The organism is Streptomyces sp. NPDC015345, from assembly GCF_043078805.1.
Lineage (GTDB): Bacteria > Actinomycetota > Actinomycetes > Streptomycetales > Streptomycetaceae > Streptomyces.
On the sequence record NZ_JBIBTX010000006.1, the window covers coordinates 1 to 57,671 of the forward strand.

The 57,671-nt window shown below is 69.3% G+C and carries 41 protein-coding genes and 5 pseudogenes (1 of these 46 running past the window's edge); 31 read left to right on the forward strand and 15 right to left on the reverse strand.

Annotated elements, in window-relative coordinates; translation table 11 throughout:
* The 5 genes from ACF062_RS24515 to ACF062_RS24535 all read left to right on the forward strand — a co-directional run.
* The coding region (locus ACF062_RS24515) for a CE1759 family FMN reductase (RefSeq protein WP_392141227.1) at positions 1-635 on the forward strand (635 nt) is incomplete at its 5' end.
* Between the two features lie 215 nt (positions 636-850).
* Positions 851-1,576 (forward strand): alpha/beta fold hydrolase, encoded by a 726-nt coding sequence (locus ACF062_RS24520; protein WP_392141229.1) that lies wholly within the window; start codon positions 851-853, stop codon positions 1,574-1,576.
* 59 nt (positions 1,577-1,635) lie between these two features.
* Complete coding sequence (locus tag ACF062_RS24525; protein WP_392141230.1) at positions 1,636-2,475, forward strand: alpha/beta fold hydrolase; 840 nt, start codon at positions 1,636-1,638, stop codon at positions 2,473-2,475.
* An 89-nt stretch (positions 2,476-2,564) separates the two neighbouring features.
* The gene (locus ACF062_RS24530) at positions 2,565-3,545 is read left to right on the forward strand and encodes an SMP-30/gluconolactonase/LRE family protein (RefSeq protein ID WP_392141232.1); all 981 of its coding nucleotides are present in this window, start codon (positions 2,565-2,567) and stop codon (positions 3,543-3,545) included.
* A gap of 19 nt (positions 3,546-3,564) precedes the next feature.
* Entirely contained in the window at positions 3,565-4,101 is a 537-nt protein-coding gene (locus tag ACF062_RS24535) for a MaoC family dehydratase (protein ID WP_392141234.1), read from the forward strand.
* Here ACF062_RS24535 and ACF062_RS24540 read toward each other — a convergent pair.
* Positions 4,071-7,334: a cytochrome P450 gene (locus tag ACF062_RS24540; RefSeq protein ID WP_392141236.1), complete on the reverse strand. Its 3,264-nt coding sequence runs from the start codon at positions 7,332-7,334 to the stop codon at positions 4,071-4,073. The two genes, ACF062_RS24535 and ACF062_RS24540, sit on opposite strands and share 31 nt — an antisense overlap.
* 188 nt (positions 7,335-7,522) lie before the next feature.
* Here ACF062_RS24540 and ACF062_RS24545 point away from each other — a divergent pair, with 188 nt between their 5' ends.
* The 4 genes from ACF062_RS24545 to crcB (ACF062_RS24560) all read left to right on the forward strand — a co-directional run bounded on the left by ACF062_RS24545 (position 7,523) and on the right by crcB (ACF062_RS24560) (position 9,741).
* Positions 7,523-8,350, forward strand: coding sequence for a LuxR C-terminal-related transcriptional regulator (locus tag ACF062_RS24545; protein WP_392141238.1), 828 nt, complete (start codon positions 7,523-7,525; stop codon positions 8,348-8,350).
* Positions 8,351-8,537: 187 nt separating this feature from the next.
* Positions 8,538-9,026: a fluoride efflux transporter CrcB gene (gene crcB / locus ACF062_RS24550; RefSeq protein ID WP_392141240.1), complete on the forward strand. Its 489-nt coding sequence runs from the start codon at positions 8,538-8,540 to the stop codon at positions 9,024-9,026.
* Positions 9,023-9,370 carry a DUF190 domain-containing protein gene (locus ACF062_RS24555; protein ID WP_223778439.1) on the forward strand — a complete coding sequence of 116 codons (348 nt, stop codon included), beginning with the start codon at positions 9,023-9,025 and terminating at the stop codon, positions 9,368-9,370. Before crcB (ACF062_RS24550) ends, ACF062_RS24555 begins: the two co-directional genes overlap by 4 nt.
* Positions 9,367-9,741, forward strand: coding sequence for a fluoride efflux transporter CrcB (gene crcB, locus ACF062_RS24560; protein WP_392141242.1), 375 nt, complete (start codon positions 9,367-9,369; stop codon positions 9,739-9,741). Before ACF062_RS24555 ends, crcB (ACF062_RS24560) begins: the two co-directional genes overlap by 4 nt.
* A 34-nt stretch (positions 9,742-9,775) precedes the next feature.
* Here the strand turns inward: crcB (ACF062_RS24560) and ACF062_RS24565 are convergent, their stop codons facing one another.
* The 3 genes from ACF062_RS24565 to ACF062_RS24575 form a co-directional block, all read right to left on the reverse strand.
* The gene (locus ACF062_RS24565) at positions 9,776-10,711 is read right to left on the reverse strand and encodes a chitinase (RefSeq protein WP_392141244.1); all 936 of its coding nucleotides are present in this window, start codon (positions 10,709-10,711) and stop codon (positions 9,776-9,778) included.
* 85 nt (positions 10,712-10,796) lie between these two features.
* Positions 10,797-11,360: a dihydrofolate reductase family protein gene (locus ACF062_RS24570; protein ID WP_392141246.1), complete on the reverse strand. Its 564-nt coding sequence runs from the start codon at positions 11,358-11,360 to the stop codon at positions 10,797-10,799.
* A gap of 168 nt (positions 11,361-11,528) precedes the next feature.
* Positions 11,529-11,894: a tetratricopeptide repeat protein gene (locus ACF062_RS24575; RefSeq protein WP_392141247.1), complete on the reverse strand. Its 366-nt coding sequence runs from the start codon at positions 11,892-11,894 to the stop codon at positions 11,529-11,531.
* Positions 11,895-12,024: 130 nt separating this feature from the next.
* On the opposite strand from ACF062_RS24575, the gene ACF062_RS24580 reads away from it, so the two are divergent.
* The 6 genes from ACF062_RS24580 (at position 12,025) to ACF062_RS24605 (ending at position 22,525) form a co-directional block, all read left to right on the forward strand.
* The gene (locus tag ACF062_RS24580) at positions 12,025-12,990 is read left to right on the forward strand and encodes a pirin family protein (protein ID WP_392141249.1); all 966 of its coding nucleotides are present in this window, start codon (positions 12,025-12,027) and stop codon (positions 12,988-12,990) included.
* 2,284 nt (positions 12,991-15,274) lie between these two features.
* Entirely contained in the window at positions 15,275-16,021 is a 747-nt protein-coding gene (locus ACF062_RS24585) for an ABC transporter ATP-binding protein (protein ID WP_392141251.1), read from the forward strand.
* Positions 16,018-18,537 carry an FtsX-like permease family protein gene (locus ACF062_RS24590; protein WP_392141252.1) on the forward strand — a complete coding sequence of 840 codons (2,520 nt, stop codon included), beginning with the start codon at positions 16,018-16,020 and terminating at the stop codon, positions 18,535-18,537. The genes ACF062_RS24585 and ACF062_RS24590 overlap by 4 nt, the downstream gene beginning before the upstream one ends.
* A 71-nt stretch (positions 18,538-18,608) precedes the next feature.
* The gene (locus ACF062_RS24595; protein ID WP_392141254.1) at positions 18,609-19,847 is read left to right on the forward strand and encodes a sensor histidine kinase; all 1,239 of its coding nucleotides are present in this window, start codon (positions 18,609-18,611) and stop codon (positions 19,845-19,847) included.
* Positions 19,835-20,482 carry a response regulator transcription factor gene (locus ACF062_RS24600; protein ID WP_392141256.1) on the forward strand — a complete coding sequence of 216 codons (648 nt, stop codon included), beginning with the start codon at positions 19,835-19,837 and terminating at the stop codon, positions 20,480-20,482. The genes ACF062_RS24595 and ACF062_RS24600 overlap by 13 nt, the downstream gene beginning before the upstream one ends.
* 1,158 nt (positions 20,483-21,640) lie before the next feature.
* Positions 21,641-22,525, forward strand: a complete 885-nt coding sequence (locus ACF062_RS24605) for a DUF5655 domain-containing protein (RefSeq protein WP_392141258.1) — start codon at positions 21,641-21,643, stop codon at positions 22,523-22,525.
* Between the two features lie 633 nt (positions 22,526-23,158).
* Here ACF062_RS24605 and ACF062_RS24610 read toward each other — a convergent pair.
* Together ACF062_RS24610 and ACF062_RS24615 are read right to left on the reverse strand one after the other, a co-directional pair.
* Complete coding sequence (locus tag ACF062_RS24610) at positions 23,159-23,629, reverse strand: hypothetical protein (RefSeq protein WP_392141260.1); 471 nt, start codon at positions 23,627-23,629, stop codon at positions 23,159-23,161.
* 24 nt (positions 23,630-23,653) lie between these two features.
* A complete protein-coding gene (locus ACF062_RS24615) occupies positions 23,654-28,237 on the reverse strand; it encodes a DUF6531 domain-containing protein (RefSeq protein ID WP_392141262.1) in 4,584 nt (1,527 codons plus the stop codon).
* A gap of 1,067 nt (positions 28,238-29,304) precedes the next feature.
* On the opposite strand from ACF062_RS24615, the gene ACF062_RS24620 reads away from it, so the two are divergent.
* Positions 29,305-30,456, forward strand: coding sequence for a hypothetical protein (locus tag ACF062_RS24620; protein ID WP_392141264.1), 1,152 nt, complete (start codon positions 29,305-29,307; stop codon positions 30,454-30,456).
* Positions 30,457-30,490: 34 nt separating this feature from the next.
* Positions 30,491-30,865 (forward strand): hypothetical protein, encoded by a 375-nt coding sequence (locus ACF062_RS24625; RefSeq protein WP_392141266.1) that lies wholly within the window; start codon positions 30,491-30,493, stop codon positions 30,863-30,865.
* A gap of 45 nt (positions 30,866-30,910) precedes the next feature.
* Here ACF062_RS24625 and ACF062_RS24630 read toward each other — a convergent pair whose 3' ends face one another.
* Both ACF062_RS24630 and ACF062_RS24635 read right to left on the reverse strand, forming a co-directional pair.
* A complete protein-coding gene (locus ACF062_RS24630) occupies positions 30,911-31,555 on the reverse strand; it encodes an SMI1/KNR4 family protein (RefSeq protein ID WP_392141268.1) in 645 nt (214 codons plus the stop codon).
* A 438-nt stretch (positions 31,556-31,993) separates the two neighbouring features.
* A pseudogene (locus ACF062_RS24635) lies at positions 31,994-32,239 on the reverse strand (hypothetical protein); the annotation flags it as partial.
* Between the two features lie 443 nt (positions 32,240-32,682).
* Between ACF062_RS24635 and ACF062_RS24640 the strand changes: the two are divergent.
* The gene (locus tag ACF062_RS24640) at positions 32,683-33,153 is read left to right on the forward strand and encodes a hypothetical protein (protein ID WP_392141270.1); all 471 of its coding nucleotides are present in this window, start codon (positions 32,683-32,685) and stop codon (positions 33,151-33,153) included.
* 74 nt (positions 33,154-33,227) lie between these two features.
* On the opposite strand, the gene ACF062_RS24645 is transcribed toward ACF062_RS24640, so the two are convergent.
* A complete protein-coding gene (locus ACF062_RS24645; protein WP_392141272.1) occupies positions 33,228-34,256 on the reverse strand; it encodes a LacI family DNA-binding transcriptional regulator in 1,029 nt (342 codons plus the stop codon).
* A gap of 581 nt (positions 34,257-34,837) precedes the next feature.
* Between ACF062_RS24645 and ACF062_RS24650 the strand changes: the two genes are divergently transcribed.
* From ACF062_RS24650 to ACF062_RS24680, 7 genes and pseudogenes are all read left to right on the forward strand, one after another.
* Positions 34,838-36,205, forward strand: a complete 1,368-nt coding sequence (locus ACF062_RS24650; protein ID WP_392141274.1) for an ABC transporter substrate-binding protein — start codon at positions 34,838-34,840, stop codon at positions 36,203-36,205.
* Positions 36,205-37,155 (forward strand): carbohydrate ABC transporter permease, encoded by a 951-nt coding sequence (locus tag ACF062_RS24655; RefSeq protein ID WP_392141276.1) that lies wholly within the window; start codon positions 36,205-36,207, stop codon positions 37,153-37,155. The genes ACF062_RS24650 and ACF062_RS24655 overlap by 1 nt, the downstream gene beginning before the upstream one ends.
* Before the next feature lie 5 nt (positions 37,156-37,160).
* Positions 37,161-38,042, forward strand: coding sequence for a carbohydrate ABC transporter permease (locus ACF062_RS24660; RefSeq protein WP_392141278.1), 882 nt, complete (start codon positions 37,161-37,163; stop codon positions 38,040-38,042).
* A 75-nt stretch (positions 38,043-38,117) separates the two neighbouring features.
* A complete protein-coding gene (locus ACF062_RS24665; RefSeq protein ID WP_392141280.1) occupies positions 38,118-39,680 on the forward strand; it encodes a glycoside hydrolase family 13 protein in 1,563 nt (520 codons plus the stop codon).
* A 76-nt stretch (positions 39,681-39,756) separates the two neighbouring features.
* Positions 39,757-40,164: pseudogene (locus ACF062_RS24670) on the forward strand (discoidin domain-containing protein); the annotation flags it as partial.
* A 420-nt stretch (positions 40,165-40,584) separates the two neighbouring features.
* A pseudogene (locus tag ACF062_RS24675) lies at positions 40,585-42,246 on the forward strand (glycosyl hydrolase); the annotation flags it as partial.
* 56 nt (positions 42,247-42,302) lie between these two features.
* Positions 42,303-44,243: a right-handed parallel beta-helix repeat-containing protein gene (locus tag ACF062_RS24680; RefSeq protein ID WP_392141281.1), complete on the forward strand. Its 1,941-nt coding sequence runs from the start codon at positions 42,303-42,305 to the stop codon at positions 44,241-44,243.
* Positions 44,244-44,954: 711 nt separating this feature from the next.
* Here the strand turns inward: ACF062_RS24680 and ACF062_RS24685 are convergent.
* Positions 44,955-46,046, reverse strand: a complete 1,092-nt coding sequence (locus tag ACF062_RS24685; protein ID WP_392141283.1) for a YihY/virulence factor BrkB family protein — start codon at positions 46,044-46,046, stop codon at positions 44,955-44,957.
* Between the two features lie 147 nt (positions 46,047-46,193).
* Here ACF062_RS24685 and ACF062_RS24690 point away from each other — a divergent pair.
* The 3 genes and pseudogenes from ACF062_RS24690 to ACF062_RS24700 form a co-directional block, all read left to right on the forward strand.
* Positions 46,194-46,356 (forward strand): annotated as a pseudogene (locus ACF062_RS24690) (photosystem reaction center subunit H); the annotation flags it as partial.
* 86 nt (positions 46,357-46,442) lie between these two features.
* A complete protein-coding gene (locus ACF062_RS24695; protein WP_392141285.1) occupies positions 46,443-46,757 on the forward strand; it encodes a hypothetical protein in 315 nt (104 codons plus the stop codon).
* The gene (locus tag ACF062_RS24700; protein ID WP_392141287.1) at positions 46,754-47,020 is read left to right on the forward strand and encodes a hypothetical protein; all 267 of its coding nucleotides are present in this window, start codon (positions 46,754-46,756) and stop codon (positions 47,018-47,020) included. The genes ACF062_RS24695 and ACF062_RS24700 overlap by 4 nt, the downstream gene beginning before the upstream one ends.
* 109 nt (positions 47,021-47,129) lie before the next feature.
* Here ACF062_RS24700 and ACF062_RS24705 read toward each other — a convergent pair whose 3' ends face one another.
* The 4 genes and pseudogenes from ACF062_RS24705 to ACF062_RS24720 all read right to left on the reverse strand — a co-directional run bounded on the left by ACF062_RS24705 (position 47,130) and on the right by ACF062_RS24720 (position 51,481).
* A complete protein-coding gene (locus ACF062_RS24705; protein ID WP_392141289.1) occupies positions 47,130-47,768 on the reverse strand; it encodes a hypothetical protein in 639 nt (212 codons plus the stop codon).
* A gap of 700 nt (positions 47,769-48,468) precedes the next feature.
* Positions 48,469-48,930 (reverse strand): hypothetical protein, encoded by a 462-nt coding sequence (locus ACF062_RS24710; RefSeq protein WP_392141998.1) that lies wholly within the window; start codon positions 48,928-48,930, stop codon positions 48,469-48,471.
* An 82-nt stretch (positions 48,931-49,012) separates the two neighbouring features.
* A pseudogene (locus tag ACF062_RS24715) lies at positions 49,013-49,345 on the reverse strand (methyltransferase, FxLD system); the annotation flags it as partial.
* A 144-nt stretch (positions 49,346-49,489) separates the two neighbouring features.
* A complete protein-coding gene (locus tag ACF062_RS24720) occupies positions 49,490-51,481 on the reverse strand; it encodes an ABC transporter ATP-binding protein (RefSeq protein WP_392141291.1) in 1,992 nt (663 codons plus the stop codon).
* A 306-nt stretch (positions 51,482-51,787) separates the two neighbouring features.
* On the opposite strand from ACF062_RS24720, the gene ACF062_RS24725 reads away from it, so the two are divergent.
* From ACF062_RS24725 to ACF062_RS24735, 3 genes are all read left to right on the forward strand, one after another.
* A complete protein-coding gene (locus ACF062_RS24725; RefSeq protein ID WP_392141293.1) occupies positions 51,788-53,989 on the forward strand; it encodes a discoidin domain-containing protein in 2,202 nt (733 codons plus the stop codon).
* A gap of 79 nt (positions 53,990-54,068) precedes the next feature.
* Complete coding sequence (locus tag ACF062_RS24730) at positions 54,069-56,237, forward strand: discoidin domain-containing protein (protein WP_392141295.1); 2,169 nt, start codon at positions 54,069-54,071, stop codon at positions 56,235-56,237.
* Positions 56,238-56,301: 64 nt separating this feature from the next.
* Positions 56,302-57,378 (forward strand): DUF1996 domain-containing protein, encoded by a 1,077-nt coding sequence (locus tag ACF062_RS24735; protein WP_392141297.1) that lies wholly within the window; start codon positions 56,302-56,304, stop codon positions 57,376-57,378.
* 51 nt (positions 57,379-57,429) lie between these two features.
* Here the strand turns inward: ACF062_RS24735 and ACF062_RS24740 are convergent, their stop codons facing one another.
* Positions 57,430-57,671: the 3' portion of an ROK family protein gene (locus ACF062_RS24740; RefSeq protein ID WP_392141299.1), read on the reverse strand. 1,081 nt of this gene lie beyond the right edge of the window; 242 of the gene's 1,323 nt are visible here — the last part of the coding sequence; its start codon lies beyond the right edge, outside the window; its stop codon occupies positions 57,430-57,432.

Consider the following 57,671-nt stretch of genomic DNA (forward strand, 5'->3'; position numbering starts at 1 on the left):
GCAGTCCTTCTTCTACGCGGTTGTTGGCTGACCGGCTTGCGGCTGCTGCCTTGGCGGGGGTTGATGCCGGGGTTGAGGTGGTCGAGTTGCGGGATGTGGCCACGGAGATCGCGGGGCATCTGGTGACGGGGTTTCCGCCGGAGCGGCTGGCGGGTGCGTTGGACGCGGTGGCGGCGGCTGATGGGCTGATCGTGGTGACGCCGGTGTTCGCGGGTTCGTACAGCGGGTTGTTCAAGTCGTTCTTCGATCTCATCGACAAGGACGCGCTGACCGGGAAACCCGTGCTGATCGGTGCGACCGGGGGGACGGCTCGGCATTCGCTGGTCACCGAGCATGCGATGCGGCCGCTGTTCGCCTATCTGCGGGCGCTGGTCGTTCCGACGGCCGTGTATGCGGCCTCGGAGGACTGGGGGCAGGACGGCCTCGCGTCCCGTATCGCCCGCGCGGGGCGGGAGTTGGCGCGCTTCATGGCGGGGAGCGGGCAGGGGGCCGGGCCTGTGAAGGCGCCCGATACCGACACCGCTGCCGCGATCGCGCCGCGTTCACTGACCGGCGCGATCACGTCCGTGGATCCGGACAGCGGCTTCGATGTCGTCCCCTTCGCCCAGCAGCTCGCCGCCCTGCGCGTCGAGTAGCCAAGGGCTGAGTACCGAGGGTCGAGCAGTCGAGGGCCGACCCGCCGCGAGGCAGGCAGTCGAGGCCCGGGCAGCCGCCTCATGGCACGCACAGGCAAGCATCAGGACGCGGACAGGCAAAGCGCCCCCGCCTTCGCCCTCAATACTCCACATGTACCTGGGGTGCGCGTTTTCCGCGCGCACCCCAACTCACCTACCCATCAACGGAGTTGCACATGACCCGCACTGAGAAGCCCACCGTCGTCCTGGTCCACGGCGCCTTCGCCGACGCGTCCAGCTACGCCCGCGTCATCCCCGCCCTGATCGCCCGCGGCCTGGACGTCGTGGCCCCCGCCGTGCCCAACCGCAGCCTCATCGGGGACGCCGCGTACGTCGCCTCGATCGTCCGGCAGATCTCCGGCCCCGTCGTCCTGGTCGGGCACTCATACGGCGGCGCCGTCATCACCGTCGCGGGCGCCGAGGACAACGTCCGGGCCCTTGTCTACCTGGCCGGCTACGCCCTGGAGAAGGGGGAGAGCCTCGGTGAGCTCCAGGGCCGCTTCCCGGACTCCGACCTCGCCGCCGCGCTCGTCCAGACGCCCTTCCCGGTCGAGGGGTCGGACACCCCGGGCATCGACGTGTCCGTACGCGTCGACAAGTTCCCGGCCATCTTCGCCGCGGACGTCGACCCCGACCTCGCCTCCGTCCTCGCGGTCTCCCAGCGGCCCCTGGCCGCCCAGGCGTTCGGCGAGGCCGCGCCGGTCGCGGCCTGGCGGACGAAGCCCTCCTGGGGCCTGGTCGCCGCCTCCGACCGCACCATCAACCCCGATGTGGAGCGCTACGGCTACCAGCGGGCCGGCATGACCACCGTCGAGGTCGACTCCTCGCACCTGGTGATGCTCTCCCACCCCCGGCGCGTCGTCGACCTGATCGGGAAGGCCGTCGAGGCCACCTCCCGCTGATCCGGCCGGCCCGCGAACCCTGCCCGCCCGCTCCGCCACCACTCCCCGGAAAGCGAACGATGAACGCACCCCTCTCACGCCGCGCCGTGACCACCTCCCTCCTCGCCGGTGCGGCGGCCCTCGGCACCACCGGTGTCGCCGCCGCGGCCGCCCGGCCGGTCGAGCCCCGGTGGCGTCCGGCCAGACCCACCGTCGTCCTGATCCACGGCGCCTTCGCCGACGCCTCCAGCTGGAGCGGTGTCGTGCGGCGCCTCCAGCACGGCGGCCACCGCGTCCTCGCGCCGGCGCTCCCGCTGCGCGGACTGAAGAGCGACGCCGCGTACATCCGCAGCGTCCTCGACGGCGTGACCGGCCCCGTCGTCCTCGTGGGGCACTCCTACGGCGGCGCCGTCATCAGCGAGGCCGCCGCTGACGCCCCGCACGTCAAGGCGCTGGTGTACATCGCCGCCTTCGTACCCGATATCGGCGAAAGCGCGCTCGGCCTCACCGACAAGTACCCCGGGAGCACCCTGGGGCAGGCCACCGCCACCCAGACCTACCCGCTGCCCGGCGGCGGCGAGGGCACGGAGCTGGTCATCAAGAAGGAACTGTTCCGCGAGCAGTTCGCGGCCGGGGTGCCCACCAAGACCGCGCAGGTCATGGCCGCGGGGCAGCGCCCGATCGCCCTCGCCGCGCTCCAGGAGCCGGCCACGGCCGCGGCGTGGAAGAAGATCCCGAGCTGGTACCTCGTGGCCACCGGGGACCGCAACATCCCGCCGGCCGCCGAGCGTTGGATGGCCCGCCGCGCCCGCGCCCACACCGTCACGGTCCGCGCGCCCCACGCGGTCTCCGTCAGCGACCCCGGACCCGTCACCGACCTGATCCTGCGCGCCTCCCGCGCGGTACGCGCCGCCCGCTGAGCGGCCGTTCCAGGGCCCGAGCGGGGCACACCCCCGACCGACCACAACCCGACCGACCACAAGAAGACTCCCAGAGAAGAGCAGAGAGCATGTCGAGTCCCACCCTGGTGCCACGCCGGCGCCACCTCCTCACCACGGCGGCCGTCACCGCCATGGCCCTGACCGCCGTCATCGGCAACGCGCACGCGGCAAGCGACCCCGTGTCGCACGTGCGCGTCGTGTCACACCTGGACATGGCCGACGGCCAGCGCCCCGAGAACATCACCCTCGGACCGGGCGGCGCCGCCTACGTCACCTTCGCCTTCAGCCGCCAGATCGCCCGCATCGGCCCCGACGGCCGGGTACGCGTCCTCGCGACCCTGCCGGAGCCGCCGGCCGGCAGCAGCACCCCCGTCCTCTCCTCACCGTTCCTCGGCGGGATCGTCCGCGCGGACGACGGGACGCTCTACTTCCTGTACGCCAGCGGCAGCGCCGACTTGACCGGCGTATGGCGGCTGCGCCCGGGAGGCACTCCGCAGCGCATCGCCGCACTCCCGCCGAAGGGCCTGCCGAACGGCCTGGCCCTCGACGAGCGCGGCGGACAGCTGTACGCCACCGACTCCGTCCTGGGCGCGGTCTGGCGTGTACCGACCTGCGGCGGCACCCCCACCAAGTGGGCGACCGCCCCCGAGCTGGCACGGGAAGGCTTCCTGGGGGCCAACGGCGTGAAGATCCACCGCGGCGCGGCCTGGGTCACCAACCTGGACAAGGGCACCGTGCTGCGCATCCCGATCGCGCGGCACGGCGCCCCGGGGCCCCTGGAGGTCCGGGCGACCGGACTCGTCGACATCGACGACTTCGCGTTCACCGGCCGCGGCGACACCCTGCTGGCCGCGATCAACGCGGACAACGAGGTCGCCCTGGTGCGGCCGGACGGCCGGCACACCATCGTGCTGACCGCCGCCGACGGCCTCCAGAACCCGACGTCCCTCGCCATGCGCGGCACGAAGGCGTACGTCGCGAGCGGCGCCTACTTCACCGACGAGGATCCGAACCTGCTGACCGCCCGGATCAAGTCCGCCGGTCACTGACCACCGAGAGGATCCCACGATGGAGAAGCGGCCCCCGGCGCCGGGGACGGCGGCCACGTCCCCGGCTCCCTTCGACCCCGAAGCCTTCCTGGTCGTCCCGGCCAGGACCTTCGAAGAGCTGCGGACCGGTGAGGTCTTCCGGGCCCCGAGCCGCACGCTGACGGACGCCCACGCCGCCGCGTTCCAGACGGTGTCGGCCGACAACCATCCGGTGCACTACGACGCCGAATGGGCCCGCAGACACGGCCACCCCGCGCCGGTGGTCCACGGTCTCCAAGTGCTCGCGTTCACCGCCCCGGGAGCCACGCTGTTCCCGCACGTCATCGGGGAAGTGTTCATCAGCTTCCTCGAAGTGTCCTGTGACTTCCTGGCCGAGGTGCACTCCGGGGACACCCTGTACCCGGCTCTCACCATCACCGGCCTGGAGGCGCGGGGCGACAACGGTGTCGTCACCACCGAGGCCACCGTGCACAACCAACGCGGTGAGCTGGTGCTGTCCGGCCGGCACAAGTACCTGCTGCGGCGTCAGCTGCCCGCGTATACGTCCTCGACGTAGCGCCCCGCGTCGACCAGCTCCGCCCACCAGGCCTCGGCCGCCGCGGCGTCGCCACCCGCGTACTTCGTACGAATGCGCTGGAACGCCTCGCGCACGCCCGGGGCCATCCGGGAGCCGTCGCCGCAGACCCGCACGACGGCTCCGGCCTCCAGCAGCCGCCAGATCTCCTCGCCCTCGGCCGCGATCCGGTGCTGGACGTAGAACACGTCGCCCCCGGGGGCCTTGGAGAACGCGGGACGCATGGACACCGCGCCCGCGCGTTCCGCGTCCTCTAGCTCCGCGCGGTGCAGGTAGTCGACGTCGGGGTGGTCACAGCCGAAGTAGCAGAGCGCCGGGGCCAGTTCGGCGCCGTCGCGCGACCGCGCCAGGCGGTCGGCGATCACTCCGCGGAAGGGTGCGAGGCCCGTACCCGCGCCGACCATGATGACCGGTGTCCGCGGGTCGTCCGGCAGGCGGAAGGCATCCCGGCAGGGCTGCACGCGCGCGTGGAGGGTGTCACCGGGCAACAGGCCGTGGAGGTAGGAGGATCCCGTGCCGCGGAAGGTGCCGCGACCTGAGCGGTTCGGGGCCGACAGGAGGGAGACCATCAGGTCGGCGTGGCCAGGTGAGGCGGTGGGCGACGACGAGATCGAGTAGTGGCGGGTCCTGATCGGCGGCAGCAGTTCGAGCAGCACGGGCCACGGCAGCCGCCCCCGCAGCGCCGGGTGGTCCTCGACCAGATCGAGCAGACCGCCCTGCCGCGCCGCCAACGCCTCGGGGTCGGCGGCCAGTTGCTCCAGGGAGATCCGCTCGGGCGGGCACGGGTTGTGCTCGGCGAGCAGCGCGGCCTGGGCTGGGGTCGGTGCGTCGCCCAACTCCACGTAGCGGGTGAGGAGTTCACGGGCGGTGACCGGGCGGTCGAGCGGTAGGGTGGCCCGGCCGGGCCGGTGTGCCCGGATGTTCAGTACCGTGTCCAGGCCGACGCCGAGCACGGCCGCCGCGCGCTCGACCGACTCCGGCGCGTTGGCGGGGAGCACGGTCAGGTGGTCGGCGGTGCGGTAGGTCACGCCGCCAGGGAGCGCGACGCGCAGGAACCGCTTCGGGCGGGCCGCCGGATGCGTCATGTCGACGAGATCGGCGCTCTCCGCGACCGTCATCGCCACCGTGCCGTGCCGGGCGGCGAGCGCGTCCAGCGGCCCGCCGGTGACCTCCACGACGTCGTACGTCCTGGCCGGGGCGGCGGTGTCGGCGGCCCCGGCGCTCTCCGGGTCGCCGTACCGCCGCAGCAGTGTGTCCCGCAGCGCCGAGGCGAAGTGCCGTACCGCACCGGACAGGTCCCCGGAGGCGTCGGCCTCGGCGCGCTCCAGGAGCCGGGTCGCGCCCGACGCGGCGAGCGCGTCGTCGATGAGGGTGGGCACCCGCTGGTAGGTCGCCGCCCAGTTGCGGTCGCCGACGCCGAGCACCGCGTACCGTACGCCGGTGGCCGCGTCCGGTGCCGCGTCCGTCAGCCAGGACAGGAACGCGCGCGCGTCGTCGGTCGGCCGGCCGTTGTAGGAGGCGGCGACGATCACCACCGGCGTCCCGGTGGGCAGCGCGCCCGCGGCTTCGTCCAAGGGCGCGACACACACGTCGAAGCCCAGGTCGGCGGCCTCCTCGCCGAGCTGCTGCGCGTACGTACGGCAGGTCCCGAAGTTGGAGCCATGCAGCACGGTCAGCGCGGTGCCCGCCGGGACGCGCGTCGGCAGCCCGTCCGCCGGGCGGCGGTCGGCCGCGCCCGGCGTGCCGTCCGCGCCGGTGAGGGCGACGAGCTCACGCAGGGCGGACCGGCTCCGCTCGCGGTCCTCGGGGGTGCGTGCCGCCAGGGTCATCGTGAAACCGTCGGGCTTGAGGGTGAGGGTCTCCTTGACCTTCAGCTCGTAGCCACAGTGGTCGATGAACCGGTAGCGGTGGATGAGCATGCCGAGCAGCATGGTGGCCTCGTGCAGCGCGAACTGCCGCCCGATGCAGGCGCGTTCACCCGTCCCGAACGGCTTGTACGCGTGCGGGGAGCGGGCCGCTTCGGCCTCGGGCGCGAAGCGCTCCGGATCGAACTCCTCGACGTTGTCGCCCCAGACCGGATCGCGGTGCAGCATCGGCGTGAGCACCACCACGAACTCGCCGGCCTTCATCCGGTGGCGCCCGCCGAGCGTCGTGTCGGCGAGGGCACGGCGCTGGAACGCCGGCGCGGTGGGCCACAGCCGCAGCGCCTCGTTGAGGACCTGACGCACGTAACGCAGGCGGCCCACGTCCTCGTACGACGGCTCGGGGTCGGGGGCGCTGCCCCACAGCGCGTCCACCTCGGCCTGTGCGCGGTGCAGGACCGCCGGGTTCTTGAGGAGGTGGTAGAGAGCGAAGGAGAGCGTGCCCGAGGTCGTCTCGTGCCCGGCGATCAGGAAGGTGATGACCTGATTGCGGATGTTGGCCTCGTCCAGGACCTCGCCGCTGCCGGGGTGCGGGGAATCCAGCATCAGGCCGAGCAGGTCGTCGGTGGAGGTGTCGCCCGCCGCCTTGCGGGCCCCGATGACCTCGTCGACGACCCTCGCCAGGAAGGCGGCGTCGGCGGCGAACTCCGCGTCCTCGGCGGAGTAGTCCCCGCCGGGCGTCCGGGCCAGCTTCGCCTGACTGTGCCCGAGCGACCGTACGAGGGCCTCGACGAAGGGGTGGGGTTCGGTACGGGCGAAGGACTCGAAGTCGTAGCCGAAGCCGGACAGGCCGATGGTGTCCAGGGTCATCCTGGTCATGTCCTCCGACACCTCCACCGGAGCGGACTGCGCCGCGCCCGGCGTGAACCGCCCGTCCCAGGAGGCGATGAGGCGCCGGGCGACCCGCAGCATGTGCGGGTGGTACGTACGCATCGAGTTCATGGCGAAGGCGGGAAGCAGGATGTCGTGCGCCTTCGCCCAGTTGGGCTCGTCGTCGTAGGCCGTGAACAGGCCGTCACCCGCGATGCCGCGGACGTTCTCCAGGGCCGGCCCGACCCCCTTGGCGAACCGTGTCTCGTCGGAGAGTTCCTCGACCAGTTCCAGGGACGAGGCCCAGACGCTGTCGCGTCCGTGGAAGCGGCGGACGTAGAGCGGGCCGTACCGGCGCGCGAGCTCCACGGCCTGCTGAACGGGGGTGCCGCTCAGCCCCGTTGCCGTGACATCGACGGTGGGCGGTCCGGGATCCGGGGCGTTCCGGAGACCGTGGACCTCGACAGTGGGGGATTCGCTCATGGCCAGTGCCTCTTCCCAAGGACGTGGGGGAGTTGAGCGCCCGACGTGCTGGGCGCGCACTCCACCGTCCCGTGACCCGGACGGCCGCCCGCCGCGAGAACTACATAATCTTGTAGGGGGCTTTTCCGCGCAGTCGCTTGCGCGGACCGGGGTGACATGTGTGAGGGGGCAGGGAGAGGAGGCGGGACGTGTCCCGAACAGGCGGTGGGCCGCGGGGTGGCGCGGCGGACGCGGGCAGGCCGAAGGTGGCGGACGCGGCGGTGTGGCGGGGCAGGTTCCTCAGCCTGCTCGACCGCTCCCCGGTGCCGACGGCCATCAGCAGCGGCGAAGGGCTGGTCTCCGTCGCCAACCCCGCCTTCGCGGGGGCCCTTGGACTCCAGCCGGGCCGGGTCGCGAACCGCATGCTGCTGGACCTGCTCACGCCCACCAACAGGAAGCAGCTCCGCAAGCTCGACGAGGCCATGCGTTCCGGCCGCAGGTCCCGCTACCCGGTCGAGGTCAGCTGGACGGCCGGGCAGGCCGTCCGCCACGGCAGGCTGACCGTGGAGCCGGTCACCGATCCGCTGGAGGAGACACCGCCCCTGCTGGTGACGCTGCGCGTGGCACAGGAGCGGGCACAGCCGTCCGCGTCGGGCCCGGGCGGCGCGACGCGCTCCGGGGAGGCGGGGGAGGACTACGCGCACCCGGCGCTCAGCGCGCAGGAGGCGCGTGTCCTGCGGCTCGTCGCGGGCGGCGCCACGACGGCGGTGGTCGCGCGCACCCTCGGCATCGGCGTCGACGGCGTCAACTACCACCTGACCCGGCTCTGCCGCCGGCTGCGGGTCCAGAACCGGACGGCGCTGGTGGCCCGCGCCTACGTACTGGGTCTCCTCGACGCGACGGCGTGGCCGCCCGAGGTATCGGCGCCCACCGCGCGACAGGCCCCGCGAACGGGTCACCGCCCCCACGTCCCGCCTGCCCCGCCCGGCCGTGCCCTGCCGGAGCCTGGTGACGCGGTGTTCCGGCCGGGCGGTTAGCCTGGTGTCAGCGGCGATCTTCCGGGCCGGGTGATCTTCCCTGGATCACGGGTCCGCCCGGCCTCCGGGGCGCCGCGCGGCGGTGGGGCCCGCCGTACCCGAACCGCGGCGAAGGATGCCGCCAACGGTCCCTACTTGCGAACGAGTGCGCCCGGCGACGGGCGACGCGAGTAGGAGGCGCACGCCCATGGAAGCCCAGCGGCCCGAAGCGGTCGGCGAACCCGCGGAACCCGATCTCGACCTGTCCGCGCCCGCCCGGCGGCGGGGCGGGACGGCGCACGGGCAAGGTTCGGTCCTCGCCGTGGTGGCGATCGGCGGCGCCATCGGGGCATCGGCGCGCTACGGCGCGTCTCTCGCCTGGCCCGTCGCCCCCGACGGCTTCCCCTGGCCGACGCTCCTGGTGAACGCGGTGGGATGCGCGATGATCGGCGTCTTCATGGTCCTGATCACCGAGGTGTGGGCGGCGCACCGCCTCGTGCGGCCGTTCTTCGGCACGGGCGTGCTCGGCGGCTTCACCACCTTCTCGACGTACGCGGTGGACATCCAGCGACTCGTGAGCGGCGGCCACGTCCGCACGGGCCTCGCCTATCTGGCACTGACGCTGTTCGCGGCGCTCGCGGCGGTGTGGAGCGCGGCGTGGACCACGCGCCGCCTGATGGCGTGGAGGCGGTCATGACGAGGCTCACGGGCACGGCGCAGCGGGTGACGATCTTCATCGGGGAGTCCGACCTCTGGCACCACAAGCCGCTCTACACCGAGATCGTGCACCGCGCGCACCGGGCCGGACTCGCCGGGGCGAGCGTCTTCCGGGGCATCGAGGGATTCGGCGCCTCGTCGCTGATCCACACGCACCGGCTGCTCTCCCTCGGCGAGGACCTGCCGGTCGCGGTGGTGATCGTGGACGCGGAGGACAAGATCCGCGCGTTCCTGCCGCAGCTCGACGAACTCGTCGCGGAGGGCCTGGTGATCCTGGACGACTGCGAGGTCATCCGGTACGTGGGACGGGAGGAGGACCGGTGAACTGGCTGTCCGTGATCGCCGGGGCGATGATCGGTGCCCCGCTGCGCCACCTGACCGACCGTGCGGTGCGGGCCCGCCACGACACCGTCTTCCCGTGGGGCACCTTCACCGTCAACGTCGTGGGCTGCCTGGTCCTCGGCGTGCTCGCCGGGGCCGTTTCGGCGGGCGCCGCCTCCGCCTCCGCGCAGCTGTTCCTCGGCACCGGTCTGTGCGGGGCCTTGACGACGTACTCGACCTTCTCGTACGAGACGCTGCGGCTCGCCGAGGGCGGGGCCCGGCTCTACGCGGCTGCGAACGCCGTCGGAAGCGTCGTCGCGGGCCTCGGCGCGGCCTTCCTGGGGGTGGCCGTCGCCGAGGCCCTGTGGCTGTGACGCACCTCGACCGCCGCGACCGGCTGTCGTGGTCTCAGCGGCGGATCTTCAGCGCCGAGGCGACCTCCGCCGCCCACTTCCAGGGCGCGGCGGTGCCGCCGGGCTGGGAGTTGAAGTACTCCCAGCCCGCCACCCCGCCGAACCCCGGGTGCTTCGAGGCGAGCGCGCCGAGCGTGGACTTCAGCGTCGCCATGCCGACATAGCCGCTGCCGCCGTTGGCCGGTGACGTGAGCGTTCCCGCGACCACCTTCGATGCGGGAATCAGACCGCGGGTGATGATGGCGTCGTAATCGGCCGTGGAGTTCATGCGGCCCCAGCCGTTGTAGAACTGCGCGTTGAACCACGCGATGTCACCGCCCCGGCTGCGGTAAAGGGCGTCGTAGTCGAAGCCGGAGAGATTTCCGCCGCCGCTGAGCGCGCTGCCCACCGGCGCGAGCGTAATGATGAAATCGGCACCGAAGTCGGCGCGCAGCGCGCTGATGACGCGCTCGATACCGGCCAGCGACATCCGCTCCTCCACGTCGAGGTCGACGCCGTCGAGCTCGTACCGCCGGATGAAGTCCCGCAACAGCGGGTAATACGTGTCGAATTCCTCGTCGAGCCGGGTGAAGCTGCCGGGCGCCGCGCCACCGACCATCGCCAGCACGTGCACGCCCTGGCCGCGCAGGGTCTTCAGGTCGCGCCACATCCGGTCGTACTTGGCCGCGCCCGGCGGGTCGTCGTTCAAGTGCACCGGTGCGTAAGGGCCGTTGAGATCATTGAGGTGCACCGCGGCCACCAGTACGTCCGTGACGCCGGTGCGGTGCTCGGTGAGCGCGAGCGGCGACACGTACGTGCCATTCGCGTACTGCGTCTGGTAATAGACGACCACGCGTTTTCCCGCCGCGGACGGTTTCCGCGCCGCCATCGCCGTACCGCCCGACGCGGCCGTGAGAGCCAGTGCCGCGAGCAGGACGCTGCGCCTCTTCATGCTCATCTCTCCCCTGGGTCGAAGTCGCCGCAATTCTTACGGGGAGCTGCGGCGAATGGCTAGGGCAAGACAGAGCTAATGCGCATTAGTTGGTGAGCTCATGGCGGAGCTGTACGACGCCGTTGCCGAAGGTGTGGGTCCCGGCGAGCCGGAGGTCGGCCCGCACGTCGTGCGCCTGGAACATGGACTTCCCGCGGCCGAGCACGACGGGGTGGACGTAGGTGTGGATCTCGTCGATCAGGCCCAGGCGCAGGAAGGACGCGGCGAGGTCGGCGCCGCCGACGCAGAGGTCGCCGGCCGCGCTCTCCTTGAGGGCCCGGATCTCCTCGGGCACCACCTCGCGCAGAATCGTGGTGTTCCACTGGGCCTCGCGCAGGGTGCGCGAGAAGACGTACTTGGGCGTGTCACGCCAGATCGGGGCGAACTCCGCCTCGAAGTCGCTGCACGCGGGGTCCTGGTCGGCGGTGGGCCAGAACTCGGCCATGAGCTCCCACGTGACGCGGCCGTGCAGGATCCCGCCCATCGCCCGGACCTTGTCATTGAAGTGGCGGTGCAGTTCCTCGTCGACGAGATGCCAGTCGATCTCGTGGTCCGGCCCCTCCATGAATCCGTCCAAAGACGCCGACATCATCCAGATGATCTTTCGCATCGCGGTCGCGCTCCTCGCGGTCGTCGTCGCCGCGGTTCCGGCCGCCGTGGCGCCTTTCGAGACGATACGCGGCCGACGGGGCGGGTTGTGGCGTGGCGAAGGCCCCCGCGAGTCTCGCGGGGGCCTTGTGGGGGCCTTGCCGGGCCGGCAGGTGTGCGGTCGGTCAGGTCACTCGCCCCGTGGCGGCGGCGCCTGGCCGAAGTCGCCGTTCAGCGCCGCGGCCATCCGCAGGTGCGGTGCCGCGTCGGCCGCCCTGCCCTGCCGTTCCAGCGTGCGCCCCAGCATCAGGCGGGCGTAGCTCTCGACCGGGTCGAGTTCGAGGACCTTCAGCAACTCGGCCTCGGCGCGGCGCAGCTGGGCCGAGTGGTAGTAGGCGCGGGCGAGCAGCAGACGCGGGGCGACCTGCTCGGGCACCTCGTCGGCCAGGGTGCCGAGGATGCCCGCGGCCGTCGTGTACTCCTTGGCCTCGAAGAACTGCCGCGCACGCTCCCAGCGCTCCGTCGCGGTCCCGTGGTCGTAATAGGTCATCTCCATCGTCCGCCTCCTTCGCACGCTGCAACGAACCCTTGTAGTTGAATATTCCACCAGTGATGGCGTGTGGCTGCCGACGGTGACTCCCGGCGGGTGACTGACGTGCGGCGCCCACAGGACTAGGTTGTGCGGCATGAGCAATCTTGATCGCGAGGCGGTGCCGAGCAGATGCGGCGGCCGTGGCTTCGTCGTCGCGGAACCGGTACGTGAACTCCTCAGCCCCCGCCAGGTCAAGCTCGGCGAGTCCACCGAGGTCCGCCGCCTGCTGCCCAACCTGGGGCGCCGCATGGTCGGCGCGTGGTGCTTCGTCGATCACTACGGCCCCGACGACATCGCGGACGAGCCCGGCATGCAGGTGCCGCCCCACCCGCACATGGGACTCCAGACGGTCAGCTGGCTGCACGACGGCGAGGTCCTGCACCGCGACTCCACCGGCAGCCTCCAGACCATCCGCCCCCGTGAGCTGGGCCTGATGACCTCGGGCCACGCCATCTCGCACTCCGAGGAGAGCCCGCGGGCCCACGCCCGTTTCCTGCACGGCGCACAGCTGTGGGTCGCGCTTCCCGACGCCGACCGCCACACGGCCCCGCGCTTCGAGCACCACGCGGAGCTGCCGCGGCTCACGGCCCCCGGTCTGACCGCGACGCTGATCCTCGGCAGCCTCGACGGGGCGAGCTCACCCGGCACGACGTACACCCCGATCGTCGGCGCGGACCTGACGCTGGCCCGCGGCGCGGACGTACGCCTCCCCCTGGAGCCGGACTTCGAGTACGCGGTCCTCGCCATGTCCGGCGAGTCCCACGTCGACGGCGTCCCGGTCCTCCCCGGCTCCATGCTCTACCTCGGCTGCGGCCGCACGGAACTCCCGCTGCGCGCCGAGTCGGAGGCGTCCCTGATGCTTCTGGGCGGCGAGCCGTTCGAGGAGGAGCTGGTGATGTGGTGGAACTTCGTGGGCCGCAGCCAGGAGGACATCGAACAGGCCCGCGCGGACTGGGCGACGGGCTCCCGCTTCGGCGAGGTGAAGGGCTACGACGGTGCTCCGCTGCCCGCCCCGGAACTGCCACCGGTGGCGCTGAAGCCGCGGGGGAGGGTGCGCTGAGCTGGGCTTATGAGCCTGGCGCAGGCGAGTGTGGGGGTCTCTCGGGAGAGCCGTGATCGCCCGCGGCGGGCGTACCCGAAGGGTCGGGCCGATCTCGGGTGTGATCGGCCTGACCGCGGGTCGTGGCTTGCGCATGTCGGCACGTGTGACCAGGTCTGATCGGACTCATGCTGACCCTTTGCTGACTCTACTGACGAGTAATCAGATTGGTGTTCCCTGGCTGTGCGCTGGCGGGAGGGCAGGCGCCGCCATGCTTCGAGCGGTGGTAGCGGAATTGCTTCGCTTGTTGGCTGTCTGGTGCTGACTGGTTGAGGGGGCTTGCCAACGTGCCGCCCGAGGTGCGACGGGAACATCTATGAATGCATGTTCGTCCAGCCGAGCGGCCATTCTCGTGGCGAGCGGCGTGGACTTACGCCCGATGCGTGCGGAGTACCAGCAGATTCTTCATCTGCTGGTGGTACAGCAGCCGTACCCCGACTGACCAGGGGAAACGGTGCTTTGCGAGCCTTTCGCGCGAGGTTGGTCCGGAAATGGTCCGGATCTTGGTGGACACGGCATCGGCGGCATGGGCCGGTTGCATGGTGAGAAGTCGTGGGAGCGATCGGGAGCAGGTAGGACTGTCCCACGGGTAGTCCGTGCTGTGGGCTACGGCCGGTGGTCGTTGCAGAGCCATTCAGCGGGATAGAAGCGAGCAGGTGCCCCGCATGGTGGTAACCCAGCCCCGCACTCGCCTCGGTACACCACCAGCAGCGCCTGCTCAACCAACGGCAGACGCCCGGGACGGCCACCACCGGGCCCGTTCCCACCCCGCTCCCGCACCACGTTCACCAGCCGGTCGATCCGCAAGCCCGTGAATCTAACCACCCGCCCTGGCCCAACCCGCAACACCCGGCCCATGCGCCGGAAATACCCACCAGCGCGCCTTCTGCGGCACCCTTTGGCTGGAGGCAGGCGCGCGAGCCGCGATTCGACGGGGGCTCCTGGCGGAAAATGGCGTGCCGTCAGGACCCGCGTCTGATCCCGTCGCCCTGGACAGCAGACTTTGCTGTAAGCCGCTGCGTCGTAGCCATGCGGAAATCAGGGGCGAATAGGGATGCTGTCACATGCCCGTGCTCGGGTGCCCGGTGAAGGTGTGGCAGGGGTACGCGCGTTCGCGGGGGAGCCGTGGCGGGCGGCAGCGCGCGTCGATGCGTAGTTGTGCTCTCCTGTGCGCAAGAGGTGACCTCCGACGAGTCGTCCGGCCAGTGTTGTGTCGGCTAGCCGTCGGGGCGGCGTCGTGGTGAAGGGCGGGCTACTGCGGCGTCATGGGGGCACAATGCTGGGTAGCACCCGCGCGCAGCAAGTGGTCGGCATCGGCACGTCAGGTCAAAAACAGGAAGACCGCGATGGCGGAGAGCACGCTGAGAGAACTGGTCAGGGACTTGCAGCCGGGAGGGCCGGGGCCCTCCAACCGGCCCGGAGCTGCTGTGGTCGAGCGCCGAGGCCGGTGCCCGTCTGGACGATGTGCAGTACACGCTGGGCCAGGGGCCGACCCTGGACGCCGCGCGCGACGGCAGTCTGCTGCTGCCCGACGTGGAGCGCGCCCCCGCGACGCGCTGGCCCGCCTTCATCGCGGAGGCTCTGGCGCAGGGAGTGCGGGCCGTCTTTGCTCTGCCGCTGTCCCTGGGGGCGGCGCGGGCCCGTGCTCTGGTCCGCCACAGGTCCGGTGCGGGTTCGCTGTCGCAGCGGGCGCTCGATGACGCGCTGACGGTGAGTGATGCCCTGGCGGTGTTCTTGCTCATCGGCGCCCAAACGGATCCCGCCAGGCCCGGCCAGGGTGTCGAGACGATGGACCTCCACCGTGCCGAGGTCCACCAGGCCGCCGGCATGCTCACCTCCCAGCTCGGGCCTTCCCCCCCCCAGCCCCCAGCCACACCCTGCTCCTATTGCGCGCCCACGCCTTCAGCCACAACATGTCCCTGCTCACAGCCGCCCGTGACGTCCTCGCCGACCGCCTGCACCTGCACGGCGACCCCGGGTCTGGTCGGCCGGAACGCGTTCCTTGGTCGGAGCACAGAACGAAAAGTGCATGCCGCAGTCCAGTCCTCTCACGTTCACCGGCAGCCCCACACTCCAGGAGGTGAGGTTGGTAGCCGTTGTCATGCGCGACCGGTCAGCGGTGCAGTGAGGGGTTTGTCCTTTCGGCTGTCGGTTGGCGCTCCGCTCGCAAGGTAGGGCTACCCCTACCTTGATGTTACGAGTGGGCCATGTAGGCGAGCGGTCTCGTTCTGGCGAGGCTGGGGACATGGACCTCGTGAGTGATCCAGTGGCGGCTGCGGTCGAGCTGGAAGATGTGTCGAAGACGTATCCCGGTGGTGGCGGGACGCCTGTCCTGCGGGGAGTGACCGCACGGCTGGCGGCGGGGACGTTTTCGGCGGTGATGGGTCCTTCCGGGTCCGGTAAGTCGACGCTGTTGAACTGCGCGGCGGGGCTCGAGCGGCCCAGTGAGGGGCGTGTGCAGTTGGCCGGGGAAGACATCAGCGCGCTGCGTGAGCCGGCGTTGACGCGGGTGCGCCGTCGCCGGACGGGTTTCGTGTTCCAGTCGTTCAACTTGGTCCCGGCGTTGTCGGTGTGGCAGAACGTGCTGCTGCCGCAGCGCCTGGCCGGAGTGCGGCCGGACCGGCGTTGGGCGGACGAAGTACTGGCACGTGTGGGGCTGTCCGGGCGTAAGCACGATCGGCCTGATCAGCTCTCGGGCGGTCAGCAGCAGCGGGTTGCGGTAGCGCGGGCACTGGCCGGACGCCCGCAGGTGCTGTTCGCCGACGAGCCGACCGGCGCGCTGGATCTGGCTGCGGGGCACGAGGTGTTGGCGCTGCTGCGGCAGGCGGTGGATGAGCTGGGTCAGACGGTGGTGATGGTTACGCATGACCCGGCTGCCGCCGCTTGGGCGGACCAGGTCCTCTTTCTCACCGACGGCCAGGTCCATTCCTCCCTCCAAGACGTTTCGGCCGTGCGGATCGCCGCGGTAATGACGGAGCTGAGTGCCCGATGATTCGTCTCGCTCTTGCCACCGTGCGCCATCGCTGGTGGTCTTTCGCCGGGACCTTCGCCGGCACGACCCTGGCGGTGGCGTTGGTCGCCGCCTGCGGCACGCTGTTGTTCTCCGCACTGTCCTCCCCGGCGGGATCCGACCGGTACACCGCCGCTGATGCCGTTGTCAGCGCCCAGCGTCAGGTGTCCGTGCGGGACGGGGACAAGACCAAGAGCCGCCCGTTGTCAGGTGCGCCGGCGCTCCCCGATGGCCTGGCCGACCGCCTGGCCGCTGTGCCCGGAGTGGCGCGGGTGACGAAGGATGCATCGTTCCACGCTCAGCCGCTCACGGCCGGCGGGAGGCCGGTGGGGGGCGGTTCGGGCACGGCGCCGGTGATGGGGCATCCCTGGTCGTCCGCGGCTCTGACTCCTTTCCGGCTGGTCGAGGGTCATGCGCCCGGTGGTGGTGAGGTGGTGCTCGACGCGGGTCTGGCCCGCCGTACCGGTGTGCAGCCCGGGGACCGGGTGCGAATGGCCCTGCCACAACAGGTGTCCTCTTTCCGCCTCGCCGGCGTCGTCGCTGCCCCCGGCAGCCCGCAGCTCTCCTCACAGGGCGCGGTGTTTTTCTCCCCTGCGGATGCGGGGCGCCTGGCTCAGCCGGGCGATGCGACCGCGCTCGCCCTGCGCTTCGCTCCTGCGGCCGACACCGAAGAAGTGCTGGACAGGGTGCGGTCGGCCGCCGGACCGGACGTGCGTGTGCTCACCGGCGGGGAGCGGGTGCGGGCCGACGCGCCGACCGTGCTGGTCAGTTATACGGGCGCGGTCGGGGTGTTCGGTTCGATGGCCGGTATCACCGTTTTCGCCGCCTTGTTCGTCATTGCCGGGACCATCGCCTTCGCCGCCCGTCAGCGCCTTCGGGAGCTGGCCTTGCTCCGTACCCTGGGCGCCGCACCACGCCAGGTGCGCAGGCTGCTGGGCCTGGAAGCGTGGGCGGTGGGCGTGGCTGCCGCCGTGGTGGGGGTTCCGCTCGGACGGTGGCTGGCGAGCTGGGTGGCCGACCGGTTCGTGGCCACCGGTGCCGTCCCCGCCTCTCTCCAGGTAGACGGTGGTGTGTTGCCGCTGCTGATCGCGGCCGGTACTGGGGTGGGGGTGGCGCGGCTGGCGGCGTACTTCGCCGGTAGACGGGTGGCCCGGATTGCTCCGGCGGAGGCGATGCGGGAGTCGGCCGCGGCTCCGGCGGGCGGCGGCATCTGGCGCGTGGTGACCGGGATGGTGCTGGTCGCGGGCGCGGCGGCGGTGCTGCTTTTCACGCCGATGCGTGGCGGAATCGGCGTGGGGATGGGCTTCATCGGGTGCTCACTGTTGATCTGTGCCGCTGCCGCCCTGGGACCGTGGCTGGTGCGGACGGTGGCTGCCGCCCTGGGAGGTCTCCTTCCGGGAGCGACTGGTCGTCTGGCTGCCGCCAACACCAGGCGCTTTCCCGTGCGGGCGGCGGGGGCGGCGATGCCGCTGGCCCTGTTGTTCGCTCTCAACGCCACCATGCTGCTGTACTCCACCCTGCTCAGCGACCTCACCGAGCAGGCCGCCCATGCCCGGCTCGCACCCGCCCGCCAGACCCTGACCGCTGCGGGCGGCCCGGGTCTCCCGCTGGGCACCTACCAGAAGGCGGTCAAGACGCCGGGAGTGCGGGACGTTGATGCGACCGTGCCGACCGAGGTCATGGTCCGCAAGGGCGGCAAGCCGCAGCACTATCCCGCCCAGGGCCTGTACCGCACCGGAGACGGTGTGCTGGATCTGGAGATCACCGGCGGTTCCCTGGACGGGCTCGCCGACGGTGTGGCGGTCAGTACGGACCTCGCCGGAGCACAGCACTGGCAGGTGGGTGACAAGGCCGGGTTGTGGCTGCCGGACGGTACTCACGTCTCCCGGCCGGTGGTGGCCTTGTACGCCCGTTCCGCCGGGTTCGGCGACATGCTGCTGCCCGGCCCGCTGGCCTCCGCACACACTGCCAGGCCCCTGCTGTCCGCCGTCCACCTCGGCCAGAACCCTGGCGCGGCAGCCGTGACGGAGCTGCGGGCACACTTTCCGAACCTGTCCGCAAACAGCAGCACGGCGGACAGCCGTCAGGACGCCGAAACCGCCTCCCAGGAGGGAGCGCTGCGCCTGCTGACCGGTATCTCCATCGTCTTCACCGCCGTCGCCGTCCTCAACACCTTCGCCATGGCCGCCCTCGGCCGCCGCAGTGAGTACGCCGCTCTGCGACTTCTGGGCGCCACGGCCCGACAGGTAAGGGGGATGGCCGCGCGCGAAGCGGTACTGACGGTCACCGTCGGCCTCGTCGTCGGTGCGGGGATCGCCGCGGTGGTCGTGGGCACGTTCAGCAACGCCCAGGACGGTCAGTGGCGCATGATCGTCGACCCCCTCTGGTACACAGGGCTGCTGGCCGGTACCGGCCTTCTCGGTCTGGCCGCCGCCGCCCTGCCCACCCGCCTGGCCCTGGGCACCGCGTCGGCAGGTGGCGGACGGAGCGAGCAGTGAAGCCGACACGCCAGGCGGCGGCCGCCCCCTGTGCCACTGCTGTGCAGCCGGAGGTTCGTAGAGTGCGGGACATGGTCCAGCGCACCGTCCGGTCTCTGCAGTACCTGCTGCTGGGCCTGGCGGCGGGCATCGGGGCGCTGGTGACCGTCGTGGCCGGGGTCACCGGCTGCGCGGTCCTGGCCGTCACCCACCTGGGCGCCCCCGCCTTCCTGGCTACGACCTCCGCGATGCGCCGGCTCGCCGGACTCGAACGGCGCCGCGCCGCCCTCATCCTGCCCACCCGGATTCCCCCTCCTTACCCTGCTGCCGAAGCGAGCGTCACCTCCGGCCGGGCCCAGGAACGAGCTGCCCATCCCGCCACTTGGCGCGACATGGCCTGGCTGACGATCCTCTTCCCGCTGACCGTCCTCTGCGCCGTCATCGCCGTGGTCGTCCTCGCCGTGGACCTGGCGGCCCTCACCTCACCGGCCTGGGTCTGGGCACTGCCCGTAGAGCGCCGAGGCGATCCGGGGTTCATGACGGTGGCCTCGCCGGGGGGACAGGCTGTGACGGCGCTGGCCGGGCTGGTCCTGCTGCCCGGCGTCGCGTGGGTCGTACGCGCCCTGGCCACCGGCCAGGCTCACCTGGCCGCCGCATTGCTCAAGCCCGGCCGCACCCAGCAACTGACCGAACGCACCGACCACCTGACCCGCACCCGCAGCCGCGCCATCGACGCCCAAGCCGCCGAACTGCGCCGTATCGAACGTGACCTCCACGACGGAGCCCAGGCCCGCATCGTCGCGCTCGGCATGACCCTGGCCCTGGCGGAGCGACGCCTCAAAACCCTTGGCCCCGCCGCCGACCAGGCCCGCGCCGACCTGGCCGCGGCCCGCGCCGACGTGAACACCGCCCTGGACGAACTACGCCACCTCGTACGCGGCATCCACCCCCCGATCCTCACCGACCGCGGCCTGGACGGCGCCCTGACCGCCCTCCTCGCCGACCACCCCCTGCCCATCACCTCCGACATCCGCCTGCCCCACCGTCTGGCACCGGCACTGGAAGCCGCCGCCTACTTCCTGATCGCCGAAGCCCTCACCAACATCACCAAACACGCCCACGCCACCACCGTCACCGTCACCGTCCACATCCGCTCCGACGGCACCCTGACCGTCACCGTCACCGACGACGGACACGGCGGAGCCGACCCGAACGGCTCCGGCCTGACCGGACTGCGCCGCCGCATCGAAGCCCTCGACGGCACCCTCACCCTGACCAGCCCCACGGGCGGCCCCACCACCGTCCACGCGGAGATCCCATGCGCCTTGTAATCGCCGAAGACCTGCTCCTGCTGCGCGAAGGACTCATCCGCCTGCTCACTGCCACCGGCCACGAGGTCCTGGCCGCCGTCGACTCCGGCCCCGACCTGATCGCCGCCATGGACGCCCACCGCCCCGACCTCGCCCTCATCGACGTGCGCCTCCCGCCCGGCTTCCGCGACGAAGGACTGCGCGCCGCGATCGAAGTCCGCGCCCGACACACCCCCGCTCCGCCGGTGATCATCCTGTCGCAGTACGTCGAGCGCACCTACGCCGCCGAACTGCTGGCCGACGGCCAGGGCGGCGTCGGCTACCTCCTCAAAGACCGCGTCACCGACATCGACGCGTTCCTCGACGCCCTCGAACGCGTCGCTGCCGGCGGAACCGCCCTCGACCCCGACGTTGTCGCACAGATCTTCGCCCGCAACAGTCGGCACACCGGCCTCGCCCGTCTGACCCCCCGCGAGCACGAAGTCCTCGCCCTGATGGCCCAGGGCCTGTCCAACTCCGCCATCGCCGAACGCCTCGTCCTCGCGCCGGTCTCCGTCGAGAAGCACATCTCCAACCTGCTCGCCAAACTCGGCCTCCCCCTCACCAACGACACCCACCGGCGCGTCCAGGCCGTCCTCACCTACCTCAACGCCTGACCCGTCTGACACGCGACTGCCGCTACAAGTGACTCGCGATCTTCGCTCATGCCGCCTCCCTCGAGATCGACATGGGAGTCCCGCCAGCACCCTTGAGACCAGGGGTTTCACGCCTATCCCTAAGCCGCCTGGTCCAACGGGCGAAGCGCCCCCTCAACGACACGTGCGCGTGAGAGCCACGCCGACAACGGCTTGGCCCTTACCCGGCCCCTGGCTGCCGCTACGCTGCGGTCCACTCCAGCCCGAGACCGGGTTCAGGGTGTGGACTCGGCGTCCTCGGCATTGGCGCTCTCCGAGATATGGAAGGGGAGGGGGAGGGCCCGCAGTTGTTCCCGATGACGCATCATGTTGAATGCGTCGCGGCCCTTGAGCCCGCCGAGAAGGGCCCGCTGACCTGCGGTTTCGCCTGGTGTGCATTATGGGCGTTGTGTGTGTTACGGGCGATATCTTGACGCACGAGCGACGCACGTGACGCACGTATGACGCACGTTCGCAGTAGTTCCTGATGGGGCGTCAGGAGCACGAAAGCCGCCCCTGCTCCCCAGTTCATCTGGGAGGCAGGGGCGGCTTTCATATGTTCAGTGAGAGCTTCGGCGCGGACCGTTGTGGCGGTCAGGGTGCTGGCCGAGCCGCACGTCGTGGGTGCCGTGCCGAGGGGTACTCGCCCACGGCTCACCCGCTGAGTTGAGGGCTTGGCGAACAGGGGGCCTTGCTCACGGTCGCCGACGGCCTCTCGCAGTACCCGGCGCGTCTGCTCGCTGACAGGAATTTCGCGCCTGGTGGGGGTGACGTCTCCCACCGTCAACGCGAGAGCGTCGTCCAGCTTTACGTTGCCCTCGCAGAACAGCCCGGCAAGGGAGCGCACGTGTGCCGGGACGGCCTCGTTGGCGAGAAGGGCCTCGATATCTCTGGCTGAGAGCCCCTCATGCAGCGCCCAGTCGTCTGCTTGATGCGCTCGTTCTGGAAGGCTGTTGCGGGCAGCTTCGGCTTCGTCGTGCAAAGGGGCTCCTATCTCCAGCTTCCGGCCCGAAGCGGCAGCAGGGTTGCGTGACAACGGATCTGCGTTTTGGAGGCGACTCCTCATGCTGGACGGGCGAGGACGAAGGGATCCGTGGCTGTGGAAATATCCCTGCGCTCAGCGCTGTGCATGAAGGGGGAGTGGCGGTCCTGAAGCTGTTCAAAACAGCAGGTGGTGTCCAGGAGGTCAGCGCGCATCTTGCTGAGGTCGAGGCGGATGTGCAAGATCTCGTCGAGGCGCACATGGAGGCGATGCTGGGTGTCACGTTCCTGGCGAGCGAGTACGTCATCGATTGTGTCGACGGCGGGCGGATCGACTCGTTGGGCCTCGACGAGAACGGCGCACCCGTGATCGTCGAGTACAAGCGCGGTACCGACGAAGGCGTGATCAACCAGGGCCTGTACTGCATGGCCTGGCTGACCAACCACAAGGACGCCTTCCGGAACCTGGTCCGCGACCGGCTCGGGGTGGCAGCCGCGTCCCAGATCCTGTGGAGCGCGCCCCGGCTGATCTGCGTGGCCGGCGATTTCACCCGCTACGACGCGCACGCCGTGCGCGAGCACCGGCGCTCGATCGACTTGGTCCGCTACCGCTACTTCGGCAGCGACCACTTCGGCCTGGAGACCGTAGCCTCCGTCACCGGGCACCCGGCTCCGGCCAAGCGGGTGCGCCGACGAGCGGCCGGGGTGGCGGCCCGGAATCAGGACGGTGCGATGGCCGAGCTGGCCCAGGCGGTCGACGAGGTCCTGGTCGGACTCGGCGACGGCGTCACCCGGGCACAGCGCAAGCAGTACCGCGCCTACCGAAGGCTGCGGAACTTCGCCAGCGTCTGCCCGCCCCAGCAGACCAAGCTCCTCGTCTACCTCAAGGCCGACCCGAAGGAAGTCGACCTCGTACCCGACTTCACCCGGGACGTGACAGGGCTCGGCCACCACGGCACGGGCGACTTGGAACTGCAGCTGCGTACGGAGCGCGACCTGGAGCGTGCTGGAGACCTTCTCCGCCTCAGCTACGCCGCGGCATAGAGGTCTCCCGCTAGGGCATCGGCCCAAGCGGTATGTGGAGTTGTGGACTGTCGTCGTGATGCTGCCTTTTTCGCTAACCGGGGGTTCTGTGCTAAGTACCGAGGGGCCTCCGCTCCCTCGGCTTCAGCGTCCGAACGCGGTGCGTCAGCGCAGCGGATCGTTCCGCAAGTGCGCAGGCAGCGGCCGGTATAGCCGCCGTTGGGCCGCGTAGCCGTCCTGACCATCAACCGCCGGGTCACGAGCGTGATGAACCCCCAGTTCAGGTGGGCTTCGGCGTGTTGGGGAAGTCGCTCGTAGTCCCTAACGTTGCGGCGGGCCTCGAGCGCACCGCGGGTGACCGTAGACGCGAGGAGGCCCGTACACGCTGTGCGTGTACGGGCCTTTGATCGAGCGCCGGGCAGGCCTTGCACCTGCATTTCCCCGCAGGAAGCGGGGCGTCTTTCCTTGGACCACCAACGCATCACCGGCTGCCGCGTGTTGTGGCGACCAGTTCAAGATCTACTGTATCGGACAGAGGGGTGGGGGTGCGACATGAGACGGGCGTTGGGCGCGAAGACGGAGGCGGGAGAGCGCGCCAGGGCGGCTCGTGCGCGAAAGCGTTTGAGGTAGTAGGCCATCGCCGTACCCCTTACGTCAGCGGCGCCGCAGCCGGCGGAGGGCCGCGCGCGCGTCCTCGGCCGCGTAGGTGATGTTCAGGCGCCAGGTCTTCAGCTTGTCCTCTACCTTCGATGCGACCGTGCGCCACTTGAACCACAGGGGTAGTTCGCGGAACGGCACGTAGTCGAGGGTGTCGTCGACGGCGGTTTCGGCGAGGCCGCGGTGGCCCTCCGCCCGCAGGGCGGCGTACAGCTCGGGGGTGAGGGTGCCGTTCAGCCGGGCCGCGGTGCCGGCCGCGGTGTACGCGAATCCGCGCTGGCCGCGGTCCGGCAGCCGCATCGCCTTGATGATGCGCGGCGAGGCCGCGGCCAGCGGGCAGTTGCGGGCCAGGCCGATGGCCGCCGTACCCAGACCGTTCTCACCGCGCTCGTACGCCGCGTCCCAGTCCGCGGGGTCGTCGACTCCCAGCAGACCTTCTCCGGTCTCCCAGTTCCACTCGGCCGTCATGGCCACTCTTCCTTCCCACACCCGTCAGCCGTCGCACGCGGGCGGCGGAAGCACCTTCTGCTTCTTCTTGTTGTTGATCATCTTGGCCCGTACCAGCTTGGTCAGGTCATTCTCGCCGACGCTCTTCGACGGGTAGGACGCCTGCACGTGGCCATGGTAGATCTCCTTCACGATCTTGCCGTTCTTGTCGGTGCGGTACTCGTGCCGGTCCAGGACCACGATCTCGTTGTTCACGTGGTCCACGCCGATGCGCCGGAACTTATCCGGGTTGTCCCCGTCGCCCAACGGAATCGACCGGTCCAACGCCGCCTGTCCGTTCGCGGGTGCTCGCCCGATCTCGCCCTTGGCCGACGAGCTGCTGCCCGAGCCGTGCTTGTCGTAGGTCGAGTCGTCGTAGATGCGGGTCGGCTCGTCGCCCTCCAGGCCGAGCGGGTCGCTCCAGCGCAGCGGGTTGTCGACGTACGCGTGGTGGTTGGGGGCGGGGAGCAGGCCGAGCGGGTCGGGGGTGAGGTAGCTCGCCGTGTCCGGGTCGTAGTAGCGGGAGAGGTTGTAGTGCAGGCCCGTCTCCGGGTCGCGGTACTGGCCGGGGAAGGCCAGCGGGCACAGGCCGTCGTCGTCCCAGTCGTCCCGGTCGTCCCCGCCCAGCCGCCTTCCCCACAGGGTGGTGGCGGACCGCCAGGCGATCTCGCCGTCCTCTCCGACCAGTTCGCTCGGCGTGCCGACGAGATCGGTGACGATCGCGTAGAACCGCCTGTCGACCTCGTCCGGGTCGGCCGTACGCCACCGGCTGCGCACCTGGGCCGCCGCGCGGTGCGTACCCGGCTCCCAGTCCCAGGTGTCGGTCTCCACCACGCCATCCCGCGTCGACTGCCGCTCGGCGAGGTTGGCGCCGTCCCAGGTGAAGAGGGTCTCCTCGGCGACCGAACCGTCGTCGGCCAGGCGCATCTTGGCCGTTCGGCGGCCGAGTGCGTCGTAGCGGTAGGCCCACACTCCGCGGTCCGGCGTCTCGGCCCGGGCGAGCCGGTCATCGGCGTCCCAGGCGTACGTCCAGATCCGGCGGAGGCCGGACAGCGTCCGCCGGATCACCCGCACCACGCGCCCCTGCGCGTCGTGCTCGTACGTCGAACGGCCCGCGGCGGTGACCCGTGTCCCGGAGTGATGTGCCGGACCCTGCGCCTCCTGGCCGGCGGGGGCCGGGTGCTCGGCGGCCGTGAGGTTGCCGAGGTCGTCGTAGGCGTAGGTCTCGGTCCAGGTGGCGGCCGACACCCGGGTGACGCGGCCGGCCGGGTCGAGAGCGAAGGTCCGGGCGCCGGACAGCCGGTCCTTCACCCCGGTCAGGTGACCGTCCGCCCGGTAGGCGTACGAGCGGGACTGCCGCACGGCCTGCCCCTCGCCGCTGATGCCCGCCCTGCCCGCCCCACCCGCTCTGACGACCTGCTCGACGAGGCGGTGCCCCGCGTCCCAGCACTGCGTCAGGGTCGCCGCGGCGCCCAGGCCACGGGTGGTCTCCCGCCCCGCGGCGTCATGGGCGAAGGTCAGTTCCCCCGCCGCGGTGACCAGCGAGGCCGGCAGGCTCGCGGAGTCGTACGACCAGTGTGAGGTGGCGCCGGACGGCGTGGTGCGCCGCACGCGCCTGCCCAGCGCGTCGTAGGCGCTGGTCACGGTCCGGCCGTCGACGGTCTCGGCGACGATCCGACCGGCCGGGTCGTAGGCGTAGGCGACGCTGCTGAGCGGGCTCGTGGCTTCGAGGAGCCGTCCGGCCGGGTCGTAGCGGAACGAGGTGAGCGTGCCGTCGTCGGTCCGCGCGGTCACCACCCGGCCCGCGGCGTCCCGGGTCACCCGTACCGTCTGACCGGTGCCGTTGGACCGCTCGACCTGCTGACCCGTCGGGTCGCAGTGGTAGGTGAGGGTGCGGCCGTCGAAGTCGGTCTCGCCGATCAGCGTGCCCGCCGCGTCATAGCGGTAGCTCCACTCGTCGCCGCGCGGGTTGCGCACGCCCGTGAGGCGGAGCTCGGTGTCGTGCGCGAAACGGTAGCGGGTGCCGTCCGGGTCGGTCCTCGCGCTGGGCAGGCCGAAGGCTCCGTACTCGAAGGTGGTGGTGGCCCCGGCGGCGTCGCGGTACTCCGTGACGTGGCCCTCCGCGTCGTACGTCCACGACTCCCGGCCGCCGTCGGCGCGTTCCCGCCACAGCAGCGACCCCTCGGTGTTCCAGCCCTGGCGGACGGTCCCGCCGACCGCGTCGTGGATCTCCACCACGCGTCCGAACGCGTCCCTGCGGACGGTGACGACGCTGCCGCGCGGATCCGTGACCCGCACCGGAAGGCCGACCCCGTCGTACTCGTACCGGACGGTGTTGCCGAGTGCGTCCGTCTCGGTGGTCCGGAACCCGTGCTCGTCGTAGCCGTACGACGTCACCGCGCCCAGCGGGTCGGTGCTGGTGAGCAGATTGCCCCGCTCGTCGTACGAGCCCTCCCAGCGCGCGCCGTCGGCCTCGGTGATCGCGGCCGGAAGGACACCGTCCACGTACTCCAGGGTGACGCTCGTGCCGTCCGGGCGGTCCATGCGCAGCGGTTGGCCGTACGGGTCGAGGGTGAAGCGGGTCGTGCGGTCCAGCTCGTCGGTACGGGACAGCAGACCGCCGCGGGCGTCGTACTCGGTGTGCACGGTGAAGCCGAGCGGATCGACGACACGGGTGAGGTGGAGCCGCTCGTCGTAGTGGTACTCCGTGGTGTGGCCGAGCGAGTCGGTGTAGCGGGTGACGCGGAGGTCGGGGTCGTAGGCGATGACGCAGTCGAGGGCGGAGTCGGCGCCCTCGCCGCGCACGCAGCGGTCCTCCCCGTCGTAGGTGAAGCGGAACCACTGGTCGGTGCGGTCGGTCCACGAGGTCACGCGTGCGTGCTGGTCGTAGCCGAGCCGGTAGGGCAGTGGGGAGGAGTCGCGGATCTCGCTCAGGTTGCCGTCGGTGTCGTAGCCGTACCGCAGGAGGGTCGTGCCGTCGGGTCCGGCCTCCGGATCGCGCAGGCGCAGACCTGTCACCCGGCCGCCCTCGGTGTCGACGTCGATGTGGTATCCGCCGGAGTGGCGCACGGCCACGGGGGTGCCGTCGGAGGCCCGGTCGAAGTCGATGCGGTGACCGTTGGTGTCGGTCACCGCGGCGAGCGGCATGGTGAACGCCTCGTCGGCCGCCGCGGGGCGGTGGGTCGGCGCGAAGTGGCGGGTGTGGCCGGTGTCGGGGTCGGTGATGCGGATGGGCGCACCCGGTGCGCCGTCCCAGTCCAGCGGCCAGCGCGGTCCTGCCACGGGCAGGACGGACGAGCCGGGTGAGGGCACGGGGTAGAGGAGGATCATGCCGTCCTCGGCCGCGAAGAGGGCTCCCTCGTGGTCGAGTTCGAGGCGCTCGTCCAGCGTGGAGGCCCAGGAGCGGCCGAAGCAGCGGCCCGAGAAGTAGCTCGACAGGTGGGTGCGGCGCAGCACCAGCGGAAGCAGGCCCGGCAGTTCGACGTCGGTCTTCGTCATGATCATCTCGCCGGAGACCATGTCGATGGGGTCGCCGTTCCTGCAGCGGCTCTTGACGGGCTTACTGGTCCCCACGTCGTCCGCGCCCCGCCGCAGGCCGTTCTTGAGGCCCTTGCCCATCCCCTTGAGGCCCTTCATCCCCTTGGCGAGCTTGGCGGCGGTGGTGATGCCCTTGGCGCCTGGAATGCAGTCCATGGCCGCGAAGGCCACGTCCATGAGGGTGGCTTGGCCTTTTGCGTATTTGCTCAAGGTGTCGGCGAGGACGATGGCGCCCGCGACGATGACGATGGCGGCGAGGATGGGCCCGCCGATGATGATCGCGATGATGCCGACGACGGCGACGACGACCTTGCAGACCGCGACGATGGTGTCCCAGTTGTCGGAGACCCAGTCGCCGACCTCCTCCCACCACTTGCGGTTCTTGATACCCGCGTCGGACGCCTCGTCGATCTTCCGCTTCGCGGTGCCGGCGGCTTCTTCCCGCATCTTGCGGGCGTCCTCGGCCATCTTCTTCGCCGCGTCCAGCGCGCTCTTGGCGGCGTCGACGTCACCCTGGGCGGACTTCTGGGCCTTCTCGGCGGAGTTCGCGTTGCGGGTGGCGGCGCGGACCTTGTCCTCGTCCGGCTTGGGTACGTCCTTGCCGCCGCCGGGCTTGTCCTTGTACTTGTCGGCTTCCTTGCCCGCCTTCTCCACCCAGGAGTCGGCGGAGGAGAGACGGGACTTGGCGCTGCTCAGGTCGGCCTGTGCCTCGCGGCCCTTGACCAGCGCCTTGTCGGCCAGGGTCTGCGCGCGCTCCAGTTCCGGCCAGTACGCGGACAGCGCGTCGCCCGCCATCTCGTAGGACTTACGGAGCTTCTTCAGCTTACTGGGGGCGTCCTCGAACTTCTCTGTGAACGCGTCGGCGGTCTTGCCCACCCACTTCAAGATGGCCTCGTCGCCCGCCATCCCCTTGATGTCACGGAGGACCCTGCCCACGTCGTCGGCGAAGTCGTGCAGGTTCTTCGCGAGACCGCGGACTCGCTGCGGATCACCCGGCGTCGGATCCTTGTCCAGATCAAGGACATGCCAATCCCGAGGTCGGTCCCCCACCATGCTGCAACCCCTGTCACGCGCACTCGTCAACTGCTCCGACACGTGAACGTACAAGGTCATGGCGCTTGTCGGGTATTCGACAGTGTCACGACTGGGCGACGTAGGTCATGGCTGGAAGACGAAGGTCACGGCTCCGTGACGGTGCGGGGCGTGTGGTCGGAGGCGTGTGCTCGGCGCGAGCGATGCGTGGGCGGTGGAGCTCAAGCTGGACCGCGTCCCCCGCCGACTTCGTACGGAACTACTGCGGCAACAACTGATCCCGCGGGCGACGTTCAAGAAGATGCCACGTCGGGGAGCACGGGAATGCTCAGCGAGTTCACCCCGCTGTCCACTTCCCGCACCACTCCCCGAGGAGGGACAGGATGCGCAGCATCGCGGGATTGTCTCCGAGAACCTTCCGCATACACGCTGCGCACGTCGCCCCGGCGAGCCTGCCTCAGCAACCGGGGTGGTGCCGCACTCCTCTTTGGAGTTGAGAAACAGGAGCCGGCCGTCGGGCATCCTGGCGGGCTCGCCGCAGAACTGGCACAGCAGCTTCGACATCGCCTCGCGCTGCCTGGGCGGGCTGATCGTCTTCCAGCGCGGCGCGCCGGCCAAAGCCCCGTGCTCGTCGCGCGATTGGGAGAATCGTGCCCACGGGACACCTTGCCCGTCGCGGTCGCCGAGCCTTTCGTTCCAGTAACTGATACGGCTCGATCCGGCACTGCTGAGGAAGGCGCGTAAGTCGAGGAGTGATTCCTCCATCTCGCCCTCGCGGGCCACGTTGTAGGGGATCGGCGTGCGCGGGGCAGTGCCACTGCTGCTTCTGCCGTGTGGGCCAGCCAGTGCGGGGCTAGTGGCCTCCCGACGGGCGGCGGGGCGCCGGAGCTGCCGCCGGGCCGCACGCCGCGGCAGGACGCTACGCAACCTGGCTCGATCGGTAGGGCGGCGAAGCTCCTTGATGCCGGGCTCGCTGCCTGAGTGGTATCGCCGACGGCGACAAGAGCACCCCGACTTTCGGGGTCTGGACGACTGACGCCGAGGGCAAGCCGAAGGACCAGGTAAAGCTGAAAGATGATGCGCACGGAGTGCTCGTCTCCCCGTATGTATCTTCCGGCAGCACGGCCGAGGTCGCCGTTCCCGCCGGCAAGCTGAAGCCGGGCGTCACCTATACCTTCCACACGTCCGCGTACGACGGCTCTCTGTATGAGACCAAGTGGTCCCCGTGGGCCAAATTCCGTATCGCGCCCTACGCGACGTTCCCTGCTCCGCAGGCGAGTTCAAACATCGATCCGGTGGCCCAGAAACCACAGGAGATCTTCCGCAGCGACCCTGGCGCGTTGGCGATCCGCAAGCCCGGGGGAACGAACTGCTCGAAGGCCGACGCCCAAGGCCGCCAGGTATGCCTCAAGTTCCACCCGGCATCAGAGGAACAGAAGTCTTTGCCCTCCTCCAGGGCAGAGGTACCGGACCTCGTGCCGTGGTGCTCCGACAAGCCGTCGGGCCACGACTACATCAACCGCACCGACGCCTGCCTGAACGATGTCGGCAGCGCCACGTTGATCTTCACTTCCGGCGGAGACCAGACCAAGCCCCCCTTCGGAGTGGCGACGTTCAACTTTCAGCAGCGGCTGAAGGCTTACCCGAACAAGTCGTCCGGAGGCAGCGACTTCGCGGAGTTCGACCAGCAGTTGTTCGTCACTCCCACCTCCATCGACCCGCAGCTTCTTGGCGTGCGCCTCACCTGGAACGCAGGAACGGTCTGTGACCACTGCACCAGTACCCCGGTAGCCTGGAAGGACTACAAGACGGGGCAGCCCGAGAGGGGTTACTGGCGGGACAGCGAGGTCGGCCAGACGCAGGTGGCCACCACTACCACGAAGTGGACGGGCACTGGCAAGGAGACCATCGGCCTCACCTGGGACAGTACCGCCGCTGTCGACGTCGACCTTGACCTCGCCGCAAACGCGAACTTCGGCACCAGCGGCAACGAACTCAAGGTCCGCTGCGACGATCTCAACAAGAGCAGCCCCACGCCCGGGTGTGTGCTTCCGTATTACACCCCGACCTACACGATGGACACCAACAAGTACCCGGCAGCCGGCGCCTACTACTGGTTCATGCAGCAGCGCATGATCGGAAAGCCCGGTACCGGCGACGCACCCCATGCACTACCTCGGCCCGGACACCACCAAGACCAACGCGGCCGGCAACAAGTGGACCAGAGACGACAGCAGTAAGGTGATCTGCCCGTCCGCGTGGAAGAAACATCCTGTGGACGCCTCGATGGGGTCGCCGGCCTGCGACGAGTTCGCCATGGCCTCAACCCACGAAAGTGGCGGTTACCCCGACACTGGCAACAAGTACCAGGTCGACTCAGGAGACAAGTGCGCGCAGCTCTACGCCAACTCCTCGGGGAGCTCCTGCGGCCTTTTCGCCGACACACGCAAGGACAAGAACGGCCCCGGCAACGCCGAGAAGTGCGGCCGTGCCACGGTCCCCGAGGTTCAAAACAGTGGGGCCTTCCATAAATTTCCGGCTCCCGCCTGGCGCATGCTCGACAAGGACACCTTCTACCTAAGTAACCCTGGCTTCGAACACTGCACCACCACCAGCAGCAGCACCTGCGCGTGGAAGAAGATCAGCTAAATCCTCGTGACGTGTGGGGTGAGTACGCACGCTCACCCCACACCGTCAACCACCCAACGGCTCCCACGCCGCTCGCTCGGCCGCATCCTGCGGCACACCCCACACCAAGAAGCCGTTCATCAGGCCGACCCGCGCCTCTTCTGCGAGCGACGGGATTTCGAGGACGTCAGCCATCTCCTCCACGTAGTCCGTCAGTGACTCGAACTGGATGCTGCGCTCCGCATACCTGCACCAGTACCAGATCCTGCCGGTCTCAGCGTCCACGCACAGGCCAGACAGAGCATCTGCACCCATCGCGGCAAAGGGGACCCAGGAGGGACGCCACACCGTGATCTCTTCTGTGCTACCCGTCCTACGCTGGTCCTCTAGATCTTGCTGACGCAGAAACATCTGTCGCTGGTAGACGCGGCGGACGACGGAAAACGACATCAGCACACACTCCAGCGGCATAAACCCGGGTGTCGAATCCGGTCCCACACCTGCCCGCCGGCCCCACAGCGCCCTCAGCCCCATGGGTAGACGCACACCCAGAGACGCCTGCAGTTCGTCGAGCTCCGCCTCGGAAGCGCCGGGCAGCAGGCTCTCGAATGTCGCCGGAGCGTTCCGCTCAAGCCAGGACTCAATACGCTGCCAGGCGTCCTCTATCTGCCGCCACTCAATGCTCTGCTCGCGTGCCGTATGACCATCCATATCCAACACGCTACCCGCCAGCTGCTCACGTGCTCAGGCCATCAAGGACTCCCCGAGGGCGCCAAGTCGATCGGGAACGAAGAAGAGCAGGACCAGGGTGTCCCCGGCGCTGAGACCAACAAAGGAGACGCGCCAACGGACGCGACAGGCCCGAGCGCGACGGTGGCCACCCCCAACCAACAAGCAGGGGGAGTAGACGCGGCAGCTGGCGAGGAAGTCCCGGACGAAACCGTTCCGCCCAGCCACCCGGTCGCCACCCCATAGGACGCTGAGGCCGAGCCGGTGCGGGTCCGAAAGGCGACGCCCGCCCGTGGTGCGGCGACATGTACGACGAAGGCAACGAAACCGGCTGCTCGCCGCTGCGCACTGAGACCCGCCTGGGTGGCACGCAGCCCCGTAAGGGAGACGCGCTTACGGGGCTGCGGATACGGCCAATGGCTAGAAGACGGCCGTCGCCTTGGCGAACGCCTTGTTCAGATGCGTGTCCACGAGGCCGGGCGAGCCGGAGACGATGACCAGGACGCTGCCGCTGCGGATCGCCGTCTGCTTTATGACGTTGCGCCGGCCGCCGGCGGAGTAGGTCAGCAGTTGGCTCCACTGCTCCTCGCCGAGTGGGGGAGCGGTGGTCGTCTGAGTGGCCATGTCGATGGCGGTGCTGCCCGAGACGACCTGGTACTTCGGGCAAGACAGTGAACTAGGCCACCGGTAAGACGATGAGCGTCCGCGTCGCGCCCCCGCCGACGGACCGGACGCGCGGAACCTCGGCCCCGGGACAGCGGCACAGCGGTCAACGCCAAGCCGGTGATCACGGTCCGATCGGCGCGAGCGTGCTGACGCGGCAAGGTCGAGAAGATGGTCAGTAACCCTAGGTCAGTCACGTAAGGCGTCCGGAATGGACGCCGCCCCCGCCGCGTGTTGTTCTCATGAAGCAGCACCTGGACGCTCCGGCTGCCGAGCCGCTCCCCATCCACCCGCTCCAGGGCCAGACGAGCGTTGCCCCGTCGCGGACCGGCCAACACCCTCCCGGTGGCCGGCCCGGAAGGGCGGCGAGGCGACCGCGCCAACCATGGCGGGCCAGACCGATAGGATTCTCGTCGGAGTCGAGAAGATCACGGGGAGCCAGCGTCATGCCGGAAGTCATATCCGTCCAGCATCAGGCTGCTCTGAGCCAGTTGGCGCCGGGTGAGCAGCTCCTCGCCTACGGAATCGTCGTCCCGGTGAAGAGTGCTGAAGGTGTCAAAATCAAGCACGGCAAGATTGGCGGGATGCTCGGTGACCACCTGATGCACCGGTACGGCGCCCAATCTGGCGGTGCGCGAAGCATCGCGGCGGCCATGCCGGCCACGTCCGGTGCGCTGCTGATGCGGGTGACGGACCAGCGGGTTGGTCTCGTACGGCACCTGGACGGCACTCCCGTCTGGGAAGTCCCCCGCACCTGGGCCGCCCATGTGGAGCGCCGCCCCCGCCTGCAACTCATGGCCCGTTTCCGCGTCCACTACGCGGATGGCACATGGCTCGCCTTCCTCACCGCGCGTCGCCGAACGATCGAGGCATTCGCCACCGCATTGAACAATGGCGGCAGCACCGGCGGTTGCTGAGGCCCCGTCAACTCACGTCTTTGTTTGCACCTGTGTGGTGAATGCGGGCCCTTCCACCGGCCGGGGCGTACGGTCTACGTCGCCATGCGGAACGGGGCGGTCGCCGCCTGCGCGGTCGAGCCACGGACGACGAGCTCCGGTTCGAAGAGGAGTTCACCCGGGTGGGGGTGGCTGCCCTGGATCTGGGCGCACAGCAGGTCCACCGCCGCGCGGCCCATGGCCTCGATGGGCTGGCGCACCGTCGACAGGGGCGGCTCCGTGCACGTCATGAAGGCTGAATCGTCGAACCCGACGACCGACACATCCGACGGGACGGAGAGCCCTCGTCGGCGGGCCGCCCTGATGGCTCCCAGAGCCAGCGGGTCACTTCCGCACACGATGCCGGTGACCCCGCGCGCCAGCAGGCGGGTGGCGGCGGCCTGGCCGCCCTCCAGGGAGAAGATCGACCGCTCGACGTGCTCGTCGGCCAGTTTCGCGCCCGCGGCCTTCGCCACGTTTCGTGCGGCCTCCAACTTGCGGCGTGACGGGATGTGGTCGGAGGGGCCGAGCAGCAGGCCGATCCGCTCGTGTCCGAGGGAGGCGAGATGGCGCCAGGCCTGCTCGACGGCGACGGCGTCGTCGCACGCGACGCAGGGAAAGTCGAGGCCCTCGATCGACGCGTTGATGAGGACGACCGGGATGTTCCGCTCCGCCAGCTGGTGGTAATGGTCGTGCGGAGCGTCGATCTCCGCGAAGAAGCCCCCTGCGAACACCACACCGGAGACCTGTTGTTGCAGTAGCAGTTCCACGTAATCGGCCTCGGACACGCCACCCCGGGTCTGCGTGCACAGCACGGGCGTGAGCCCTTGTTGTGCGAGTGCGCCCCCGATGACCTCGGCGAACGCGGGGAAGATTGGGTTCTGCAACTCCGGGAGCACGAGGCCGACGAGCCGGGCGCGCTCTCCGCGCAACTGCGTCGGCCGTTCGTACCCGAGGACGTCAAGTGCTGTCAGTACGGACTGTCGTGTCGCTGCGGAGACGCCGGGCTTGTCGTTGAGAACACGGCTGACCGTGGCCTCGCTGACCCCCACCTTCTTCGCAACTTGAGCAAGTCGTCGCGCCATACACGCAACGGTATCGCAAGGAGCGCAAGCCGGTTGCGGCATGGGGCAGTCTCGATATGAATGGCCTGCGCGGTCCTGCGATGGTGTAAGTGGTGTACGGAGCCCGTCGGCGTCGAGGCAGGCGTGTAGCCGCCGCGACAGCCCAGGAGGCGCGGCCACGGCCGAGCGCATCTCACCATTCAAAGAGGAGAGCAAAACTTGCGCTGAGCGAGCAAAAATTTGCGCTCCGATGCCAAGTCCCGGGTTCCTGGAGGGCCATCACCTCCACCATCACCTCCCTCAGGCCGACTGGGCCGTTCAGTTGCACGGGGCCTGCTAACTCCCCTGTACCCGGCCGGATGGCAGGTGAGCAGCTCGGTTTCATCCGGTGGATACAGAGTCCGGCGCCCCCGCCCAGCAATCAATTTTTTGCAATCTATGCGTGACTTATTGTGCTCCGCTGTTGCTGATGGTTGAGTGTGCGCGCAACCGACAGCCACAGCACCACGGCGGGCCGTACGTGTCCGTCCGGGGCCCACGCGGCGCGCCAACGCGCTGGGGGAAGCGCGCGCTGTGAAGCACGACCCGGAGGGGGTCTCCCGATGCCATTCACGAGCAGCCGTACGCTCGCGCTCGCCACAGCCACTGTTCTCGCGCTGGTCGCCACGTCCGCCTGCGGCTCCAGCAGCGACGGAGGCGGCACGGACACGGGCGGCAAGGTGACGCTCGACGTCAACGGACAACCGCCCAAGACCCAGGCCTTCGAACGCAAACTCTTCGACAAGCACGTGGCGCGTTTCGAGAAGGCCAACCCGGACATCGACATCGTGCCGCACGAGGGCTTCATGGACCCGAAGACCTTCAACGCCAAGCTCGCCGGCGGCAAATTGGAGGACGTCTTCTACGTCTACTTCACCGATGTCCGGTCGCTGATCGAGAAGAAGCAGGCCGCGGACATCACCCAGGCCGTCGAGGACATGCCGCGACGCGGCGACATCCAGGATCCGCTGATGAAGATCTTCCAGGATGAGCAGGGGCGCCAGTACGGCCTTCCGACCTCGAACTACTCCATGGGCCTCATCTACAACCGCGCGCTGTTCAAGAAGGCCGGCCTCGACCCCGACCAGGCGCCGAAGACCTGGGCGGACGTCCGCAAGGCGGCCAAGAAGATAACCGGGCTCGGAAACAACACCGTCGGATACGCCGACTTCTCCGCGAACAACCAGGGCGGCTGGCACTTCACCGCCGAGCTGTACTCCCGCGGTGGCCGGGTCGCGCGGCAGGACGGGGACCGGTGGAAGGCGGCGTTCAACACGGCCGAGGGCAAGGCCACCCTCCAGGACCTCCACGACATGCGCTGGAAGGACGACTCGATGGGCAGCAAGCAGCTGCTCCAGGTCGAGGACGTGCAGCGGATGATGGGCTCGGGGAAGCTCGGGATGTACGTATCGGCCGCCGACAACATCACCGTCATCGCCAAGCAGTTCGGCGGGAAGTACGAGGACTACGCCCTCGCACCCGTGCCGGACGCGAAGGGCACGCTGCTGGGCGGCGAGGGGTACATGTTCAACCCCAAGGCATCGCCGGAGAAGATCAAGGCCGGCGTCAAGTGGGTGCAGTGGCGGTACCTCAACCCCGACCTCATCGAGAAGAACGTCGCCGATTACGCCAAGGCCGACCTCCCCGTCGGCATCCCCATGCCCACCGTCCCCGACATCTTCGAGGGCTCGGTCCGCGACCGGATCGAGAAGGTCAAGCAGGACAACGCCAACATGCCGACCGGCAACTACCAGGCCTTCATGGACGCCGCGCCGAAGGTACCCGGCGTGATCGAACCCCCGAAGGCCCAACAGGTCTACGCGGTGCTCGACTCCGTGATGCAGGCCGTCCTCACCAAGAAGGACGCCGACATCGACGCCCTCCTCGACAACGCCGAGGACAAGGTCAACGCGGTCTACGGCGCCTCCTGATGAGCATGTCCCTGAAGACCCCGCCCCTGCGCACGACCGCGCCCTCGACGCAGGTCGCCCCCCGTCGGCGGCAGACGGCACGGCGGCGCGCCCTGCGCGAGCACGTCACGGCGTACGGGTTCCTCAGCGCCGCGGTCGTGATCTTCGCGCTCTTCTCGTGGTGGCCGATCGTCCGCAACGTGATCCTCGGCTTCCAGCAGGTCAACTTCGCCACCGGCAACACCTGGGTCGGCCTCGACAACTTCGAGAGGCTCTTCGCCGACCCGCTGTTCCTCACCGCCTGGCGCAACACCGGCCTGTTCACCGTGTACGCGCTGGGGCTCGGCTTCGCGGTGCCGTTCCTGACTGCGGTCCTCCTGAACGAGTTCCGGCACGCGAGGGCGTACTTCCGGGTCCTGGTCTACCTGCCGGTGATGCTGCCGCCCGTGGTCGTGGCGCTGATGTGGAAGTGGTTCTACGACCCGGGCCCCGGCCTGTTCAACGAGATCCTCCGCACGCTGCACCTGCCGACCTCGGCCTGGCTGGACTCCTCGTCCACCTCGCTGGTCTCCCTGGTCGTCGTCTCCACTTGGGCCAACATGGGCACCACGACCCTCATCTACCTGGCGGCCCTGCAGACCATCCCCGGCGAACTGTACGAAGCGGCGGAGCTGGACGGCGCGGGCGTGTGGCAGCGGCTGCGGCACGTCACCGTCCCGCAGACCCGGTTCGTGCTGCTCGTCCTGCTGCTGCTCCAGATCGTCGCGACGATGCAGGTGTTCACGGAGCCGTACGTGATGACCGGCGGCGGCCCCGAGGACTCCACGGTCACCGTCATGTTCCTCGTCTACCGCTACGCCTTCGTCTACAACGACTTCGGCACCGCCAGCGCGCTCAGCCTGATGCTCCTGCTCGTCCTGGGCGCCTTCTCCGCCCTCTACCTGCGGGTCACCCGCGCCGCCAAGGAGTGAGCAGGATGTCCGCCTCGATGCGCACCCTCGTCCGCCCCGCCGTACTGCGGACAACCAAGGGACGACTGATCTACTGGTCGGTGCTCGCCCTCGCGCTCGCGCTGTTCACCGTGGCCTTTCTCGTGCCGCTGTACTGGGCGGCGACCGGCGCCATGAAGTCCTCCACGGAACTGGCGCAGTCCCCGCCCACCTACGTACCGGAGTCCTGGCACCCGGAGAACTACGCCAAGGCGTGGCGGGAGATGGACCTGGCGGGCTACTTCCTGAACACGGTCGTCCTGGCCGGCGGCGCCTGGCTCGTCCAGCTCGCCGTGCAGGTCCCCGCCGCGTACGCGCTGTCGAAGCTGCGCCCGCGGTTCGGGAACCTGCTGCTCGGGCTGATGCTGCTGACCTTGATGATGCCCGCCACCGCGTTGCTGGTGCCCGTCTACCTCACGGTCATCGATGTCCCCCTGTTCAACCGCAACCTGATCAACAGCCCGAGCGCCGTCTGGCTCCCGGCCGCGGCCAACGCCTTCAACATCTACATCCTGAAGAACTTCTTCGACCGGATTCCCGACGAACTCCTCGACGCGGCGAAGATGGACGGCGCGGGGACGCTCACGACCATGTGGCGCGTGGTGCTCCCGCTGTCCCGGCCGATCCTCGCCGTGGTCTCCATCCTCTCCATCGTCACGGCCTGGAAGGACTTCCTCTGGCCGCTCCTCGTCCTGCCGGACCCGGCCCGGCAGCCGCTGAGCGTCTTCCTCCAACGAGTGGCGCAGGACACCCCGCTCAATTCCCTGGTCGCGGGGATGGTGATGGCCTCTCTGCCGCTGATCGCCCTCTTCCTGGTCTTCCAGCGCCAGATCATCGCCGGACTGAGCGCCGGGAGCCTCAAGGGCTGAGCGGCGGCCGACCGCCCGCACTCACCCCGACCACACGTCCGTACGCGTCCGCGTCTCGCACGAAAGGACACTCTCTTGTCCAGCACGGAGTGGTGGCGCAGTGCTGCCATCTATCAGGTGTACGTCCGCTCCTTCGCCGACGGCAACGGTGACGGCACCGGCGATCTGGCCGGACTGCGGGCCCGGTTGCCCTACCTGGCCGAACTGGGCGTGGACGCGCTGTGGTTCACCCCGTGGTACCAGTCGCCGTTCGCGGACGGCGGGTACGACGTCGTCGACTACCGCGCCATCGACCCCGCCTTCGGCACGCTCGGCGAGGCCGAGAAACTGATGGCCGAGGCCCAGGAGGCCGGGCTGCGCTGCATCGTGGACATCGTCCCGAACCATGTCTCCGACCAGCACGAGTGGTTCAGGGCCGCTCTGGCGGCGGGCCCTGGCTCCCCGGAGCGGGAACGGTTCCACTTCCGCCCGTACTCGCCGGATCCGCCCAACGACTGGGTCGGCGAGTTCGGCGGGGTGCCGTGGTCCCGTACGGAGGACGGCGAGTGGTACCTCCACCTCTTCGCCCCCGAGCAGCCGGACCTCAACTGGAACCACCCCAAGGTCCGGCAGGAACACGAGGACGTACTCCGCTTCTGGCTGGAGCGCGGCGCGGCCGGAGTGCGCATCGACTCGGCGGCGCTGCTCGCCAAGGCCGACGGTCTTCCCCCGATGGACCCGGCCCACCCGCACCCCTTCCACGACCGGCCCGAACTGCACGACATCTACCGCTCCTGGCGACGGATCGCCGATGAGTACGGGGCGGCACTGATCGGCGAGATCTGGTTGCCGGACACCGAGCGGTTCGCCCGCTACCTGCGCCCCGACGAGCTGCACACCGCGTTCAACTTCGACTTCCTCTCCCGCCCCTGGGACCGGGCGGCGCTGTGGGAGTCGATCGACCTCACACTCTCCTCCCACGCCCCGGTCGGCGCGCCCGCCACCTGGGTTCTCGCCAACCACGACGTGACCCGTACCGTCACTCGCTACGGCCGGAGCGAGGACACCGGCTTCGCCTTCGCCCGCAAGCGCTTCGGGGTCCCCACCGACCTGGAGCTCGGCACCCGCAGGGCACGGGCCGCGGCCCTGCTCACGCTGGCGCTGCCCGGCTCCGTCTACCTCTATCAGGGCGAGGAGCTGGGGCTGCCCGAGGTGGAGATCCCACGGGAGTTCATCCAGGACCCGATGCACGCGCGCTCCGGCGGCCTCGATCCCGGCCGGGACGGCTGCCGGGTACCGCTGCCCTGGGACGGCGTCCCTGAGCCGAGCTGGCTGCCGACCCCGCCCGACTGGGCCGGGTACGCCGCCGAACGGCAGGAACGGGACCCCGACTCGATGCTCTCCCTGTACCGCGCGGCACTACGGCTGCGGCGGTCCCTGAGCGACGCGGGTCCGCTTCGCCGGCTGCGCGCGGACGAACCCGGCGTCCTCTCCTTCGCCCGCACCTCGGAGCGGGACGGGGCCATCTGGATCACCCTGGTCAATTTCGGCCCCGACGACGTCACGCTGCCGTCGGACTGCGAACTCCTGCTGGCCAGCGGCCCTCTGTCCCCGCTGGGGCTGTTGCCGCAGGACACAGCGGTCTGGTTGCGGGCCTGAGCGTCCGCGACCAGACCGCTCCCTCCCAACACCACTCCACCTCCCGCCCGGAAGGACGGTCATGCATAAAGATGTCATGAACGCACCAATAAGCCGCGCCGGTGGCACCGGCAGATGGCGTACCACCTTGGCCGCGACGCTGGGCGCCGGTCTGCTGCTGACCCAAGGGCAGCCGGTGTCGGCCGAGCCGGCCGCGGAGCCGGACCCCCTCGCGATACGGCTCACCGGTGAGCACGCCGACCGCGCCCAGGACGGCGCGGAGACCACGTACGCCAAGGGCAGCGGCAAGAACTGGGTCACCGCGGATCTGGGGGAGACCCGGCGCCTGGACCGCGTCGTGGTCCACCTGCCCGGCCCGGCACAGACCGTGCGCCTTGAGGGCTCCGCGAACGGCGAGGACTACAACGAACTGTCCGACGTCAAGGCCCGCGAGGGGACGGTCACCTTCACGCTGAACGGCGCCGCCGTGCGCCGACTGCGCCTCGTCGGCGCGACAAAGGTGGGCGAAGTCGCCGTGTACGCGGCGCGGTCCGGTGACACCACACCGCCCCGGGCCCCCGCCGGTGCCGCGCTGAAGGGCGCCACGCTCAGCTGGCACAGGACCGCCGACGCCGTCGCGTACGACGTCTACGCGGACGGTGACCTGCGGGGCAGCCTCCCGGCGGAGCAGCTCCGCTGGAAGGACACCACCGCACCCGGGCCCGACTCCGAGAAGGTCACCTACTCGGTACGGGCCAGAGACGCGGCCGGCAACCAGTCCGCGGACAGCCGCACGGTGACCCGGGAGATTCCGGCCGGGCCCGCGGCACGCTCCCGGGCCGCGTTCACGCCGCCGAAGAGTGGTGCGGCCCTGGCAGGCCGGGCCGCCGCGCGGACCAAGGGGGCCAAGGGGAGTGCGGCGACGCGTGGCGCCGGCATGCCGTACACGACCGTCGAGGCCGAGTCGGCGTCGGTGGGCGGTGGCGCGCAGGTGGTCGGGCCCAACCGGAAGATCGGCGACCTGGCGGGCGAGGCGTCGGGCCGTAAGGCGGTGACACTGAACACGACCGGCCAGTACGTGGAGTTCACCACCCCGGTCGAGACCAACACCCTCGTCACCCGCTTCTCCATCCCGGACCGCACGAACGCCACCCTCAACGTCTACGTGAACGGCGAGAAGACCAAGGCGCTCGACCTGACCTCCAAGTACGCCTGGCTGTACGGCTCTGAGACGTCCCCGGGCAACGACCCGGGCGCGGGGGCGCCCCGGCACATCTACGACGAGGCGCACGTCAACCTGGGCCGTACGGTCCCGGCGGGCACGAAGATCCGCCTGCAGAAGGACGGTGACAACTCCTCGACGTACGCGATCGACTTCGCCGACTTCGAGAAGGTGACGGCCGCGGCGAACCCGGACCCGGCCGCGTTTGTGGAGCCGTCCGGCACCACCCACCAGGACGTGCAGAACGCGCTCGACAAGGCACGCATGGACACCACGGGCAAGATCCAGGGCGTCTATCTGCCGCCGGGGGAGTACCGGACGAACAGCAAGTTCCAGGTCTACGGCAAGCCCGTGAAGGTGATCGGCGCCGGACCGTGGTTCACGCGCTTCCACGCCCCGACGGACCAGGAGAACACCGATGTCGGCTTCCGCGCCGACCAGCAGGCGAGCGGCTCGGTCTTCTCCGGCTTCGCGTACTTCGGCAACTACACCTCGCGCATCGATGGCCCCGGCAAGGTCTTCGACTTCCAGAACGTCTCCGGCATCACCATTGAGAATATCTGGGCCGAGCACGTGGTCTGCCTGTACTGGGGCGCCAACACGGACCGCATGACGCTGCGGAACAACCGCATCCGCAACACCTTCGCCGACGGCGTCAACATGACCAACGGCTCCGCGGGCAACCTGGTCGCCAACTCGGAGGCCCGCGCCACCGGGGACGACTCGTTCGCCCTCTTCTCGGCGACCGACGCGGGCGGCGGCGAGCAGACGGGCAACATCTACGAGAACCTCACCGCCAAGCTCACCTGGCGGGCGGCCGGTCTGGCGGTGTACGGCGGCCGTCTCAACACCTTCCGCCACATCCACATCGCCGACACGCTGGTCTACTCCGGGATCACCATCTCCTCCCTCGACTTCGGCTACCCGACGAACGGGTTCGGCCCCGACCCGACGAACCTCGCGGACATCACCGTCGACCGGGCCGGCGGCCACTTCTGGAACGGGCAGACCTTCCCCGGCATCTGGCTCTTCTCCGCCTCGAAACCGTTCCGTGCCATCCGGGTGGACAACGTGCGTATCACCGATCCGACCTACCACGGTGTCATGTTCCAGACGAACTACGTGGGCGGCCGGCCGCAGAACCCGGTGGAGGACACGGTCCTGTCGAACATCACGATCTCCGGCGCGCGGAAGTCCGGTGACGCGTTCGACGCGAAGTCCGGCTTCGGCATCTGGGCCAACGAGATGCCCGAACCGGGCCAGGGCCCGGCGGTCGGCGAGGCCACCTTCAGGGGACTCACGCTCAGGGACAACGCCCAGGACATCCGGAACACCACCTCCACATTCAAGATCAACGTGCAGTGAGCCCCCACCCTCGCAACCCCAGGGACCTGTAACCCCACGGAACAGAGGAATCATCCATGAGACACAGGCAAGGAAGCCGCCTTCTGGCGGCAGCGCTCGGGGCCGGACTGGCGGCCTCCGTACTGCTCCCCACGGCGGCCGGCGCCGCCGACGGCCCCTCCGGCGGCAACCCCGCGAAGACCTCCGCGCGCACGCAGGCCGACGTACGCGGAGCTGCCCTGCCGTACGTGGAGTACGAGGCGGAGAACGGCACGTACAACGGCACGCTCCTGGAAGCCGAACCCCACCGTCCCTTCGGGCACACCAACTTCGCCACGGAGTCCTCGGGCCGCAAGTCGGTGCGCCTCAACTCCACCGGGCAGTACGTGGAGTTCACATCGGCCAACAGCACGAACTCGATCGTGGTGCGCAACGCGATCCCGGACGCGCCGGGCGGTGGCGGCCAGGAGAAGACGCTGAGTCTGTACGCGAACGGCACGTTCGTGCAGAAGGTGACGCTGTCGTCGAAGCACAGCTGGTTGTACGGCAACACCGACAGTCCGGAAGGGCTGACCAACCGTCCCGGCGGGGACGCGCGGCGGCTGTTCGACGAGTCGCACGCGCTGCTGAAGAAGTCCTACCCGCAGGGCACCAAGTTCCGGCTGCAACGGGACGCCGGGGACGACGCCGCGTACTACATCATCGACCTGATCGACCTGGAGGAGGTGGCTCCGCCCGCGGCCAAACCGGCCGAGTGCACGTCGATCACCCAGTACGGCGCCGTCCCGGACGACGGGAAGGACGACACCACCGCGATCCAGAACGCGGTGACCGCCGACCAGAAGGGCGACATCGCCTGCGTCTGGATACCGGCGGGACGCTGGCGGCAGGAGAAGAAGATCCTCACCGACGACCCGCTCAACCGGGGCGAGTACAACCAGCTCGGCATCCGCGACGTCACGATCCGCGGGGCGGGCATGTGGCACTCGCAGCTCTACACCCTGACCCCGCCGCACGAGGCGGGCGGCATCAACCACCCGCACGAGGGCAACTTCGGCTTCGACATCGACGACAACACCAAGATCTCCGACATCGCCATCTTCGGCTCGGGCACCATCCGCGGCGGAGACGGCAATCACGAGGGCGGAGTGGGCCTCAACGGCCGCTTCGGCAAGAACACCAAGATCAGCAACGTGTGGATCGAGCACGCCAACGTCGGCGCGTGGGTGGGCCGCGACTACAGCAACATTCCCGAGCTGTGGGGGCCGGGCGACGGCCTGGAGTTCAGCGGTATGCGGATCCGCAACACCTACGCGGACGGCGTGAACTTCAGCAACGGCACGCGCAACTCCTCGGTCGTCAACTCCTCGTTCCGCAACACCGGTGACGACGCCCTCGCCGTATGGGCCAACCGGTACGTGAAGGACCCGTCGGTGGACATCGGTCACGACAACACCTTTCGTGACAACACGGTCCAGCTGCCGTGGCGTGCCAACGGCATCGCCATCTACGGCGGTTACGGCAACAAGATCGAGAACAACACCGTCTCCGACACGATGAACTACCCCGGCATCATGCTCGCGACGGATCACGACCCGCTGCCCTTCTCCGGGCAGACGTTGATCGCGAACAACGGGCTGTACCGCACGGGCGGCGCGTTCTGGGGAGAGGCGCAGGAGTTTGGCGCCATCACCCTGTTCGCGCAGGGGCAGAACATCCCCGGTGTGACCATCCGCGACACGGTCATCCATGACTCGACGTACGACGGCATCCAGTTCAAGTCGGGTGGCGGCGCCACGCCGGACGTGAAGATCAGCAACGTGAAGATCTCGAAGTCCAACAACGGTGCGGGCATCCGCGCCCACGGTGGGGCACGTGGCAGCGCGACGCTGTCGAACGTGACGATCAGCGGGTCGGCCGACGGTGACATCCTCGTCGAACCCGGTTCGCAGTTCGTGATCAATAAGGTGGCGGCGAAGGCCGCGTCCTCCGCGAAGAAGTCCGGGCAGCGCAAGTAGACACCCTCAAGGACCGTGACGGGACCCGTCCTGCCGGGCGGGTCCCGTCACCTGCGACGGTCTGCCGGTCAAGCTACCGCGAGCCGACGCTGCCGGCGGTGCGCGGTCATCCAGTGGCGGTTGTCGGCACCCAGGGCGCCTCTATGGCCCAGGCCCTTTCCTCCGTGAAACCGACCGGGTTGTCCCAGGCGTGCGTGCCGCCCCGGGGCCAGCCACACCCCTGATTCGATGTGATGACGGCCGCACGAAGTGCAGGAGGGCACCAGAGCGCTCGCCTCGTCCTCACGTGTCTGCGACCGACGATGTGCGGCCTCGGCCAACGGAACCCGCACGCGATCCTGTGGACCCCTTGTCACCGTAGAATTCGGCGATGCCGTGCGCAGTGAGTTCGGCGAGCCCGCGCTGGAGATCCGAAGGCCAATGAGCCGGCTTCGCGAGAGTGGCGTCCGCGCGCCCAGGCCACCGGAGAACCCGGCGGTGGCCAGGCGCAAGCTCTTCCGCTGCGCGCTCCAGAGGGGGATCTTCAACTCACGGCAGGAACAGACGCCAGGGTGTCACAGAGCTCGGCGCGTGACTTGCTGAGGTCGAGGCTGACCTACAGGACCTCGTCGCGGCGATCGCGGCTTTCCGCCGCTGGCGCCGGCGGCGGACATGACCGTCCTACGCTTCCGGAACTCAGCCGGGAACGGTCGCCTCGCGGTGCTGATGGGTTCAGTCCAGGCGCCGGCGGTCCTCCTCGGTCCACTTGGTGGTGTCGCGGGGTTCGACATAGGGCTCCTCGTTCTCGGGATGGCCGCCCTCTATGGCCCGCTGACGGGCCATCTCCGCGTCGAACTCCAGGCCGAGCAGAATCGCCAGGTTGGTGATCCACAGCCACACCAGGAAGATGATGACGCCGGCCAGGGTGCCGTAGGTCTTGTTGTACGAGGCGAAGTTGGCCACGTACAGCGCGAAGCCGGCCGAGGCGATCATCCAGATCAGCAGGGCGAGGAAACTGCCGGGGGTCACCCACTTGAAGCCGCGGCCTCGGGCATTGGGCGCGGCCCAGTACAGGATCGCGATCATGATGACGACGAGCAGGACCAGGACCGGCCACTTGGCGATCGACCACGCCGTCATGGCGCCGTCCCCGACCCCCAGCGCGGAGCCAGCCCGCTGCGCGAGGGGACCGGTGAACACCACAATCAGCGCACTGACGACCGCCAGCACCATCAGGATGACCGTCAGCACCAGGCGCAGGGGCAGCACCTTCCAGGCAGGGCGGCCCTCGGGCATGTCGTAGACGGCGTTGGAGGTACGGATGAACGCCGCGATGTAGCCGGAGGCCGACCACACCGCCAGCACCAGACCGACGATCGCCATGAGCGAGCCGGTCCCGCCGTTGCCCTGCAGTTGCTGAACGGCATTGGAGATTATGTCGCGGGCCGGGCCGGGTGCGAGCTTCTGCAGGTTGTCCATGACCTGTTGCGTGGCGGACTTGCCCGCGATGCCGAGCAGCGACACCAGCACCAGCAGGGCGGGGAAGAGGGAGAGGACGCCGTAGTAGGTCAAGCTCGCGGCGCGGTCGGCGAGCTCGTCGTCCTGGAACTCCTTCGCCGTGCGCTTGAGCAGCACCCACCACGACTTCTTGGGCATGGCAGTCGGCTCATCGGGCGCGTTTCGTTCCACTTCCGGGCCCGGACCGATGTTCTCCGATCCGCGCGGGGCCTCGGGTTTGCCGCTCGTGCGGTCGCCAAGGCGGTTGGTGCCGCCGTCGCTGCCGGGTTCGTTTTGACGCTGATGTGGTTCAGGGGTCGGTGCCATGCCAGATGGGTAACCGGACCCGACGGGACGGAAACAGGATTCCATTTGCTTGCACTTGCGATGTTTCGTCCTGTGTGTGGCGGTGAGTCGGAGGGGAAACCCAACACCGAGGAAGCAGGGAGGTCATGATGGTCTCGCCGGGAGCAGATTCCGGCCGTGCTGGACCATCCGGTCAACGACACCGAGGGCAACAAGATCGGTGAAGCCAAGCACGTCTTCCTCGACGACGTGACCGGCCGCCCAGCGTGGGGCAGCGTCAAGACCATCCTTTTCCGGCACCAGCGAGTCGTTCGTGCCGATCCAGGACGCCGAGGCTGCGATCACTTCCGCGCGGACGCGTCCTACCTGCCAGAACTCAAGGCATACCTGGATGAACTCCGCCGCACCAAGGAGCGCGTGCTCGCCGCCACCGGGCTGGACGACTGGGCGCGCGAGAAAGCCCTGCCGTCCGAGGAGGAAATCGCGCGAGTCAAGCACTTGATCGCCCGCGTCGAGGACGATCTCGACCAGCTCACCGACACCGAGAGGCACGAGCTGGAGGAGGCCATCACCCTGGTGCGACGCAGCCGCCGGGTTGTGTCCCTGGGCATGCCTCACGTCCGGCAACCTTCCCCCGACCTTCGACTGGAGCGACCGCGACCGCGCAAACCGCGGGAATCGTGCAGGCACGCCGCACCTTCCTCTACCGGCACCGTGACCTCCTCGGCATGATCCAGACACAGGCGGCAGAGCCGCCTCCCCTTGCCTCGGAGACGGTCAGCCGACCGTCGCTCATGGCAGACCTCGCCAACGCGCAAGACCGAAACACGCGCTTGGTAGAGGAGAACCGCCTTCTACGTGAACGACTGTCCGCAGCCCTCGGCGAGGAGATCTGGCGCGAGGCGGCCTGGGTGGCACCACCATCAATGTCGATCAACTACAGCGACACGTCACCGACCTGGAGCAGGAGGCGGTCGGACTACGCCGAAAACTAGAAGAATGCCAAGAAGAACTAGACGCCGCGCGAGCCGTGAATCGCGAGTACATGGCACGACTCAATCATCCGCCGAAACTGTAGGGCCTTCCTGGTCCGCGCTCTCATCATCAGTGCCCGAGCTTGGCCAGAGACGCCTGGAGAGTCTTCAGCTCCTTCGCGGCAGTAACCTTCGGCGTGCGCAGGAGATGATCGGTCAGTTCAGATGTCTTCGCGAGGCAGTTTTGGTCATCTGTCTCGATCACCCAACGGTCCTCATCGGAGCTCGGGTAAAAGTGCTCGTCACTCCCGGTGTCGATCAGCGCGAAGGGTCCGATCGTCTGCTTCTGGCCGCCATCGTGCTTGAGGACAACGTCTGCGATTCCGTACCAGGGTGTGCCGAGTGTTGTCTCAGGACCGGCCGTCAGGGTCAGGCGGTCGAGTTCGTTCGTTCCAACCTCGAAGCTGATTTCCTTCTCGACCTTGTACGGCGTCTCGGGAAGGGGGAACGGGATGGGGAAGTCGTAGTTGGCGCTGATGCCAAGCTCTCCACCAGCCTTGCTGCATTTATCGAGTTGCCCCATTTCTCGGAACTTTAGGGTCGCTTTGGTGATGAGAGATGGCCCATTTGCCCGATTCTCGAAGGTGATGTCGATGTGTGGCCCGCGGAGTCCCTTTACCTTCTCAGGGCCAGTATGGCCGTCGTCTGAAGTGCCTGCGAGGTCGTCCTTGATGTAGGCGCTCGTGCGGGCAACCTTGAGATCAGGCAACCGCTTCGCTTCCGAGGTGACGACGTCAGTCTGCTCTCGAGTGCTATCTGCCGAGTCGGCGCTGGGGGAAGAAAGCCATCACGCCCAGCACGGCTGCCACGACCAAACCAGCTGCTGTGAGAATTACACCCGGTGTCCGCCATGACCAGTTCGGGTCACGCGGAACGGGCGGAGGCGGGTTGGGACTTGAGGTTGGCGTTGGGGTATCCGGCGGATGTGCCCCGGGGGATACCGGTGTCGTCGAGGGAGCGGCGGACGGAGCGGCCGGGGGTGTTCCAACTGGAGCCGGCTGTGGACTACTCGCCGACACGCTGGATCCCGCCGCCGGCGTTGGTGGTGTCGAGCTCGGGTTCCCAGATCCGCCGCTGCTGTTGCCGGATGCGCTGGTCACTCTCGTCCCCCTGGTTTCCATCGCTCGTGGGAGCTGTAGCAACGAGCGATTATGCATGAGTCGGGGCGGCTTCCAGAACCTCGTAGGAACACAAGACGCTTTGCGGACAAGGCGGTTTGGGGCGAACGGGCTTGGCAGCTGTCTTCCTGGAAGGGCGGTGCGAGTGCTGCGGCGGCAGATGTGAGCGGCATGGTGGCGCGATCGACTGCGAGGATGCGAGCCAGTGAGCCACGTGCTCAGGACCGACACCATCTCGGTCGGCGGGAACCCTTCCGGGTGACATCGCTTGCACCACACGTGTTGCAGTCTCTACCGTTGAGAGCAACTACTTTCTGAGCTGCGAAGATGACGGCGATCCAGGCCAGTCGCGCGCAGAACCCCCACAGAAGCCCAGATCTCGCCGGGGAAGTCGCGCAGGTGGAGCAGGTACTCGCCGCGGTCGTTGTAAATCAGTGCGGAGGCATTGACCCTCTCCGGTTCAACCTGGAGTGGGAACTTGAGGAGCTTCTCGCGCAGGGCGTGGGAGGCTGCCTTGTCCACAGGCCGCCACTCGATGACGCCGACCTCTTCTTCCCGCAGCATCACCCCCGCCTCGTTCGCGGTGGGCAGACGGAAGAGGAATCGGAGGTCGAAGTGCTGAGGGCCGGGTTTGCCTTTGCCCGGGTGGGGTTCGATGTGGTGGATATCGATGTGGAACGGCACCGTCTCGTAGCCAGGCCACGGCGTTCCTGCACGGGGTGGGATCCTGGTCTCCTCGTGCAGCTCCCGCAGCGCCGCTTAGGTCCCAGGTGTCGACGGTGACCACGATGGCGTCGAATCCGCCGTCCGGAACCAGCCGGGCGTGCAGGAGCTCGGCGTCCGCAGTGACGACGCGGACGCCGTCGTACTCGGTGATGGTGAGGAAGCGGTTCGCCCGCTCGGTGACGGCAGGGTCGATGGCGCAGGTGCTGACGTGACCGGTCGGGTCGGCGAGTTCGGCTGTGAGAGCGGCGTTGTGGCCCCCGGAGCCGATCTCCAGCACATAGTGGCCGGGCTGGATGCGGGAGGCTTCGAGCATGTCGGCCTGCAGCCAAGGCGCGGAGATGGAGCTGATCACCCGGCCGTCGGGCGCATGGCGGGTGGCGACGAAGTCGTTGGCGTACGCGGCTTCGAGGGGTGCATCGGGGGCGAAGGCGTGGCGGGACACGGTGTGCAGGGTGTGGTCGAGCGCGGGGGTGCGGAGGTGTCCGGCAGCGGACGGGTGGTCGGTCAGCTGGTGGCGCAGGGGTGTGGCTTCGTCGAGGTCCGTGGGGGCGGGCGACGGTCACGGTGGGCCTTGCGGTCGCGCGGGTCATACCTGGTCCGGGGCGACGCGTGCGGCAGGGCGGGGGATGGCTGTGCTTGGGGCGTACTGGGCGGCTTGGGCGTCGAACATGGCGGCGTATCGGCCGCGGGCGGCGATGAGTTCGTCGTGGGTGCCGTGCTCGGCGAGGTGCCCGTTGTTGAGGACGTAGATGTGGTCGGCGTGGCGGACGCCGGACATGCGATGGGTGACCAGGACGACTGCTCGGTTCGGTGCGGCGAGGTGGCGGATGCGGTCGAAGGCTTCGATCTCGGCTTCCGGGTCGAGGGCCGAGGTCGGCTCGTCCACGATGAGGACGCCGTCCGCTTGCGAGGTTGAGCTGCGCCAGTGGGTGCGGGCCAGGCCGACCTTCTGCCATTCGCCGCCGGAGAGTTCGATGGCGCCGCGGAACATGCGGGCCAGCAGGCTGCGCAGACCATCGGGGAGTTTTGCGATGACGGGGCCGGCGACGGCGTAGTCGACCGAGGGCCTCAGGTCGTCGTCCGTCGCCGGGTGGTCGGGGCGGCCGAGGCGGATGTTCATCGCGGCGGTCACGGGCCAACGCTGAAAGTCCTGGGTGAGCAGGGAGACGCGATCGAAGACCTGGGCGCGGTCGAGGCCGGTGAGGTCCGCCTCGCCCCAGCGCAGCGTGCCGCTCTCGGGCAGCAGCATGCCGGAGAGGATCTTCATCAGGGTGCTCTTGCCGGAGCCGTTCTCGCCCACCACGGCGGTCACTGAGCCCATCGGCAGCGTCAGGGACACTCCGTCCAGGGCCGCGGTGTCCCGGTCGGGGTAGCGGTAGGTGACCTGGTCCAGAACGATCTCCTCGACGCGTTCCGGTACGGGCGCCCCGCCGGCGGGTAGCGTCCGCCGGCCGGCCTCGGCGAGGAAGCGGCCGTGGTCGCGGACGTAGAGGCTCTCCTCGTGGAGCTGGTTGATGTTCATGACCAGCGCGCCCAGGCTCGCCGAGCCGGTACGTACGGCGATCACGGCGGTCCCGGCGACGGCCAGGCTCATGTGCCCGGCCATGATCAGCCAGAACATGGCTCCGTACGTCGCGGCCATCGCCAGCCCCGACAGCGCGGAGGCCACCCATTCGGTGAGGGCCTTGCTGGAGGCGAGGCGTTCTTGCTCGGCTTCGGCGCTCTCGGCCATGCGCTCGTAACGGCTGAGGAGGAAGGGGCCGACGGCGTGCAGCCGGACCTCCTGCGCGGCGGTGCGTTCGGTGAGCAGATTGCCGATCAGGCGGCTGGCCCGTACGTGCTCGATCCAGCTCATCACCGATACGTACCGCTCCTGGGCCACGCGCATGGCACCCCAGCCGCGCGGAGCGGCGATGAGGATCAGCATGGGCAGCAGCGCGGGGTGCAGTACGGCGAGGACGCCGGCGGTGGTGATCAGGGAGATGAGGCCGTTCAGCGCGGCGACGCAGGAACTGATCATTCGGCGGGCGGAATCGGGGCCGTGCTGGGCGATGTCCACGAGACGTCGGAAGTCGGGGTCGTCGATGGCTTCCAGCTCGACGCGGGCGGCAGCGGCCAGGTACTGAGTGGTCGCGATCCGCTCCACCTTGGGCTCGAGCCGCCCGGCGCGGGAGGTGGACCAGGCGGCCAGGGCCGAGTTGACGACGCCGATGAGGGCGGCGGCCAGGAGGCCGGGCAGCAGGGCGTGCAGCCGCTCGGCCGGGCTGCCGCTGCCGGCGAGCAGGGCGTGCATGACCGCGTTGACGGCGAGCAGGCCGGCGGCAGCGGCGATGCCCTGGCCGATCTCGCTGACCCCGACCGAGAGCAGGGCACGCCGGTTGGCCTGCCACGCCATGCGTAACGTGGCGCCGACGAGCGAGGGCATGGAGCGCAGCGCCGACATCATGGTCAGGTCCAAGGCCGCGTGTTCGTGCTGGGACCAGCCCATGTCGTAGCGCAGCGGCCCGCCGAACAGTTCCTGTTCGGCGTCGGACACCTGAGGGTCGGCCATCGTGACCGGCCCGAAAAACCTCTTCACCGAGCGCCTCCCGCAGGCCAGTTGGCGGCCCTGTAAGACGGGCCGTGGGTGAGCATGTGGTGGATCGTCACGGTATAGGGGTGACAGTCCGGGGGAGGGCTTTTCCATCGGTACCCGACCGGTAGAGCCCTTCGCGGCCCATGAGCGGCGACCGTCCCGGCCGGGTTCTTCCGATGCCCGGCACACCGATCCCTGCTTAATGAAAGATGAAAGAAAAGGCGTGTGACGAAGCTTGACCGTCACTCACGGGACGGGCAAGGTTCCGGAGAGCGCTCTCCCATTCGGCCCATTCCGAGGAGCTCTCGCATGTCCGCAGTCGGCATACCTCCCGTGACACCGATACCCCGCAGACCCGTCCGCCGTCGCCGCCGCATCGTCGGCGTGGTGGTCACCGCCCTGCTCGCCACCCTGCTCGCCTTCGTCCCCACCAAGGAGGCCCAGGCCGCGCCCACCCTGCTGTCCCAGGGGAAGCCGGTCACCGCCTCCAGCCAGGAGAACCACGGCACCCCGGCGACCGCCGCGGTCGACGGGGACGACGGCACCCGCTGGTCCAGCGCGGCCTCCGACCCGCAGTGGATCCGTGTCGACCTCGGTGCCCGCGCCTCCCTCACCAGGGTCGAACTCCGCTGGGAGGTCGCCTACGCCAAGTCCTACCGGATCGAGACGTCGCAGAACGGCACGGACTGGTCGACGGCCCACTCCACCACCACCGGTGACGGCGGCACGGACACCCTGGACGTCTCCGGCACCGCCCGCTACGTCCGCGTGCACGGCACCGCCCGGGCCACCCAGTACGGCTACTCCCTCTGGGAGTTCAAGGTGTACGGCACCATCGGAGACGAACCGGGACCGGGCATCCCCGGCGGTGGCGACCTCGGCCCGAACGTGCACGTCTTCGACCCCTCCACGCCCGGCATCCAGACCAAGCTGGACCAGGTCTTCAAGGAGCAGGAGTCGGCGCAGTTCGGTTCCGGCCGGCACGCCTTCCTCTTCAAGCCGGGCACCTACAACGGCCTCAACGCCCAGATCGGCTTCTACACCCAGATCGCCGGCCTCGGCCTGCGCCCCGACGACACCACGATCAACGGCGACATCACGGTCGACGCGGGCTGGTTCAACGGCAACGCCACCCAGAACTTCTGGCGCGCCGCGGAGAACCTCGCCGTGAAACCGGTCAACGGCACCAACCGGTGGGCGGTCTCACAGGCCGCGTCCTTCCGTCGTATGCATGTGAAGGGCGGCCTCAACCTCGCGCCCAACGGCTACGGCTGGGCCAGCGGCGGCTACATCGCCGACAGCAAGATCGACGGCCAGGTGGGCAACTACTCGCAGCAGCAGTGGTACACCCGGGACAGCTCCATCGGCGGCTGGTCCAACTCCGTCTGGAACCAGGTGTTCTCCGGCGTCGAGGGCGCTCCGGCCACCAGCTTCCCGGAGCCCCGCTACACCACGCTCGACACGACGCCGATCTCCCGCGAGAAGCCCTTCCTCTATCTGGACGGCAGCGACTACAAGGTCTTCGCCCCCGCCAAGCGCGCCAACGCGCGCGGCACCACCTGGGCGAACGGCACCCCGCAGGGCGAGTCGATCCCGCTGAGCAAGTTCTACGTCGTCAAGCCCGGTGCCACGGCCGCCACCATCAACGCCGCCCTCGCCCAGGGCCTGCACCTGCTCTTCACCCCGGGCGTCTACCACGTCGACGAGACGATCAACGTCAACCGGCCCGACACCATCGTCCTGGGCCTCGGCCTCGCCACCATCATCCCGGACAACGGAGTGACCGCCATGAAGGTCGCCGACGTCGACGGCGTGAAGCTCGCCGGCTTCCTCATCGACGCCGGACCCGTCAACTCCCCGACGCTGCTGGAGATAGGCCCGCAGGGCGCGTCCGCCGACCACGCGGCCGACCCCACCACCGTGCAGGACGTCTACATCCGCATCGGCGGAGCGGGCGCGGGCAAGGCGACCACCAGCATGGTCGTCAACAGCGACGACACGATCATCGACCACACCTGGGTGTGGCGCGCCGACCACGGCGAGGGAGTCGGCTGGGAGACCAACCGGGCCGACTACGGAGTCCGCGTCAACGGCGACGACGTCCTGGCCACCGGGCTCTTCGTCGAGCACTTCAACAAGTACGACGTCGAGTGGTACGGCGAGCGGGGCCGGACGATCTTCTACCAGAACGAGAAGGCGTACGACGCCCCGAACCAGGCCGCCATCCAGAACGGCTCGACGAAGGGCTACGCCGCCTACCGCGTCGACGACTCGGTGAACACTCATGAGGCGTGGGGGCTTGGCAGTTACTGCAACTACAACGTCGATCCGAGCATCCGCCAGGACCACGGGTTCAAGACGCCCGTCAAGCCAGGGGTGAAGTTCCACAGTCTTCTCGTGGTCTCCCTCGGCGGCATGGGCCACTACAACCACGTCATCAACGACACCGGCGCCTCCACGGTGCCCGGCGGCACCTCGACCGTGCCGTCCACAGTCGTCTCCTTCCCCTGATCCGACCTCCTGATCCGAACCCCGACCCCGACCCGCTGACCTGACCCCCTGGGCCACACCCGACTCGCCAGGAGCAGACGTGTCCAGAGCCCTCTCGCATCGCAGACCGGCCGGCCGCCGCGCCGGCGTCCCCCTGCTCGCCCTCGGCTTATGGGCGGCGTCCGCACTCCTCGCCGCCCCGCCCGCCCAGGCCGCGGAGACCCTGCTCTCGCAGGGCAAGCCCGCGACCGCCTCGTCCCAGGAGGGCGCCGGATACGCCGCCTCGGCGGCCGTCGACGGCAACCTCACCGGCACCCGCTGGGCCAGCCAATGGAGCGACCCGCAGTGGTTGCGCGTCGACCTCGGGCAGCGGGCCGACCTGAGCCGTGCCGTGCTGACCTGGGAGGGCGGCGCGTACGGCAAGAGCTACCAGATCCAGGCGTCCCACGACGGCACGGAATGGCGGACCCTGAAGACCGTGACCGGCGGTGACGGCGGCACGGACGAGGTCGCCGTCACCGGCTCGGGCCGATACGTGCGCATGCTGGGAACCGAACGGCCAGGTGGTTACGGATACTCCCTGTGGGAGTTCCAGGTGTACGGGACCACGGACGGCACACCGCCCGCCGGGGGAGCGGTCGAGGTCACGGGTGCCCAGGGGGACTGGCAGCTGACCGTCGGCGGCAAGCCGTACACCGTCAAGGGCCTGACCTGGGGCCCCGCCATCGCCGACGCCCCGAAGTACATGCCAGATGTGAAGTCCATGGGCGTCAACACCATCCGCACCTGGGGCACCGACGGCGGCACCAAGCCGCTGCTCGACAGCGCCGCCGCGCACGGTATCCGCGTCGTCAACGGCTTCTGGCTGCAACCCGGCGGCGGCCCGGGCTCCGGCGGCTGCGTCAATTACGTCACCGACACCACGTACAAGAACAACATGCTCACCGAGTTCGCCAAGTGGGTGGAGGCCTACAAGAACCACCCGGCGACCCTCATGTGGAACGTCGGCAACGAGTCGGTCCTCGGCCTGCAGAACTGCTACAGCGGGTCGGAGCTGGAGACGCAGCGCAACGCCTACACCAGCTTCGTCAACGACGTCGCCAAGAAGATCCACGGCATCGACCCCGACCACCCCGTCACCTCGACCGACGCATGGACCGGCGCATGGCCGTACTACAAGCGCAACGCCCCTGACCTCGACCTGTACTCGATGAACTCCTACGGCGACATCTGCGGCGTCCAGGAGGACTGGGAGGAGGGCGGCTACACCAAGCCGTACATCATCACCGAGGGCGGCCCGGCCGGTGAGTGGGAGGTGCCCGACGACGCCAACGGTGTCCCCGACGAGCCCACCGATGTGCGTAAAGCCGAGGGCTACACGAAAGCCTGGGACTGCGTCACCGGCCACCGGGGCGTCGCACTCGGCGCCACCCTCTTCCACTACGGCGTCGAACACGACTTCGGCGGAGTCTGGTTCAACCTCGTCCCCGACGGGCTGAAACGGCTGTCCTACTACGCCGTCAAGCGGGCGTACACCGGCTCGACCGCCGGCGACAACACCCCACCCGTCATCACGAACATGGCGGTCAGCCCGGCGGCATCGGCCCCGGCGGGCGGCGAGTTCACCGTCCGCGCCGACGTGCGCGACCCCGAAGGCGACGCGCTCACGTACAAGATCTTCCTGAGCGGCAATTACGCCAACGGCGACAAGCGCCTGGTCGCGGCCGAGTGGCGGGCCACGGGCAACGGGACGTTCGCCGTGCAGGCCCCGGAGAAGCTCGGTGTGTGGAAGGTGTACATCCAGGCCGAGGACGGACGCGGCAACGCGGGCATCGAGACCAAGTCGGTCAAGGTGGTCGCCCCGCCGGTCCCCGGCACGAACGTGGCGCTGAACAGGCCCACCACCGCCTCCTCCTTCCAGCCCTCGCACGGCGACTGCCCCTGCGAGCCGGCCAAGGCCACGGACGGCAAGGACGACACGCGGTGGGCCAGCGACTGGAGTGACCCGCAGTGGATCCAGGTCGACCTGGGCGCCCCCACCGCCGTCCGCAGGCTCCAGCTCGTCTGGGACCCCGCCTACGCCAAGTCCTACGAGGTCCAGGTCTCGGACGACGGCACCACCTGGCGCACGGTCCACACCACGACCACCGGTGACGGTGACGTGGACACCATCGACGTCTCGGCGACCGCACGGCACGTACGTCTGCGCCTGACGGCGCGTGGCACCGGCTGGGGCTACTCGCTGCACGAGTTCGGCATCTACAAGTGACGGGGCGTCCGGCGGCGCCCCTCGCACCGTCCCCCACTCAGTACCTCAGCGGGCAGGAGGCCCCATGAGACGACGACGTTCAAGACTCCCCGCGCTGCTGATCGGCAGCGCACTCCTCGCAAGCGTGCTCGGCATCGGCACGGTCGCCACGGCCGCCGACCCTCGCGGCGCGCCGGCCGCATCGGCCGACGGTCACTCCGGGCACACCACGCCGGCGTCGCCCCGGGCCTTCGGCGACGATCCGGACGGCGACGGATACATACCGGCCGTGCCCCAGGTCACCGGCGTGACCCCGTCCGAGGCCAACCCGCCGCCGCGCTACTTCCACGAGTTCCAGGCCAACTGCGCCGTCACGCACACCGCCCCGGACGACCCGATCGTGTACCCGGGGCAGCCCGGCAAGTCCCACGACCACACCTTCATGGGCAACAGGACGACGAACGCGGGCAGCACCACGGCGAGCCTGTACGGGGGAGACACCACCTGCAAGGCACCGGCTGACGCCTCCGCCTACTGGATGCCGTCCCTGTACAAGGGGGACAAGAGGATCCTGCCCGCCGGACCCCAGGTCATCTACTACAAGGCCGGAGTCACGGACTACACGAGCGTGCGGCCCTTCCCCAAGGGGCTGCGGTTCGTCGTCGGGGACCCCCTGCAGAGCGCTCAGCAGTTCCGCGACCACAAGGGCTGGGTCGAGGGCTGGGAGTGCGGCGACAGCTTCAAGAACGTCGACATCCCGCAGCACTGCCCGTCGGGCTCCCAGCTCAACCTCCGTATGCAGGCACCCAGTTGCTGGAACGGCTTGCATCTGGACACCCCCGACCACAAGAGCCACATGGCGTACCCGCTGGTGAAGCCCGGCACGAACGACAACGTGTGCCCGGCGAGCCACCCCGTGGCGCTACCCATGATCGAGTTCAAGATGGCGTGGCCGGCCGACGGTGACATGTCGCAGGTGCGGCTCGCCAGCGGCCGCGGGTACTCCTTCCACTACGACTTCTTCAACGCCTGGGAGGAGCGGACCCTGAAGGCCCTCGTCGAGCACTGCGTCGTGGGCGGCCTCCAGTGCGACTCGCGCGGCTACGACCAGGAGCACCCGGAGCGCGGCGCGGCGCTGAACGCCGATCACCGGCTGCCCTGATCCGCACGCTCACGGGGGACGGGTCTGCGGGGACCGCACGGGGCACGCCGTTCACTGCGCCGAGCGCTCCCGCAGGGCCGTCCGCCACGCCGGGGCCTGTTCCACCTGTTCGGCCTCCTCCGGCCGTCCGCCACGTGCGAAGAAGTCGGCGAGCGGCAGGATCGCGGCGCCCACGGTGACGGCGTCCGGCCCCAGGGTGCCGAGGTCGATGCGGACGCGGGCGGCCGGATAGGTCAGCGCGTACGAAGTGGCGTACGCCGTCACGGAGTCCAGGAAGCGCCGACCGAGCTGTA

Bases quoted from the DNA above. Each gene is read 5' to 3' on its own strand.
- ACF062_RS24555 (WP_223778439.1), top strand. From the start codon at position 9,023: ATGACGAGGCTCACGGGCACGGCGCAGCGGGTGACGATCTTCATCGGG.
- ACF062_RS24540 (WP_392141236.1), bottom strand. From the start codon at position 7,334: ATGAGCGAATCCCCCACTGTCGAGGTCCACGGTCTCCGGAACGCCCCG.
- ACF062_RS24640 (WP_392141270.1), top strand. From the start codon at position 32,683: ATGCCGGAAGTCATATCCGTCCAGCATCAGGCTGCTCTGAGCCAGTTG.
- ACF062_RS24660 (WP_392141278.1), top strand. From the start codon at position 37,161: ATGTCCGCCTCGATGCGCACCCTCGTCCGCCCCGCCGTACTGCGGACA.
- ACF062_RS24685 (WP_392141283.1), bottom strand. From the start codon at position 46,046: ATGGCACCGACCCCTGAACCACATCAGCGTCAAAACGAACCCGGCAGC.
- ACF062_RS24630 (WP_392141268.1), bottom strand. From the start codon at position 31,555: ATGGATGGTCATACGGCACGCGAGCAGAGCATTGAGTGGCGGCAGATA.
- ACF062_RS24525 (WP_392141230.1), top strand. From the start codon at position 1,636: ATGAACGCACCCCTCTCACGCCGCGCCGTGACCACCTCCCTCCTCGCC.
- ACF062_RS24600 (WP_392141256.1), top strand. From the start codon at position 19,835: ATGCGCCTTGTAATCGCCGAAGACCTGCTCCTGCTGCGCGAAGGACTC.
- ACF062_RS24520 (WP_392141229.1), top strand. From the start codon at position 851: ATGACCCGCACTGAGAAGCCCACCGTCGTCCTGGTCCACGGCGCCTTC.
- ACF062_RS24565 (WP_392141244.1), bottom strand. From the start codon at position 10,711: ATGAAGAGGCGCAGCGTCCTGCTCGCGGCACTGGCTCTCACGGCCGCG.
- ACF062_RS24735 (WP_392141297.1), top strand. From the start codon at position 56,302: ATGAGACGACGACGTTCAAGACTCCCCGCGCTGCTGATCGGCAGCGCA.
- ACF062_RS24725 (WP_392141293.1), top strand. From the start codon at position 51,788: ATGTCCGCAGTCGGCATACCTCCCGTGACACCGATACCCCGCAGACCC.
- ACF062_RS24650 (WP_392141274.1), top strand. From the start codon at position 34,838: ATGCCATTCACGAGCAGCCGTACGCTCGCGCTCGCCACAGCCACTGTT.
- ACF062_RS24680 (WP_392141281.1), top strand. From the start codon at position 42,303: ATGAGACACAGGCAAGGAAGCCGCCTTCTGGCGGCAGCGCTCGGGGCC.
- ACF062_RS24535 (WP_392141234.1), top strand. From the start codon at position 3,565: ATGGAGAAGCGGCCCCCGGCGCCGGGGACGGCGGCCACGTCCCCGGCT.
- ACF062_RS24575 (WP_392141247.1), bottom strand. From the start codon at position 11,894: ATGGAGATGACCTATTACGACCACGGGACCGCGACGGAGCGCTGGGAG.
- ACF062_RS24530 (WP_392141232.1), top strand. From the start codon at position 2,565: ATGTCGAGTCCCACCCTGGTGCCACGCCGGCGCCACCTCCTCACCACG.
- ACF062_RS24615 (WP_392141262.1), bottom strand. From the start codon at position 28,237: ATGGTGGGGGACCGACCTCGGGATTGGCATGTCCTTGATCTGGACAAG.
- ACF062_RS24590 (WP_392141252.1), top strand. From the start codon at position 16,018: ATGATTCGTCTCGCTCTTGCCACCGTGCGCCATCGCTGGTGGTCTTTC.
- ACF062_RS24570 (WP_392141246.1), bottom strand. From the start codon at position 11,360: ATGCGAAAGATCATCTGGATGATGTCGGCGTCTTTGGACGGATTCATG.
- ACF062_RS24645 (WP_392141272.1), bottom strand. From the start codon at position 34,256: ATGGCGCGACGACTTGCTCAAGTTGCGAAGAAGGTGGGGGTCAGCGAG.
- ACF062_RS24700 (WP_392141287.1), top strand. From the start codon at position 46,754: ATGATCCAGACACAGGCGGCAGAGCCGCCTCCCCTTGCCTCGGAGACG.
- crcB (WP_392141240.1), top strand. From the start codon at position 8,538: ATGGAAGCCCAGCGGCCCGAAGCGGTCGGCGAACCCGCGGAACCCGAT.
- ACF062_RS24580 (WP_392141249.1), top strand. From the start codon at position 12,025: ATGAGCAATCTTGATCGCGAGGCGGTGCCGAGCAGATGCGGCGGCCGT.
- ACF062_RS24610 (WP_392141260.1), bottom strand. From the start codon at position 23,629: ATGACGGCCGAGTGGAACTGGGAGACCGGAGAAGGTCTGCTGGGAGTC.
- ACF062_RS24585 (WP_392141251.1), top strand. From the start codon at position 15,275: ATGGACCTCGTGAGTGATCCAGTGGCGGCTGCGGTCGAGCTGGAAGAT.
- ACF062_RS24595 (WP_392141254.1), top strand. From the start codon at position 18,609: ATGGTCCAGCGCACCGTCCGGTCTCTGCAGTACCTGCTGCTGGGCCTG.
- ACF062_RS24655 (WP_392141276.1), top strand. From the start codon at position 36,205: ATGAGCATGTCCCTGAAGACCCCGCCCCTGCGCACGACCGCGCCCTCG.